Source organism: Arthrospira sp. PCC 9901 (assembly GCF_059013425.1).
In genome coordinates this window covers 3019514-3077184 of sequence record NZ_CP102296.1, presented here as the reverse complement: position 1 = coordinate 3077184, position 57671 = coordinate 3019514, and the positions used below count along the sequence as shown (strand labels likewise).

General features: G+C 44.5%; 46 protein-coding genes (2 of these 46 running past the window's edge). 23 read left to right on the top strand and 23 right to left on the bottom strand.

Annotated elements, in window-relative coordinates:
* The 3 genes from NLZ44_RS13435 to NLZ44_RS13425 all read left to right on the top strand — a co-directional run.
* On the top strand, positions 1–2329 hold the 3' portion of the coding sequence (locus NLZ44_RS13435) for a magnesium chelatase subunit H (protein WP_493750106.1). It extends 1655 nt beyond the left edge of the window; the window shows 2329 of its 3984 coding nt (coding positions 1656–3984); its start codon lies beyond the left edge, outside the window; its stop codon occupies positions 2327–2329.
* 271 nt (positions 2330–2600) lie between these two features.
* Positions 2601–2897 (top strand): HU family DNA-binding protein, encoded by a 297-nt coding sequence (locus NLZ44_RS13430; RefSeq protein WP_046320978.1) that lies wholly within the window; start codon positions 2601–2603, stop codon positions 2895–2897.
* Between the two features lie 204 nt (positions 2898–3101).
* Complete coding sequence (locus NLZ44_RS13425) at positions 3102–3785, top strand: class I SAM-dependent methyltransferase (protein ID WP_493750105.1); 684 nt, start codon at positions 3102–3104, stop codon at positions 3783–3785.
* Here the strand turns inward: NLZ44_RS13425 and NLZ44_RS13420 are convergent.
* The 3 genes from NLZ44_RS13420 to NLZ44_RS13410 all read right to left on the bottom strand — a co-directional run bounded on the left by NLZ44_RS13420 (position 3777) and on the right by NLZ44_RS13410 (position 8164).
* Positions 3777–5261: a CHASE3 domain-containing protein gene (locus NLZ44_RS13420; protein ID WP_493750104.1), complete on the bottom strand. Its 1485-nt coding sequence runs from the start codon at positions 5259–5261 to the stop codon at positions 3777–3779. The genes NLZ44_RS13425 and NLZ44_RS13420 overlap by 9 nt on opposite strands.
* A 186-nt stretch (positions 5262–5447) precedes the next feature.
* The gene (locus tag NLZ44_RS13415) at positions 5448–5639 is read right to left on the bottom strand and encodes a hypothetical protein (protein ID WP_493750103.1); all 192 of its coding nucleotides are present in this window, start codon (positions 5637–5639) and stop codon (positions 5448–5450) included.
* A gap of 230 nt (positions 5640–5869) precedes the next feature.
* Positions 5870–8164, bottom strand: coding sequence for a ribonuclease R family protein (locus tag NLZ44_RS13410; protein WP_493750102.1), 2295 nt, complete (start codon positions 8162–8164; stop codon positions 5870–5872).
* A gap of 290 nt (positions 8165–8454) precedes the next feature.
* Between NLZ44_RS13410 and NLZ44_RS13405 the strand changes: the two genes are divergently transcribed.
* The gene (locus NLZ44_RS13405; protein ID WP_315639615.1) at positions 8455–9201 is read left to right on the top strand and encodes a slr1353 family protein; all 747 of its coding nucleotides are present in this window, start codon (positions 8455–8457) and stop codon (positions 9199–9201) included.
* Between the two features lie 314 nt (positions 9202–9515).
* Here NLZ44_RS13405 and clpP read toward each other — a convergent pair whose 3' ends face one another.
* From clpP to rplU, 11 genes are all read right to left on the bottom strand, one after another.
* Positions 9516–10118, bottom strand: a complete 603-nt coding sequence (gene clpP / locus NLZ44_RS13400; RefSeq protein ID WP_006620915.1) for an ATP-dependent Clp endopeptidase proteolytic subunit ClpP — start codon at positions 10116–10118, stop codon at positions 9516–9518.
* A gap of 58 nt (positions 10119–10176) precedes the next feature.
* A complete protein-coding gene (locus tag NLZ44_RS13395; RefSeq protein WP_493750101.1) occupies positions 10177–11313 on the bottom strand; it encodes an acyltransferase family protein in 1137 nt (378 codons plus the stop codon).
* A 23-nt stretch (positions 11314–11336) separates the two neighbouring features.
* Positions 11337–14333, bottom strand: coding sequence for an FAD-binding and (Fe-S)-binding domain-containing protein (locus NLZ44_RS13390; protein WP_493750100.1), 2997 nt, complete (start codon positions 14331–14333; stop codon positions 11337–11339).
* A gap of 15 nt (positions 14334–14348) precedes the next feature.
* Positions 14349–15710: a hypothetical protein gene (locus NLZ44_RS13385; RefSeq protein ID WP_048894966.1), complete on the bottom strand. Its 1362-nt coding sequence runs from the start codon at positions 15708–15710 to the stop codon at positions 14349–14351.
* A gap of 78 nt (positions 15711–15788) precedes the next feature.
* Positions 15789–17192, bottom strand: coding sequence for a hypothetical protein (locus NLZ44_RS13380; protein WP_493750099.1), 1404 nt, complete (start codon positions 17190–17192; stop codon positions 15789–15791).
* 88 nt (positions 17193–17280) lie between these two features.
* A complete protein-coding gene (locus NLZ44_RS13375) occupies positions 17281–17445 on the bottom strand; it encodes a DUF5989 family protein (protein WP_006617091.1) in 165 nt (54 codons plus the stop codon).
* Entirely contained in the window at positions 17445–17858 is a 414-nt protein-coding gene (locus tag NLZ44_RS13370) for an SxtJ family membrane protein (protein ID WP_111892354.1), read from the bottom strand. The genes NLZ44_RS13375 and NLZ44_RS13370 overlap by 1 nt, the downstream gene beginning before the upstream one ends.
* Before the next feature lie 90 nt (positions 17859–17948).
* Complete coding sequence (locus NLZ44_RS13365) at positions 17949–19886, bottom strand: carbamoyltransferase family protein (protein WP_493750098.1); 1938 nt, start codon at positions 19884–19886, stop codon at positions 17949–17951.
* Positions 19887–20067: 181 nt separating this feature from the next.
* Positions 20068–20214 (bottom strand): hypothetical protein, encoded by a 147-nt coding sequence (locus tag NLZ44_RS13360; protein ID WP_493750097.1) that lies wholly within the window; start codon positions 20212–20214, stop codon positions 20068–20070.
* A gap of 28 nt (positions 20215–20242) precedes the next feature.
* Positions 20243–20509 carry a 50S ribosomal protein L27 gene (rpmA, locus tag NLZ44_RS13355; protein WP_006615800.1) on the bottom strand — a complete coding sequence of 89 codons (267 nt, stop codon included), beginning with the start codon at positions 20507–20509 and terminating at the stop codon, positions 20243–20245.
* Positions 20510–20577: 68 nt separating this feature from the next.
* Complete coding sequence (rplU, locus tag NLZ44_RS13350) at positions 20578–20964, bottom strand: 50S ribosomal protein L21 (RefSeq protein ID WP_493750096.1); 387 nt, start codon at positions 20962–20964, stop codon at positions 20578–20580.
* A gap of 291 nt (positions 20965–21255) precedes the next feature.
* Between rplU and NLZ44_RS13345 the strand changes: the two genes are divergently transcribed.
* From NLZ44_RS13345 to NLZ44_RS13300, 10 genes are all read left to right on the top strand, one after another.
* A complete protein-coding gene (locus tag NLZ44_RS13345; protein ID WP_493750095.1) occupies positions 21256–22446 on the top strand; it encodes a F420-0:Gamma-glutamyl ligase in 1191 nt (396 codons plus the stop codon).
* A 46-nt stretch (positions 22447–22492) separates the two neighbouring features.
* Positions 22493–23710, top strand: coding sequence for a GNAT family N-acetyltransferase (locus tag NLZ44_RS13340; RefSeq protein WP_493750094.1), 1218 nt, complete (start codon positions 22493–22495; stop codon positions 23708–23710).
* Between the two features lie 8 nt (positions 23711–23718).
* Positions 23719–24165, top strand: coding sequence for a Holliday junction resolvase RuvX (gene ruvX, locus NLZ44_RS13335; protein WP_006623646.1), 447 nt, complete (start codon positions 23719–23721; stop codon positions 24163–24165).
* Positions 24166–24286: 121 nt separating this feature from the next.
* Positions 24287–24862: a DUF3727 domain-containing protein gene (locus NLZ44_RS13330; RefSeq protein WP_493750093.1), complete on the top strand. Its 576-nt coding sequence runs from the start codon at positions 24287–24289 to the stop codon at positions 24860–24862.
* A gap of 54 nt (positions 24863–24916) precedes the next feature.
* Entirely contained in the window at positions 24917–25987 is a 1071-nt protein-coding gene (gene mltG, locus NLZ44_RS13325) for an endolytic transglycosylase MltG (RefSeq protein ID WP_493750092.1), read from the top strand.
* Between the two features lie 60 nt (positions 25988–26047).
* Complete coding sequence (locus NLZ44_RS13320; RefSeq protein WP_493750091.1) at positions 26048–26563, top strand: YqeG family HAD IIIA-type phosphatase; 516 nt, start codon at positions 26048–26050, stop codon at positions 26561–26563.
* 38 nt (positions 26564–26601) lie between these two features.
* Complete coding sequence (proB, locus tag NLZ44_RS13315) at positions 26602–27711, top strand: glutamate 5-kinase (RefSeq protein ID WP_493750090.1); 1110 nt, start codon at positions 26602–26604, stop codon at positions 27709–27711.
* Between the two features lie 240 nt (positions 27712–27951).
* Positions 27952–28893 carry a spermine/spermidine synthase domain-containing protein gene (locus NLZ44_RS13310; RefSeq protein WP_493750089.1) on the top strand — a complete coding sequence of 314 codons (942 nt, stop codon included), beginning with the start codon at positions 27952–27954 and terminating at the stop codon, positions 28891–28893.
* 99 nt (positions 28894–28992) lie between these two features.
* Positions 28993–32538, top strand: a complete 3546-nt coding sequence (gene metH / locus NLZ44_RS13305; protein ID WP_493750088.1) for a methionine synthase — start codon at positions 28993–28995, stop codon at positions 32536–32538.
* Between the two features lie 42 nt (positions 32539–32580).
* Positions 32581–33084: a hypothetical protein gene (locus NLZ44_RS13300; RefSeq protein ID WP_493750087.1), complete on the top strand. Its 504-nt coding sequence runs from the start codon at positions 32581–32583 to the stop codon at positions 33082–33084.
* 252 nt (positions 33085–33336) lie between these two features.
* Here NLZ44_RS13300 and NLZ44_RS13295 read toward each other — a convergent pair whose 3' ends face one another.
* Positions 33337–33684, bottom strand: coding sequence for a phage holin family protein (locus NLZ44_RS13295; RefSeq protein ID WP_046319150.1), 348 nt, complete (start codon positions 33682–33684; stop codon positions 33337–33339).
* A gap of 77 nt (positions 33685–33761) precedes the next feature.
* On the opposite strand from NLZ44_RS13295, the gene NLZ44_RS13290 reads away from it, so the two are divergent.
* Positions 33762–34295, top strand: a complete 534-nt coding sequence (locus NLZ44_RS13290; protein ID WP_008054052.1) for a pentapeptide repeat-containing protein — start codon at positions 33762–33764, stop codon at positions 34293–34295.
* Positions 34296–34298: 3 nt separating this feature from the next.
* Here the strand turns inward: NLZ44_RS13290 and NLZ44_RS13285 are convergent, their stop codons facing one another.
* The gene (locus NLZ44_RS13285) at positions 34299–35129 is read right to left on the bottom strand and encodes a sulfurtransferase (protein WP_493750086.1); all 831 of its coding nucleotides are present in this window, start codon (positions 35127–35129) and stop codon (positions 34299–34301) included.
* 385 nt (positions 35130–35514) lie between these two features.
* Between NLZ44_RS13285 and NLZ44_RS13280 the strand changes: the two genes are divergently transcribed.
* The 3 genes from NLZ44_RS13280 (at position 35515) to NLZ44_RS13270 (ending at position 40415) form a co-directional block, all read left to right on the top strand.
* Positions 35515–38250, top strand: a complete 2736-nt coding sequence (locus NLZ44_RS13280) for a cation-transporting P-type ATPase (RefSeq protein ID WP_493750085.1) — start codon at positions 35515–35517, stop codon at positions 38248–38250.
* Between the two features lie 104 nt (positions 38251–38354).
* Entirely contained in the window at positions 38355–39776 is a 1422-nt protein-coding gene (locus NLZ44_RS13275; protein WP_493750084.1) for an HD domain-containing phosphohydrolase, read from the top strand.
* Positions 39777–39782: 6 nt separating this feature from the next.
* Positions 39783–40415, top strand: coding sequence for a pentapeptide repeat-containing protein (locus NLZ44_RS13270; protein WP_493750083.1), 633 nt, complete (start codon positions 39783–39785; stop codon positions 40413–40415).
* A 31-nt stretch (positions 40416–40446) separates the two neighbouring features.
* Here the strand turns inward: NLZ44_RS13270 and NLZ44_RS13265 are convergent, their stop codons facing one another.
* The 3 genes from NLZ44_RS13265 to gor all read right to left on the bottom strand — a co-directional run bounded on the left by NLZ44_RS13265 (position 40447) and on the right by gor (position 44707).
* The gene (locus NLZ44_RS13265; protein WP_493750082.1) at positions 40447–41781 is read right to left on the bottom strand and encodes a GH39 family glycosyl hydrolase; all 1335 of its coding nucleotides are present in this window, start codon (positions 41779–41781) and stop codon (positions 40447–40449) included.
* Positions 41782–41856: 75 nt separating this feature from the next.
* Positions 41857–43218 carry a CHAT domain-containing protein gene (locus NLZ44_RS13260; RefSeq protein ID WP_493750081.1) on the bottom strand — a complete coding sequence of 454 codons (1362 nt, stop codon included), beginning with the start codon at positions 43216–43218 and terminating at the stop codon, positions 41857–41859.
* 145 nt (positions 43219–43363) lie between these two features.
* A complete protein-coding gene (gene gor, locus NLZ44_RS13255; RefSeq protein WP_493750080.1) occupies positions 43364–44707 on the bottom strand; it encodes a glutathione-disulfide reductase in 1344 nt (447 codons plus the stop codon).
* 305 nt (positions 44708–45012) lie between these two features.
* On the opposite strand from gor, the gene NLZ44_RS13250 reads away from it, so the two are divergent.
* Entirely contained in the window at positions 45013–45330 is a 318-nt protein-coding gene (locus NLZ44_RS13250; protein ID WP_493750079.1) for a hypothetical protein, read from the top strand.
* Between the two features lie 141 nt (positions 45331–45471).
* A complete protein-coding gene (locus NLZ44_RS13245) occupies positions 45472–47382 on the top strand; it encodes a prolyl oligopeptidase family serine peptidase (protein WP_493750078.1) in 1911 nt (636 codons plus the stop codon).
* A 186-nt stretch (positions 47383–47568) separates the two neighbouring features.
* Here NLZ44_RS13245 and NLZ44_RS13240 read toward each other — a convergent pair whose 3' ends face one another.
* Positions 47569–48987 (bottom strand): helix-turn-helix domain-containing protein, encoded by a 1419-nt coding sequence (locus tag NLZ44_RS13240; protein WP_493750077.1) that lies wholly within the window; start codon positions 48985–48987, stop codon positions 47569–47571.
* Between the two features lie 896 nt (positions 48988–49883).
* On the opposite strand from NLZ44_RS13240, the gene adhE reads away from it, so the two are divergent.
* Together adhE and NLZ44_RS13230 are read left to right on the top strand one after the other, a co-directional pair.
* A complete protein-coding gene (gene adhE / locus NLZ44_RS13235; protein WP_493750076.1) occupies positions 49884–52655 on the top strand; it encodes a bifunctional acetaldehyde-CoA/alcohol dehydrogenase in 2772 nt (923 codons plus the stop codon).
* A 249-nt stretch (positions 52656–52904) separates the two neighbouring features.
* Complete coding sequence (locus NLZ44_RS13230; RefSeq protein WP_493750075.1) at positions 52905–53927, top strand: NAD(P)-dependent alcohol dehydrogenase; 1023 nt, start codon at positions 52905–52907, stop codon at positions 53925–53927.
* 75 nt (positions 53928–54002) lie between these two features.
* Here the strand turns inward: NLZ44_RS13230 and NLZ44_RS13225 are convergent, their stop codons facing one another.
* Complete coding sequence (locus NLZ44_RS13225) at positions 54003–55544, bottom strand: protein kinase domain-containing protein (protein ID WP_493750074.1); 1542 nt, start codon at positions 55542–55544, stop codon at positions 54003–54005.
* A gap of 74 nt (positions 55545–55618) precedes the next feature.
* Here NLZ44_RS13225 and NLZ44_RS13220 point away from each other — a divergent pair, with 74 nt between their 5' ends.
* The gene (locus NLZ44_RS13220; RefSeq protein ID WP_493750073.1) at positions 55619–56572 is read left to right on the top strand and encodes a class I SAM-dependent methyltransferase; all 954 of its coding nucleotides are present in this window, start codon (positions 55619–55621) and stop codon (positions 56570–56572) included.
* Positions 56573–56623: 51 nt separating this feature from the next.
* Here the strand turns inward: NLZ44_RS13220 and NLZ44_RS13215 are convergent, their stop codons facing one another.
* Positions 56624–57034 (bottom strand): CAAD domain-containing protein, encoded by a 411-nt coding sequence (locus NLZ44_RS13215; protein ID WP_493750072.1) that lies wholly within the window; start codon positions 57032–57034, stop codon positions 56624–56626.
* Between the two features lie 290 nt (positions 57035–57324).
* Positions 57325–57671: the end of an energy-coupling factor ABC transporter ATP-binding protein gene (locus NLZ44_RS13210; RefSeq protein WP_493752995.1), read on the bottom strand. It continues 397 nt past the right edge of the window; only the last 347 of its 744 coding nucleotides appear in the window; the start codon falls outside the window, past its right edge; its stop codon occupies positions 57325–57327.

The window sequence follows — 57671 nt, the reverse complement described above, 5'->3', positions numbered from 1 at the left end:
CGGGGAGAATCTGTTAGTTTACGGAAAATCCTTCGGAAACCTGTTTATCGGGGTACAACCGACCTTCGGCTATGAAGGCGACCCCATGCGTTTGCTGTTCTCCCGGTCGGCGAGTCCTCACCACGGCTTCGCGGCTTACTATACCTACCTAGAACAGGTTTGGGGCGCAGATGCTGTGCTGCACTTTGGGACCCATGGTTCCCTAGAATTTATGCCGGGAAAACAGATGGGAATGTCTGGGGAATGTTACCCGGATAACCTGATTGGGACTATTCCTAATCTGTACTATTACGCGGCTAATAACCCCAGTGAGGCGACTATTGCTAAACGCCGTAGCTATGCGGAAACTATCTCTTATCTGACTCCGGCGGCGGAAAATGCGGGACTCTATAAGGGTCTCCAAGAACTTAACGAATTGATTGGGTCTTACCAAACTCTGAAAGATAGTGGTCGCGGGGTGCAAATTGTTAGCACCATTATCGAAAAATCCCGTATGGTGAACTTGGATCAGGATATCGCCCTGCCGGAACAAGACCCAGCAGAACTTACCCAGGAAGAACGCGATAATGTGGTGGGACGGGTTTATCAGAAACTCATGGAAATTGAGTCTCGCCTGCTTCCCTGTGGGTTGCACGTTATTGGTAAGCCTCCGAGTGCGGAAGAGGCGATCGCTACTTTGGTTAATATTGCCAGCTTAGACCGGGAAGAAGAAGGGATACTCAGTCTGCCTCGGATTATCGCTAATAGCATTAATCGGGATATTGAGGAACTCTACCGCAACAGTAACCAAGGCATTCTCGCGGACGTTGACCAATTGCAGCACATCACAAATGCTACCCGTGCGGCGATCGCTGCTTTAGTTCAAGAACAAACCGACGCAGAAGGCCGAGTCTCCAAAATCTCCCAACTCAACTTCTTTAACATGGGGAAAAAAGAACCCTGGTTGCAAGCATTACACGACTTGGCCTATACCCAGATTGACCCGGAACCCATGAAACCCCTGTTTGAGTATTTGGAATTTTGCTTAAAACAGGTTTGCGCCGATAACGAATTGGGAGCCTTGCTCCGTGCTTTGGAAGGAGAATATATCCTTCCCGGACCTGGCGGCGACCCCATTCGCAACCCGGACGTTCTCCCCACTGGGAAGAATATGCACGCCCTGGACCCTCAGTCTATCCCGACTGTAGCGGCAGTTAAATCGGCTCAAATCGTCGTAGACCGACTCCTAGAACGGCAAAAAATGGAAAATGGCGGTCAATACCCAGAAACTATCGCCGTTGTCCTGTGGGGAACTGATAATATCAAAACCTACGGCGAATCCTTGGCCCAGGTTATGTGGATGGTTGGAGCCAAACCGGTTCCCGATGCTTTGGGTCGGGTCAACAAGTTGGAGTTAATCCCCCTGGAAGAATTGGGCCGCCCTCGCATTGATGTGGTGATTAACTGTTCGGGAGTGTTCCGCGACCTGTTCATCAACCAAATGAATCTGCTCGACAAAGCGGTTAAAATGGCAGCGGAAGCCGATGAACCCCTGGAAATGAACTTTGTTCGCAAACACGCCCTACAACAAGCGGCAGAGCTAGGTATCAACATCCGACAGGCTGCTACCCGTGTTTTCTCCAATGCTTCTGGTTCTTATGCAGCTAACGTTAACTTAGCTGTGGAAAATAGCACCTGGGAAAGTGAGGCAGAATTGCAGGAAATGTATCTAAACCGCAAGTCTTTTGCTTTTAATTCCGATAATCCGGGGATGATGGATGATAACCGTCAGATTTTTGAGGCTTCCCTGAAAACTGCTGATGCTACATTCCAAAACTTGGATTCTTCGGAAATTAGCTTAACTGACGTTTCCCACTATTTCGACTCTGACCCGACCAAAACTATCGCCAGCTTGCGGAAAGACGGGAAAAAACCGGCTTCCTATATCGCGGATACCACGACGGCTAACGCTCAAGTTCGGACTCTCTCGGAAACTGTGCGCCTAGACGCACGGACGAAGATGCTCAACCCTAAATGGTACGAGGGGATGCTTTCTCATGGTTATGAGGGGGTGCGAGAGTTGTCTAAGCGTCTGGTTAATACCATGGGATGGAGTGCTACTGCTGGGGCTGTGGATAATTGGGTTTATGAGGAAACTAACGAAACCTTTATCAAGGACGAGGCTATGCAGCAACGTCTGATGAATCTTAACCCCCATTCTTTCCGTAAAATGGTCACAACTCTGCTGGAGGTGAATGGTCGCGGGTATTGGGAAACTAGCGAAGAAAATCTCGATCGCCTGCGGGAGTTATACCAGGAGGTTGAAGACCGCATTGAGGGGATTGAGTAATTCCCCGGTTTATGGTGTATCCCTGGCGGTGGAAATGCCGATATCTGGGGAACACCTACGGGTTAAAGGCGATCGCCCATTTACTAGGCAGCAGTAGTATTGGGTCTTTGGGGCTCAGGATACGCTGACAAACCATTCGAGCGCGTGCTATATAGGGTGAAACTTAGCGCGAATTTTAAGATATACACTTGTCAATCCGTGATTAGTCTGTGTTAAAACAGCCATCATAACGACAAGAACACCCACTGAAAATGATTCTGGAGGTATTTCGATGAATAAAGAGCAGTTGGTTCAGGAAACATCTATCAAGGCGGGTGTTACCAAAAAACAAGCGGATGCCATTATTTCGGCTATCTGTGAGTGCATTATGGATGCTGTGGCTGAGGGGGAAAAGGTCACTCTAGTGGGCTTTGGTTCCTTTGAGGCTCGCCACCGTAAGGCTCGTGAGGGCCGTAACCCCAGCACCGGACAACCTATGACTATTCCTGCTACCACTGTTCCAGCCTTTTCCGCTGGGAAAGCGTTTAAGGAACGGGTGGCTAACGAAGGTAACGAAAACGTCGCCTAGACTTGCTTGCTGACAGGGGTGATCGGTAATTTTCAGCCTCACCCCTGTTTTTTTGTGGCATTTTCTTAACCACTACCGCCACCCCCCTATCAGTACAACACCATCACCTAACCGGGAGAGGCGATCGCATTTTTTACCACTAGCATATATGGCGATTCTCTATGGGTTGCCATGATTTAGCAGTTTTGGGAACTGGGCAAAATTATGGGATTTACCGTTAATCAAGTGATTCCTTGGGGACGCAGTTTTGATGAGTATTTGCAAATGTTTGCTCTCAGTGAGGATGATTTGCACTGCTCTTATTTGGACTGTGCTGGGGGTCCGGCGAGTTTTAATGCAGTGATGACCCGCCGAGGTTATTCTGTGGTTTCCTGTGACCCTCTTTATCGGTTTTCCACTGCCCAAATTAGCGATCGCATTCAATTCGTTTTGCCTATAGTAATCCAACAGGTAGAAGCTAACCGGGAAGACTACATCTGGCATCAAATAAAATCCCCAGAACACCTCGCACAGGTCCGTAAAGAGGCGATGAATGAGTTTTTGGCTGATTTTGACCAAGGACGACAAACCGGGCGTTATATCGACGCAGAACTGCCGCATTTGCCTTTTGCTGACCGTCAGTTTGACCGAGCTTTATCGGCTCATTTTCTATTTTCCTATAGCGATCGTCTTTCCGAAAAGTTCCACCGAGATGCTATCCTGGAATTATGCCGGGTAGCCAGTATTGTTCTTCTATTTCCCCTAGTTAGTATTGGGGGAGAGACTCCCGAATTTTTCCCAAAATTAATTGAGCAATTAACAGCTTTAAAATATTCCGTAGAAATTCAATCAGTCCCCTACCATTTCCAAAAAGGGGGTAATCTGATGATGAAAATAATTTCACCGTAAACAATCACCTTTTAAACGCCGCAAATACACTTCCACAACCGAATCATTAGAGTTTTGATGATAACAGTCCTTAAAAGCCTCAAAAGCCTCCTGGAAATGTTGCTGATGATAGAGTGTAACCCCTTCCGAAAATACTGATAAATTAGATAGTTTTGCTGATAATTCCGGGACTAAATCATGATTAAAAACCTCGTAAACTTTGACAATTTCTGACCTACCTTTAACCTGAACTTGATCAACCAAACGAATCGCATAGTTCTGGGGATGTTTGAGCTGCAAAAATGTAGACTCTGATATTAATAAAGGAACCCGATAAACTTTAGTTAGTTGCTCAATTCGGGAAGCCAAATTAACAGCATCACTAATCACAGTACCTTCTATATGTTCATGGTATCCTACTGTTCCTAATATCAATCTTCCCGTATTAATTCCTATGCCAATTTTTAGGGGAATATAACCATACTCATTTCGCTGTTTATTATATTCATTTAAACTTTCTAACATAGAAATAGCAGCTTGTACAGCATCATCTGGACTCCGACTAAAAAGCGCCATAATAGCATCACCAATATATTTATCAATAAATCCATAATGTTCATTAATTAATGGTGCCATACGCGATAAATACGCATTAATTAAATTAAAGTTATCTTGGGGAGAAATACGTTCACTTATGGATGTAAAATCACGAATATCTGAAAACATTATAGACATTTCTTGTTCGGTATAGTCCCCCAAATCAACATCGATTATACTATCTTTATTTAAAATTTTAATGAACTTTTGTGGCACAAACCTAAAAGCAGCTTGGTTTAAAGCAATCAACTCTTGTTGAGCGATTTGTTTATGAGAAATTTCTCGATATATTACTAAATAAAGAGCTGATAGTAATCCCAAATCAAAAACTATCCCTAAACCAAACACCAAGAAAGTATTTTGAATTAATTCATCCGTCGCGTCTGACCGAATCGCCAACAATCTTTCTTCCTCATATTTCATGGTGTCTAAAACCTGTCTAATCTCATTCATTAAATTTTTGCCTTGATTGGTTTTAACTAATTCAATTGCTCCTTGAACATCTCCAGATTTAGCCATTTTAATTGTGAGTTCTAGTTCCTCTAATTTTTCGCTAATTAATGTGGATAAAATATCAAGATTTTGTTGCTGAATCTGATTATCTTTGGTCAAAGATATGAGAAAGGATAAATCTTGATCAATCTCTTGAACTGCTTGATTATAAGGCTCTAAATATTCTGGTTCTAGTGTCAGCAAAAAACCCCTTTGACCGGTTTCTGCATCTGATAAATCTGTGGCAATTTCCTCCAAAAATCTTAATACTTCCTTAGTATGTATTTCCCATTCCTTCAGGTTAGCCAATTTCTTAGAAGTTTGATAGCCACTGTAAGTAACCATCAGTAGTAAAATAGAAGAAATTACAAAGCCCAACAAGACCTTTTTTTGCAGAGATAATTTCATAAAAAATGCCCACTTCATACCCCAAATATCAACACCCTGCTCCTTCTTTAGTGATTAGCCTAGGAGTAGTCTATTAATATTGAAGACGACCATAGACTATAGACGATTACCGCTTATTATAACACGACTATAACTGATAGCCGCCAGCCCATAATGGATAATGGATAATTCTTCCCTCTCTCACTATTACTCCCTCTCAAATATTACTCCCTCCCTCTCTGGAGATGGCTGGGGAGAGAGGGATAGGGCGATAATGTAGGGGGGTTCGAGATCATCAGTCAAAAAACCGGGTTTTTTAGCCAAATCTTGGTGAGAAATCAGAAAGCCCGATAAAAACCGGGTTTTTCCCACTGGGGAGAGTCTGGTGGTGCGTAGCACCGATAATTATCGGGTTATTATCGGAATTTTGGGGTTGTACTCCCCCTAGGAAAATACTCAAAAAACCCGGTTTTTTAGCCAAATCTTGGTGAGAAACCAGAAAGCTCAATAAAAACCGGGTTTTTCCCACTGGGGAGAGTCTGGTGGTGCGTAGGGCCGATAATTATCGGGTTATTATCGGAATTTTGGGGTTGTACTCCCCCTAGGGAAATGGGGAAGCTAGGAGATAGCTAAAAGCTATCATCATGGTCATCAATAGCTTCACTACCGCCACCAACAGCAACCAAATCAATTTGTTGACGGTAGTAGTCTACACTCTTAACCTGAACTTCCACATTATCGCCAAGACGGTACTGATTGCGGTTTTTGCGACCGACTAAGGTTTGTTGACGAGAACGGTATTCGTACCAGTCATCTTTAAGAGAAGAGACATGAACTAACCCTTCTACCCTGAGAGTTGAACCACCAGGAGACTCTAGTTCAATCTCGACAAAAAAGCCATAGGACTGAACGCCAGTAATTAAACCGACAAAAGTTTGACCGGTGCGTTCTTTCATAAACCCAGTTTTTTTGAGTCCCTCTAGGTCTTCCTCAGCATCAGCGGCGACGCTTTCCCTTTCGCTGAGATGAACGACGAGTTGAGCAAACTGGGTTTCGAGATCATGTTGTAACTCTGGAGGTAAGACATTCCAGGAAATTTTGCCCTCTGATGAGGAATGATGGAGGTTAACTGGTTCTTTGGAACGAGTGGAACGGCGATCGCGTCCCTCTTCAAATACCGCTTTGAGAACCCGACAAATTTGCAGGTCACAATAGCGAGAAATGGGTGAGGTACAGTGAGTATAGGCGGGTAATGCCAAGCCAAAATGCAGTTTAGGAACGGTACTATAAACAGTAGGTTTGAGACTATCTTCAAGTAGATAAGTTAATACCCGTTCGGCACGAGTATTTTTCAGAGCTTGGGTAAATACTTGAAAATCTTGGGGTTGAATTTCGGATTCATCATCAAGCTCTAGTTCAAGGCCATGATGAATAGACAACTTGATCAATTCAGCGACATCAGCGGGGTCTGGGGCGGCTTGAACGCGATAGATAGCAGGAACCCCAAGGGATTGCAGGTGGCAAGCAACTACCTGATTAGCTAAAATCATCAACTCAGATACCATAGCCTGAGAGACTAATTTAGTGCCAGAAATCATGGGTCCGAGTTCCCCTTCGTCATTAAAATGACAATGGGTATCAGGAAGATTGAGTTCAAAACCACCCCGCAACTCCCGCATTTGTCGAATGGCGCGACTGACTTCTAGGAGGTCTTCTATAATCCGATTATCTTCGGAAGATTCGCCATCAAGAATACTTTGGGCTTCCTGATAAGTTATTTGTCGGTCAACGCGGACGATACTGGGCTGAATTTCATATTCTAGGATTTTTCCGGTAGGACCTAGTTCAATCATGATGGACAAAGCCAGGCGATCTTCTCCTGGTATCAGAGAAATGCGATCGCAACTGAGGGGAGCGGGAACAATAGGAATATATTTATCGGCTAAGTAAATGCCGATACCCCGCCGCCTGGCTTCGCGATCTAAGGAGGTGTCTGGTTGAATATAATGGGAGCTATCTGCGATATGAACCGCTAATTTCCAGTTCCCCGATTCGGTTTCTTTCAAGCTGAGGGCGTGATCAATTGTATATTGACAGGGTTCGTCTTCTGGCTTGAAGACTGAAAATTCAGGATTTCCCAAATCGGGGCTAAAGGAAAGAGTCGGCTCGTCGCGCAGATCAAGTCGATTTTCCAAGTCGCTATTTTTGAGAGTAGCACTAGCTGCTAGGAGGATTTCGGTTTCCTGTAGTACACTTTTGGGAAAGGACCGGGGTAAATCATGTTTACAACAAACAATATCCAGGTCTTCTGCTTCCTCAGCATCAGAACCCAGAACTTGTACCACCCTACCCACAGGGCGATGAATACCCAGAGGATAGCGCACTACTTCGACATGAACCAGGTGATCGACAGCATCAACGAGTTCCTCTGGGGGGTTGACCAGATTCATTTCAAATAGCAATCGGTCATCTAGGGGGACGGCGCGATATCCTTTTTTGGTTTCTTTGACGCGAGCGAGTACGGAGGGGTTAGCTCGCTCTAGGATTAGATAAACTTCTCCTTCGGGGGAACGACGACGGGAGCCTTCTTTAATAATTCTCACCAGGACGCGATCGCCATTCCAGGCGGTACTCAGGTGACTTTCCCGGATGTAGACATCCTCGGCACTTTCCGCGTCTTGAATCGCAAAGCAGAAGCCTTTGCTGGAACATCGCAATTTGGCTTCTACAATACTCTCCTGTTCTATGCGACGATAGCGGCCCTTATCTTTTTCCAAAAGGCCAATCCGCTCTAAAGCATCAATGGCGATCTGAAATTTTCGCAGACTCTCTTCATCAGAGGTCAGTTTTTTTTCGAGAGCCTTGGGGGCTACAGATTTATCCTCTGTAAAGTTGGCTAACAGTGTAGCGATTGAAAATTCCATGTAGCGATTTTCCTTCGTGATGTCGATGGGGATAGGTAGTTCTAACGCCACTTCTGCCTTTGTTAGTTTCAGCCACTTTTCCAGGACTCACTTTTTCCCACCATGCCAACCAATCACCCCTGAGAGACAGTGATACAATTTTAGTTGAGAGCGATCGGCAACCTTACAGAAAATGCTAAGGGTGGGATGTACAACGATGCCCCACAGGTGGAAAAGTGTTTTCTGGGGCAGAGGAGCTGCGTCGGAGACCACATTCTAACCAATTATATCCTATAAGTTTACTGAAGATTATGTTCACTCAATTTAGAAGCCGCTATCCCACAGGGGGACTTATCTCTGAGTTAATTGCTATTGAGAACAATCAATATATTGTTCGGGTATCGGTACAGGTGGCCGGGGTAACTCTGGCATCGGGACTAGGTATGGCTGAAACTGTGGAGTTGGCTGAGGATAGGGCCAGAGAGCGATCGCTACAGTGTTTGGGGTTACACAAAATCGGGGATAATTTACCCAAGGCTGATTTACCTCATAGGTCAGACAGTTTACCGAGTCCCGTTGTTTCTAATCTATCAAATCAGTCGGCTGTGGACTCACCCACCACTGGCCGCGAAACTCTGGGGCTTGACTCCATGGCTATGCCTTCTGATGAGTGGCTATCTGCTACCTACATTCAGCCTAAAACCGGGTCTCCATCTTTACCTGATGCCACAACTACCCAGAACCCAGCCCAAACCAAAGCCCGAGGCGCTTCTCTGCCCCATTTGCCCTCCGATGAACTAGAAACCCCCGAAAATACGATTATTCATCCGCCAGAACCGCGATCGGTGACACTTTCCCAAGAGACTGGTCATAATACTGTTTACCATGGTGATGATATGTCTGACGATATTGCCAAAACAGATATTGAGTTGCGAAGATTAGGTTGGACAGCGGAACAGGGTTCTGCATATCTACTCAAGACCTACGGAAAGCGATCGCGCCACCATTTAACTCCTGAAGAACTGCTGGACTTTTTACACTATTTAGAATCTATTTAGCATTTTTGATAGTTCCCAACAACCCCCAACCCCAAAGGGGGGTTTATTAGTCTTCTTGTTAGCATAGGTAATTGACAGCGCCACCCCAAAGGGCGGGTTGATGACTCTTCTGCTGACCAGAGGTAATTGACAGCAGAACCCCAGAGGGCGGGTTGATGACTCTTTTGCTGACCAGAGGTAATTGACAGCATAACCCGCCCCTACAATTATCAATTATCAATTATCAATTATCAATTATTCATTATTAATTGCCTAACCCGCCCCTACATTAGATCCCAGAGGGAGAGGGGCTTGGGACTGTGCGATCGCCTATGTTAACTCTCAACCGGATTAGATGCAGAAGGACGGCGACTAATGACTTGATCGATGAGGCCGTAATTAACCGCATCTTCGGCGGACATAAAGAAATCCCTTTCTGTGTCTTCTTCGATACGGGACAGGGGTTGTTCTGTGTGTTTAGCGAGATTTTCGTTAAGTTGCCGTTTCAGATACAGAATTTCTCTGGCCTGAATTTCAATATCGGTAGCTTGTCCTTGTGCGCCTCCGAGGGGTTGGTGAATCATAATCCGGGAGTGGGGGAGGCTGTAACGCTTTCCTTTAGCCCCGGCGCTGAGGAGAAATGCCCCCATACTGGCTGCTAGTCCCAGACAGACGGTGCAGACATCAGGACGAATATGGTTCATGGTGTCAAAGATGCCCAATCCCGCATTAACCCCGCCTCCTGGGGAGTTGATGTATAGATAAATGTCTTTTTCGGGGTCTTCTGCGTCTAAAAATAGCAGTTGGGCCACAATTAAGTTAGCAACATCTGAGTTAACTTGGGTTCCTAGAAACACGATGCGATCGCGCAGGAGTCGGGAGTAAATATCAAAGGCGCGTTCACCACGGCCTGATTGTTCGATGACGGTTGGAATCATAACGTGCTGCTAAGACTGTTAATAGATACTGTCGATCTATTGTAGCGATTTTCTGTACCTAGACTTTCAGAAACCACCGACGATTATACATAATATAGGCGATCGCCCACCAAAATATGACTGTGGCTACAGCATACATCAGCGATCCATTGAGTGGCCCCGCCCAGGATACAAATATATTTTCATAGATCCAGGTTTTCAGATTGGGGCTAACCGGTCCGCTACCTACCGGGATGCGTATTAAGATCCTGGCGAGTAAGCCGGAAGCCACAAATAGAAATATGGCGTTAACTCCCATAATTTCCAAAGGCTTCCCCCACCGTCGCCAGTTTTTTACTTCTATGACCCCATAACAGAAGGCTAATAATAGCAGTCCCCAGCCAGCGGTCACTAATACAAATGAACTGGTCCACAGTGCCTTATTAATGGGAAACCATACCCCCCACAAATAGCCGACCACGAGGCTACTGAGGGCAAACATTACTAGGTTAATGACGGTGAAACTGTTTCGGGGTTGGGATTTTAGCCATTCTCCGGTAAGATAGCCGAGGATTACGGTAACTGTAGCGGGTGCGGTGCTAAATAATCCTTCTGGGTCGTAGGGACCGCCTCGCCACAAGTGATGGGAACCTAAAATTGTCTGGTCTATTAATGCGCCTAAGTTGCCTTCTGGTGACAGGTTTCCTGGGCCATAACCGGGGACGGGAATTATGGTCATGGCTACCCAGTAACCTATGAGGGTGAGAATGGAAATTAGCCACAATTGCCGTCGCGACAGGTTTAAAATGGCGATCGCAGTTAGTCCATAGGCGATCGCTATTCGTTGTAATACTCCCATGATTCGGATATTGGCTAGGTCATAGTGGGGAAAACCATTTAGGAATAAGCCTAACAGAAATAGTAGTAGACATCGCCGCCCTATTCGACTATAAACTGATGGGGGTACTCCCTCGCCGCCTAAACGATGTTCTCGGGCAAATTTGGACAGAGAAAAGGCGATCGCTACTCCCATAATTAATAGGAAACTGGGGAAAACTACATCGGTGGGGGTGCAGCCATCCCATTCGGCGTGTTGCAATACCGGATACATATAACCCCAGCTTCCGGGGTTATTCACCAGTATCATGGCGGCGATCGCTATACCTCTAAATACATCAAGGGATATTAAGCGCATTTTAGTATTTTTCCAGGTCATCAATTTCCACAATACCTCTGAGTTTACAGTAATTTTAGTAATGCTTGGATGGGATGATTGGGGGTAAAATGACTAAATCTGTGAATTTGCGATCGACAAGAATAACCTGTTACTAAGATTTGATTGGGATTATCTATGGTTGAGATAATTCGCCCCCAACTACTATTATAAATGTCCTGGGATTGCTGATAGTGTTCGGCTTCATGACCATATATTCCCGCCATTCCGCAACAGCTTGTATTGACGATATTTAATTCTAATCCCATAGTAGTAAATAGCTGCTGCCATTGTTTTTGAGAGGTTAAAACCGCAGTTTTTTCCTGGCAATGTCCGAACAGAAAATAAGGCTGACTGGCGCTGAGTTTCGGTAAGCGATCGCTATTTTGGCTCAGAAACTCTTGCAGTAAGTCAATCGTTGGTAATGCTTGACTAAAATTTAGTGTTTTCGGGTATTCATCCCGATAGGTTAAAACTATACTAGGTTCAATACCAATTAGGGGAATTTCTAGGGATTTTAATTGTTGCAACCATTCGCAGTTTTGGGAAGCGATCGCTTTAAACTCTCGTAAAAATCCTTTTACATGAGTGGGTTTACCACTGGGAAAAAAATCGGGTATATATACATTATATCCTAATTTGTGCAGAAAATCATAGATTGCTAATACCAGGGAAGATTCATAAAAACTGGTAAAAGCATCCTGTAGCAAAATCACACTACATTCCTTTTCAGACCCACTTAAATTTTGCAGCCTATCCAGATTAAATTTGGGGTGGTGGCGCGTCCGTAAACCTTCCTTGAGGGTGGGATGACTCACTACCGGAGGATCGACTATATTTAACAGAGTTTTAGTCGCCGCTTTTGATAGAGGATTTTGGCTTAATATATTAGCCATTGTCGGATGCAAAGATTGCCACTTTGACAGCGTTTCAATATGGGCGATTAGATAATCTCTAAATGGTCGCAAATATCGAGTATGATAAAGATACAAAAACTTAGATTTCATGTCCGGGATATTCACATGAATCGGACATTGACTAGCGCAGGCTTTACAGGATAAACAGCCATTCATAGCCCCATAAACTTCCTGGGAATAATCATAATCTCCCCGCCATTGTTTGAGGGTATTCCAGAGGCGCATGATTAAAGTTGTCGGGGTTTCCGTAATTTCATCACCATGATTTTCTAGGAGTCTTAGCCACTCCCGCAATAAACTCGATCGCCCTTTTGGGGAATGAATGCGATCGCGAGTTACCCGATAGGAAGGACACATCACATCATCAGGATCGAAGTTAAAACAAGCGCCATTACCATTACAATTAAACGCCCCTTCATATTCACTAATTTTACTAGGATTAACTTGGCGGTCAAATTCTCCCCGCATAGGTGAATCTAATTTAACTACTGTATCTAAACTATCTATCGGCGTGACAATTTTACCCGGATTTAGTCTATTTTGGGGGTCAAAGATAGTTTTCACTTCTCGGAAAACTTGATATAATTCATCTCCCAAAAACTCCCGTGTATATTCACTCCTAAAACCTTTACCATGTTCTCCCCAAAATACTCCCCCATATTTACGCACTAAAGCCACAACGCGATCGGATAATTTGCGGACTAATTCTGCATCTGCGGGAATCTTCAAATCCAAAGCTGGACGCAAATGCAAACAACCAACATCTACATGACCATACATCCCATAAATCAGATTATATTCTGCTAATAAACCCCGCAATTCTCCAATATACTTAGCTAGATGCACTGGGGGAACCACAGTATCCTCTATAAAAGGTATCGGTTTACGATTTCCCCGTTGATTTCCCAGGAGTCCCGCCCCTTTACTACGCAGTTTCCAGAGATTGATAATTTCCTGATTATCTCTCGCCAAATAATAACCACTTATACCCTGATTACCCCCTTGAATTTTCGCAATAATTGAGTCTATTTTGGGTTGAATATCAGCCTCGCTTTCTCCCACAAATTCCACTAGATTGATAGTCCCAGAAGACGGGATAAAATCCTTAACTGCATCATAGATTTCATCCTGTTTAGCCAAATTAAGAATCGTCTCATCAATAGTTTCGATCGCCCCTGGTTCCGAGGCTAATAAATCCATAGCCCCTTCTAAAGCATAATTAAAACTTTCATAATGAATAACCAGTAATTTTTTAGCCTGGGGAATTGGCGTAAGTTTAAGTTTGGCTTCCGTGATAATTCCTAAAGTACCTTCCGCACCTGCTAATAAGTAATTAAGGTTAAAAGTTTGTTTGTCCTCAGAATAGACTTTAGCCAAGTTATAGCCAGTCATAAATCGGGTAAGTTGAGGAAATACCTGATTGATTTTATCTTGGTTATCCGTGAGAAGGTCATCCAGACAATTATCAATATTTCCTACTCTCCCCCCTTGCTTTTTAAGGCGGTTTAATGCTATAGTATCTATAGGGAAGGATAGGCTTTCAGTCCCATCTGGTAACACCCAGGTTAACTCTAAAATGTGTTGACTGGTTCGCCCATAAATTCGCGACCCCTTACCACAAGCATCAGTGTTAATCATTCCCCCAATAGTCGCCCGATTACTAGGCGCTACTGAAGGCGCAAAAAAGACACCATGAGGCTGTAAACATGAGTTAAGTTGGTCTAAAACTACTCCCGGCTGAACGCGGACCCATCCCTCCTCTAAATTGATTTCTAAGATGTTATTCATAAACTTAGAACAATCGATAATAATTCCCCTAGATAAGGATTGACCATTAGTTCCGGTTCCCCCTCCCCGTGGAGAAAAGGTGATATTTTGATAGGGAGTTTGACTAGCCAGTTTAAACAGAATCACTAAATCATGATGGTTTCTGGGGTAAACTACTCCCTGGGGAAGTATCTGATAAATACTATTATCAGTGGCGGTTACTAAACGAGTAGCAAAATCTCCCTTAACCTCTCCAGAAAAATCAGTTTTTTCTAACTGATTCAAGAATCCCCAATAATCGGAATTGATAGTATTTTCTGGCTGTAAATTAGGAATCATCAATCCTCCTTTATGCTAGTCAGTGAGAGGTTCATTAGCCAAGTTAAGATTTGGTGGATTTAGGCGTTGATTAAGTATATTTTTAATACTTTCCGCCACATAACTCGAAAGGATATGTTCACCAGCCGGGGTATAGTGACAACAGTTATCAATGTACATCATTTCTGGCGCAGCATCAAAAATATTCACCCCATTAAAAATAGTCACCCCCGCCGCCTCCAAGTCAGCAATTCGATTTAATAGCAGAGGATAACCTGCGACAATAGGCTGGCGGTAAGGGGTATTATCAGTAAATGCGATCGCTTTTTCTTCGCTGCTAAAAACCCTATTAGTGACATGATATTGGTTAGGTTGCAGAATATGGAAATAGGGAATATTTTTCGCAGATAAAATATGATTAATCACCGTAGAAGTTCTCACCCATGTATCAGTAATTTTAGCCAAGGCTTTCTCTTCCGGTAAAACTGACTCTTGAGTATAAAATAAAAATACGCTGCCTTCTCCCCCGTCATGATCAGGAATTTGTTGATATCTTTGAAATCGTTCAACCTCCTGGTAATAATCTTTAATTAATCCCTGGATAGCCAGATTATTGATAGTATAACAAGAAGCCATCCGACAATTTTTTAAGTTAGAAGCAACCTGATTAATTCGGGGTTTAGCTTGCTTAATTTTAAGTATACTTTCTAAGGCTTGGGTAGATAAACTATTATTGGCTAAATTAGTTAAAGGTTGTATGTGGGATGCACTTGGCATTGTTAATTCCAGTTTTTTTTCATTATTAACACTAGATAAAGCCAGTTCATTAAACCCATCAATATTAATCACCATATCAAACACCTGACCCACAGACAGCAGATAATTCAAAATCAAAAGCTGTTGTGGCTGTTTATAGCCTCCCGTAGCAAAGGATAAAATAATTAGTTCTTTATTTTCTAAACCGGGCACTTCTCGAATTTTGGTCTCTAAAATTCCATTTTGAATCTCATAGATAGAATAGTTAGAAGCTACTGACCCCCCAAATACTCCCACGATAAATTGATTTTCGTTAGTTTTGACAAAGGGATAATTATATGGAGAAATAAAGCCATAGTTATTATATTTGAACCCCGGACGAAAATCAGGACCTGGTTTAGGTGCATAGCCGAAATAGGGATGTAGTCTTTCTACGATAGAAATTTCCATCCTCATACCTTCTAGGTTCAAACCCATTTCTTCAATGCTGCTTGGTCGTTGACGAGTATAAAATAACTGGTTATGGCGGACTAAATAAAAACCCAGGGAACCCAATTCTACAAAAAACCCTAACAACAATAGGTTAATTAAGATAATTTTGCCAACTTCTTTAATTTGCTTGCGATTAAATTTGTGTTTCATTATCATAGATTAATAGGAGGTGATAATCATCGAAACTGTCAAACATTAGCAACTCATATATAAGTTATAGCCGAATACTTAGGGGGTTATTGACTGGAGACGGTTAACAATGGAATTGCCAATATATTCAGTAAAGATTTCTTGACCTCTGGGTGTATAGTGACAACAACTGTCTCTATATACCGTTTCTGGTTTGGTGTCAAAAACTGTCACAGCATTGATAACATTAACACCAAAATTTGGTAAATCTTCCCCTCTGGAAAGTAACCGAGGATAGCCTTGTCTAACTCCTTCGATATATGGGTTATCATCAAAAATGGCAATTTCTTCGGCGGTGAAAGTTCTTTGGGTGGGATGATACTGATTAGGCTGTATTGCATGAAAATAAGGGATATTTTTATTTGCTAAAGTTTGATGAATCATCTGGGAAGAGTTAAACCAGATATCTACCATTTTATCAAAGGCTATGTCATCTGGTAAAACCTGGGGATTTTGGGGTATGGAGATTAAACTATTGGCTAAATCATCTTCATTTTGGCGTAACTCAATCTGCATGGTATCTAAGGCTGCGACCTGGCTTTGATATCTTCTAGTTAGTTGATTAACTTGATAGGAATTCCAAGCATAACAGGAGGCGAGTTTACAGTTTTCTAAACGCTGAATTTGACGGACTAATTTGTCACGGGTTTCGTTCATTTCCGCCAAAGCTAAAACCACGGGAATATTAGTATTAGCCAAGGCGGTTAGGGGTTGAATGTGTTGGAAACTCGGCATGGAAACTGGGACGGATGCTTGATTATTTAATGGTGGTAATGCGACTTCATTAAAACCATCAATATTAACCACTAGGTCTAATTCCTGACCAATGGATAAAAAGTAGTTGAGAATTAATAACTGTTGAGGTTGTTTATAACCCCCATGAGCAAAGTTTAAGATAATAAATTCTTTATTTGCTAGTTCGGGAACTGTTCTGAGTTGTTGAATTAAAGTATTTGATAATTCCTTGTGAGTGACTTCATAGTTGGCAAAATCAACGGCTACAGAACCGCCAAAGATACCAATAATAAACTGATTATCATTCAGTCTGATAAAGGGGTAATCGTGGAGAGAAAAAAATCCGTAGTTATTCACCCGCAAGCCAAAGGGATTATCCGCAAATAAGCCGGGTTTTAATACATAGCCAAAAAAGGGGTGAAAACGCTCGACTATAGCATTTTTATCATCATTGTTTCCGGTAGGTTGTTCCCTCACCCCTATCTGTTCTAGAAGTTGATTTGTGGCGGTTTTATCACGATTATGAGTATAAATAAACCGCTGTTCTGTGACTAGGTAAAACAGGAGAGGTACGACTTCTAAGATGAGTAAAATTAGGGCTAAATTAATGCCCACAATTCCGAGCAACTCTCGATTAACCACCCCCCGTTTAGCGGATTTTTCCTCAATGGGGGTTGATGGTCGTTTAAATAATGGCAGATTTTTCATATAATCCAGGTCAGGAAAATCAAGAAATTAGGGGGTTAGAAAATTATTCTTTCCCCCAATTGCCAACAATTTCGACGCTAATACAGTATCAAAATAAAGTATAAATGAAAGGTGCGATCGCTGACCCTTGACTAAGGACAATCAGAGCCCCCAATAACACCATAGTAATAATCAACGGTAGCAGCCAATATTTTTTGCGCTCCCGCAGAAAACCCCACAAATCTTTCAGAAAATCTAATGTTGCTTCAAACACTAGAAAGGACGCTCCATACTTACTCTTGAACGGACTTGACTGGGAACCCGGTAGGTTGATACGTTAGGATCTAGATCTCGTCTCATGGCATCAGAGCCAAATAAACGCTTAATCGCCCCCATGGGTGCAATCATAACGTAAAACACAGCCCCCAAAATAATTCGGGTATTAATCCCAGCCAAAACCAAACCTATCCGCATCCAAGTATAATAAACCGGATTGAGAGTTGACGGAGACAGGAAAGACCAAACCCAGAGAATAGTGGCTACGACCCAGGGCCAAGCTGGGGGCGGCCAGTGGCGGAAAATTAATGGTAGCAGTAAGCCGAACAAGCCAGCACAAATTGCACCTGTTGTCAAGCCAAATTCCCGCAAGCCTTTTCGATCAAGTTTGGGGATATCGTGATCAGTCATAGTGGATTTTTGCAACCAATTATATAACAGAGAACCGGGAAAAACAGCTATCCTGGGGGGAGAGAAGCCACCAGAAGTGGCTCCTAGGGATTAATCTAACTCAAACTCATTTTTCCAGGAATCATCTTTTGACCAGGGAGTTTGTGCAGTTTTGGCGAGTAGATAATTTTCCAAAACGAGATAATCCATCTCGGTCCGCATAAAGCAGCGGTAGGCATCTTCGGGGGTGCAAACAATAGGTTCACCCCGCACATTAAAAGAGGTATTAACGAGTAGACCGCAGCCTGTAAGTTTGTCAAAATGACTAATTAGACTGTGATAGCGGGGGTTAGTTTCTGGGTGTACAGTTTGAATGCGTGCGGAATAATCGACATGGGTAATAGCGGGAATTTCGGACCGGGGAATATTGAGCTTTTCAATCCCAAAAAGTTGTTCTTGTTCGGGGGTCATAGGAATCCGGCGAGACTCCTTAACGGGAGCCACCATCAACATATAAGGACTGTGGGTATTGTGTTCAAAATAATCAGCGACACGCTCTGCTAACACGGAAGGCGCAAAGGGTCGGAAAGACTCCCTATATTTAATTTTCAGATTCATGACGGACTGCATTTTAGTGTTACGAGGGTCGCCAATAATTGACCTACCTCCCAAAGCACGCGGCCCAAATTCCATCCGACCTTGGAACCAGCCGACGACATTACCATCAGCTAAAATTTCGGCTAACCTAGGCATCAATTCAACATCTGCCAAATACATATATTTAGCATCAATGGAATTGAGATAATCCTGAATATCGGAATTGCTAAAAGATGGACCCAAATAGGAGCCTTTCATCATATCAGCGGGGGCGGTGCCAGGAATAACCCGAGGGGTTATAGTGGCGACTGCTGTTTCGGTGGCTCCGGCGGCTTCGAGTTCGATTTCGTTCTCTATAGCGGCTGGCTGCCTCACCTGGCGGGGTTGTTCACAATATTGATACCAAACAGCCAAGGCTGCCCCTAATGCACCTCCTGCGTCTCCTGCTGCGGGTTGTATCCAAATATCCTTAAAGGGACCTTCTCGCAACAGGCGACCATTAGCTACACAGTTGAGGGCGACTCCGCCAGCTAAACACAGATAATCAACATTGAGTTCTTTTTGTACGGTCCGACCTAGGCGCAGCACTACTTCTTCTGTGACGACCTGAATGGAAGCGGCGATATCCATTTCCCGTTGAGTGAGTTGACCTTCGGCTTTCCGAGGGGGTCCGTCAAACAACTGGTCAAACTTCTTGTTGGTCATGGTTAACCCGGTGGCATAGTTGAAATACTTCATATTCAACCGGAATGTGCCATCATCCTTGAGGTCGATTAAATGGGTTAGAATCCGATCAACATAGCGAGGTTGACCATAGGGCGCTAACCCCATGAGTTTATATTCGCCAGAGTTGACTTTAAAGCCGGTGTAGTAGGTGAAGGCTGAGTACAGTAAACCGAGAGAGTGGGGAAAGTCGATTTCCCACAGGGGGGTCAGGTTATTACCGTCGCCTAACCATACGGAAGTGGTGGCCCATTCCCCTACACCGTCTAAACACATGACGGCTGCTTTCTGGAAGGGACTGGGAAAAAAGGCTGAGGCGGCGTGGGATTGGTGATGTTCGGTAAACATGAGGGGGGGGAGTTTGGCTTTTTTGACCCCCATGATGGCTGAAAGTTCTTTTTTTAATACGGTTTTCAGATAAAGTTTTTCTTTTAACCAAATTGGCATGGCGGCCAGAAAAGACCGAAACCCACGGGGAGCATAGCTGATGTAGGTTTCTAGCAGGCGCTCGAATTTGACTAGGGGTTTATCATAGAAAATGATGCGATCGACATCGAATAGGGTGATATTTGCTTCCTGAAGACAGTAGCGAATGGCGTTTTGGGGAAATCTGGCATCGTGTTTTTTGCGCGAAAACCTCTCCTCTTGGGCGGCGGCGATAATTTCTCCATCCCGCACGAGAGCGGCTGCACTGTCATGATAGTAAGCCGAGATTCCAAGTATGTTCATTCATATCTCCTCACAGAATGGAATTAAGGTTTTTGGGGTTAGTTGTGGGTCAACGGTCAAAATATCCACAGATTATAGCGAATTCCTGGTCAAGGTTAACGCGAATGGGAAAATTTAATTGCATAAGGGCTGGTAGTCATTAGGGTAAGGGGGTTAGCCGAAACTGGCGATCGCCAATAGACTACCACTGATTCGGTTCAACCGGAACTTGTTCCTGTAGTTGTACCCGAATTTCACGGAAATTGGTGATTTCATCACTACATATTTCCCCGAAAACTGAAAAAACCGGACACTTATGGAGTCCGGTTATGGAAAAAATATCTGACAAGGCTGGTGGGAAACCCGCCCTACTATGGCTAGGATGCTACTTCTACGGGATAAACGCTGACTTTCTTGCCGCTTTTCCCCCGGCGCTCAAATTGCACAACTCCATCTACTTTGGCAAATAGAGTATCATCTTTGCCAATGCCTACATTGTTCCCAGGGTGGAACTTACAGCCACGCTGACGCACGAGGATATTACCTGCACTGACTACTTGACCGCCATAGCGTTTGACTCCCAAACGCTGGGCGTTAGAGTCGCGACCGTTACGGGTGCTTCCTGTTCCTTTCTTATGAGCCATGATCTTCTCCTAATTAACCTGATATCTTAAAAATTATAGTTGGCTTTAGTTGAGGACCAACTCCCAATTTATTCTGCTGTCGCAGCCTGGGGTTCTGAGGTTGGGGTTTCTGACTGTTCGCGACTGGCCAAAACTTCCCCGTTGAGAGTAATTGAATCAATCATCAATCGGGTTACTTCTTGGCGGTGGCCCCGTTTTTTGCGGGTTTTCTTCTTGGGTCGCATTTTATACACGATAACTTTGCGATCGCGGAAGTGCCGCACAATTGTCCCCTCAACGGTTGCCCCAGCTACTAGAGGCTGACCGATATGGACGTTACCATCATGCTGAACCAGCAGCACTTTCTCGATGGTTAGTTTTTCATCTTGATCTACTGGTAGCGATTCAACATCGTAGAACCTACCCGGTTCTACCCGCACTTGTTTACCGCCCGTTTCAATAATTGCGTAAGTCATGGAATTGTTAGTAAAGTTGCCGTACAGGTAGCCAACAGTAGACGATCGCCTATTTGTTTATGGTTGCCATTTCCACAAGGCGCGATCGCTCACCACTAGCATTTAGCAATATCTGAACCTGATCCGAGCCAGATTTAGACAGACAATCTCTTATTATTTCATATTCCATCACTGTTTGTCAAGCACCATTAACCCTATAGTTACCAGAAACATTATTGATTATGTGGAACTGGTAAGGATAACCTAGAATAATGTCGATCTCATGTTTGATAGCTTTATTGGGGGGCTGGTGTGATTATTGTAAATCTGATTTTATCGTTAGCGATCGCCATGGTAGTAGCGATCGGCATCATTTTAATTGCCTTAGAATGGCAGCATCGTAACCGTCCGGGTAATGACCTAGAACTAAGAGCCGTCAATTGGGAAAAGACACCCACAGAACCCCAAAGACTCCTCCTCAAAGGAGAATTTGAACTCTGCAACCGGACCAAGACCCTAGAAATAATGGTGCCGGAGGTGACAGCCAAAGTCAAACTCCTATCTGATGGGAGTTTAGCCAATACCAGGGTAAACACCCGCATCATTGCCGCCCATGAAGACACCACCCCCAGAGCCGATGATTACTGGTTAGCCTATATCGTCAAAGCGCGCAAAATCACCCGATTCCAAGTAATTATCGACATTCAAAGCCCAAACCTCAAGGAACTCCAGTCAGCTTGGGTACAAATTCGCTACGTCACCTATGGACCCCAAGGCAGAATACCCAAAGTCCGCCATTTGGTGATTCCCATGCAATACCCAGATCCGCAAATCCCCCCCACTCCTCGCCCCGTAGAAGGCGGCGGTCAAGTATTCCCGATCCGCACCCATCTCCTGGCGCAACTAGATGATCCCGTGGAAGTAGTACAGCGTTATGTAATGCCACACGCCAAACCGGGAGATATTGTTACAATGGGAGAAACTCCCCTAGCCTTAATTCAAGGTAGGTTCCGCCACCCAACGGAAGTCAAACCCGGATGGGTAGCGGTGCGAATTTGTTACTTTTTTATGCCCACCTCCAGCCTAGCCACCGCCTGCGGACTGCAAACCCTGGTCGATATAGTCGGTCCGGTGCGGGTTTTCGGAGCCTTTGTCGGAGGCGCTATTGGCAAAGTATTAGGTCATCCAGGCGGGTTTTACGAATTAGCAGGGGAACAAGCACGCCTTATTGATGATGTCACCGGAACCTTACCACCTTACGATCAATTTATTGTTCTTGGTCCAAAAGACCCTCAAGGAGTAGTTAACCGTATTCGCCAAGCGACGGGACTAGAAGCGGCCATTGTAGACGTTAACGACTTGAAAGCGGTTAAAATATTAGCAGCTACTTCTGGTTTATCTACGGCTTTAGTGGAGCGATCGCTTAGAAGCAATCCCGCCGGAAATGCTGATGAGCGCACCCCATTAGTTCTGATCCGTCCCGAATCGGATCAAAGCCTTTAACTCTACCTAAAATGATCTACCAAGACCCCAAAACCCCAGGATTTACATGAATTTATTTCCTTCTCCCAATCAAACTCAGGCGACAATTCGCGCCTTTCAATACCGCGATTTAGAGGCTTTTGAGCGTTTGTCTCAGCTTACCCAGCCGGTAGATGAGCCATGGCGCGAAGACCGCACCATTGACCCGGAAACCAAACAACTGCGACTCTGGTATGGCTTACTCCGATTTCTGAGTTGGTTTCCTAACCCCTGTCAGCATCTATTTAATACCTATGTGGCGGAACAGGGGGGACAGGTTCAAGGAGTGATCAGAGTTTCCCCGTTTAACCGTACCCGTAGCACCTGGCAGGTTAAACGAGTGTCCGTAGACCCCAGAACTTCGTCTAGTAGTATTGGTTCCCAACTGTTGCGATACTGCTTTGAAACTATCTGGGAAGCTAGAACTTGGGTTTTGGAGGTCAATGTTAACGATAAAGATGATTTGGCTCTATATCGACAAAATGGGTTCCAACCTCTGGCTAAAATCACTTACTGGTCTGTAGAACCTGAATTGCTGGCTGATTTAGCCCAATCTGTGGCGGATGTCCCTAATCTACTTCCGGTCAGCAATGCTGATGCTCAATTGTTGTATCAATTAGATACGGTTTCTATGCCTCCCCAAGTCCGACAGGTGTTCGATCGCCATATTCTCGATTTTCAAACTAATGTGATCAGAGCGATCGTCGATGGAGTGCGACAATGGCTTGATGGCATCGAACAGGTGAGCGGTTATGTGTTTGAACCCCAACGGAAGGCGGCGATCGGTTATTTTCAAATCCAATTGTGTCGAGATGGTCGCCAACCCCATCAAGCTGAATTAACCGTTCATCCTGCCTATACTTGGTTATACCCAGAACTTTTATGTCAAATGGCTCAATTGGTCCAAGATTTTCCGCCTCAGTCCCTGCGACTGGCTTCGGTGGATTATCAACCGGAACGCGAAGCCTATTTACAAAAAGTCGGAGCCGAGCCGGTGGAACACACTGTACTAATGTCGCGATCGGTTTGGCACAAATTGCGTGAGTCAAAAACGATCGCCGAACCTCTCCAATGGTCGGAAGTTCTCCAAAGTTTGCAACCATCGAGAAAGCCAGTTCCTGGGGGAATGTCATGGCTGGGACCCATGGAGCATCATCAGACCCATGATGATCAAACCAGCACTGCTGATTCCTCCAAAATTCCACCCCAAACTATCGCCGATAGTGGTGCGCCAGACCCCAATTAAACCTGCCGATGAATGACATCATCCCCAAAGGCTATATATCAGCCCTAGGCTTAGATATCGGTCGCCGTCGCATTGGAGTGGCTGGCTGTGATGGTACCGGATTAATCGCCACCGGGTTAACTACTATTGTCCGCACCCACTTTGAGGCGGATTTGGCCCAGTTTCAAGCCATCATCCAACAGCGCCAGGTGCAAATTTTGGTCGTCGGTTTACCCTATTTGAGCAATGGAGAGTTAGGAACCCAAGCCCGTCAGATCCAAAAATATACCCGACGACTGCAAAAATCCCTGGCTCTACCCGTGGAATATGTGGATGAGCGCTTAACATCTGTGGAGGCTGAACAGATGTTAAAAGGGCAAAAAATCCCCTTGTCTGAGAATAAGGCGCTAATCGATCGCAAAGCTGCCGCCTTGATTCTGCAACAGTGGCTCGATCAACGCCGAAACAAATCCTAGGGGTTAAGATATCACTGTTATGGTATTCTTTCTGGTGCAAGTGGATCTGTATCAATTGTACCCATCGGTACAATTAGCATTGCCTTATTCTTTTTGAGCAACCATACTACTTTCAAAAATCATGCCATCCCAATTTTCCGACGAGAATATCCCCGAACCAGAGGCCACTACCCTAACTGATGAACAAGGGCGATCGATTGAATGCACAATTGAGTCATCTTTTAGCCTAGACGGGGAAGAATATATTTTGCTGCTTCCCCTCGATACCCCCGTGGAAATCCTCACTTGGTCTGATGATGAGGATGAAGAGGTGGCGGTTCCGGTAGAGTCAGAAGCGGTCATAGATAGCATTTTTGATACGGCTAAAGTAGTTCTGGAAGAACAAAACCTTACCCTCAAACGTACAGCAGTCACCTTGACTGTGGCTGGGGAACTACCAGAGGACATTTTTGATAATGGTGTGGAAGAGAATGGCTCTGTGGGCGGGGGGGAAGAAGATTATGAGGAACTGTTAATGCTCACCACTTTTTATCATGAAGAACAAGAATATGGCATTTATACTCCCCTCGATCCATTTTTTATTATGGCTCGTATGAATGAGAAAGGTGAACCCCAATTGCTATCTTCTGAAGAGTTAGATAAAATTGAACCACTACTACCGATGATTGAGGAAAAACTCTTTGGAGATTTTAGCTAAAAGCCGAACTGCTAATTGAGCAAAAGTAGTTATCAGGAATTGATAGAATAGGTTATGGGACGGATTTCTAAAGGTATTTTTTACACCGTTGTACCATTAGTTTGGGTGTTTTTTGGGTGGCAAGGATGGAGTTGGTGGAGTTGGGCTAGTTCCCCCCCTGTAGATGAAGATGCGATCGGGGAAAATGCCAGCTCGGAAACTGCTATCCTGATTTCAATTCCCCCAGGAACATCTAGCCAGCAAATTGGTCTCGATTTGGAAAGCGCTGGCTTGATTAGATCATCGACAGCTTGGCGGTTATGGTCTAGGTGGTTGGTTTTCCGAGACCCAGATGGAGAATTTAAAGCGGGAAATTACCAGCTATCTCCTACGGAGTCCCTCAGTGCAATTGCCGATCGCATTTGGACTGGGGAAGTGATGCAAACCAGCTTTACCATTCCAGAGGGGTGGTCGATTCGGGAAATGGCCGAATATTTCCAAGCACAAGGGTTCTTTTCGGCGGAGGAGTTTATCGCACAAGCTCAACAAATACCATTAGATCAATATCCATGGTTGCCACAAGGATTACCTATACTGGAAGGATTTTTATATCCTGATACCTATGTGCTGGCTAGTGATTTGATTACCCCTAAAGCCGTGATTAACCAGATGCTAACTCAATTTGAAAGGGTGGCGCTACCAATTTATCAACAAAGCCGAGACAGACACAATCTCGATCTCAATGAATGGGTAGCACTGGCTAGTATTGTGGAAAAAGAGGCGGTGGTGGCTGATGAACGGAATTTGATTTCTGGGGTGTTTCATAATCGCCTCAGAATGGGAATGCCATTGGCTGCAGATCCTACAGTAGAATATGGTCTGGGGATTCGCCAAACTGTTGACCAACCTCTAACTTTTAGACAGGTGGAAACTCCGGGACCTTACAATACTTATCTGAATGTGGGACTCCCACCAACAGCGATCGCCTCCCCAGGTGTGGCTAGTTTAAAGGCTACCCTAAATCCAGCCGAAACAGATTACCTCTATTTTATGGCTCGGTATGATGGTACTCATATCTTTAGCCGCACCGGAGAGGAACATCAGGCGGCGATCGCAGAAGTTGAACGACAACTCGCTAATCAATGAAAATGTCATGAGTTACTCTGTTTTAATGTAGGATGGTAGAGTTCAACTCTACGATCAGCTATGTCCTGGGGCAAACTTTTAGAACCGGATCTGGTTCTGGGCGACTCGATTATGCAGCTTACACCTGATATCCTTCATCAGTATGATCTCAAAGGACTGGTGTTAGATGTCGATGAGACTTTAGTACCTATCACCACCCAGGAAGTCTCTGATGAGTTGCGAGAGTGGGTAGAAAATGTTAGACCCCTATTTTCCCTCTGGTTAGTTAGCAACAATATCAGCCATACTCGCATTAGTGGTATTGCTAACGCCCTGGGTTTACCATACATTAACGCCGCCGCTAAACCCTCCCGTCGGAAACTTCGTCAAGCGGTCGATGCTATGGATATCCCCACCGGTCAAATTGCAATGGTCGGCGATCGCCTATTTACCGATGTTCTGGCGGGAAACCGTTTGGGAATGTTTACAATTCTAGTGGAACCCATGGTGGACCCCATGCAAACTGGTATATCTTTCTCAACTAGATCTATCGAAGTTTGGATATCTAAACTCTTTGGCGCTGTTTTGAAAAGTTAACCACTCCCAAACCTCCCCCCCCTCTCCCCTCAACAATTATGACCTGTACTATTGTTGTCAAAATTGGTACTTCCAGTTTAACCCAGTCGGAAACTGGACACTTGGCGCTGTCAACCTTGGCGACTCTGGTAGAGACTTTAACCGATCTACGCAGAAACGGAAATCGCGTGGTTTTGGTGTCCTCTGGTGCGGTGGGAGTAGGACGCGATCGCCTAGGATTAACCGAAAGACCTAGGGTGATCGCCCTTAAACAAGCCGTCGCCGCCGTCGGACAGGGGCGCTTGATTAGGGTTTATGATGATTTATTTACTACCCTCAAACAACCCATCGCCCAAGTCTTGCTAACTCGCGGAGATTTAGTGCAACGCAGCGGCTATGTCAACGCTTATAATACCTTTCAACAACTGCTCAAATTAGGTGTCATTCCTATTGTCAATGAAAATGATACCGTCGCTGTCGATGAATTACGGTTTGGGGATAATGATACTTTATCGGCTTTAGTGGCTAGTTTAGTAGAAGCAGATTGGCTATTTATGTTAACTGATGTCGAAAGCCTTTATTCCGCCGACCCTCGCAGTAACCCTCATGCTAAACCCATTCATTTAGTTACTAATATTCAACAGTTACAAGAATTTCAAGTCGAGGTAGGTTCCTCCCGCAGCAGTTGGGGGACTGGGGGGATGATTACCAAAATTGAGGCGGCGCGTATTGCTACCAGTTCCGGGGTGCGTACTGTCATTACTGATGGTAAACATCCTACTAATCTTAAAAAAATTCTCAGCGGAGATGCGATCGGTACTCAATTTGAACCTCAATCTCGCCCCGTAAATTCCCGTCGCCACTGGATCGCTAATGTCTTGGTTCCTATGGGTAAACTTTACCTTGACCCCGGCGCAATTAAAGCTATTAAAGAGGGGGGAAAGTCTCTCCTAGCCGCAGGAATTATCAGGGTGGAGGGAGAATTTAACCCTAATGATTCTGTGCAATTATGTGATAATCACAGCCAAGAATTTGCCAGGGGTTTAGTTAACTATAGTAGTTCCCAAATGCAGAAAATTAAAGGTTGTCACTCGGAACAAATCCCCGAAATTCTCGGTTATTCTGGGGCGGAAACTGTCATACATCGAGATAATTTAGTCATCCTGTAGCCGGTTTTTTTAGCTGTCAATACCACCAGAGATGATGACGTTTATCTATGGTCATATCCGCTGGGGTTCACCGTCACCTAGGGACTGGGGGGATACATAGCGCCATCTGAGCAATCACTATTCATAACAAAAAATACCCAGGCTGATCTATTCCTATGATTGGACCATTTAACCACAGAACCCAAATCAGATGATTTATAATTACTGTGGGATTCGACCCATAAACAAGGAGGATAACTCATGGTGGGTAGTCGGATAGCAGCCGACTTGTGGCTTAATGATTATATAACATCTTGGGATATTTATGCTCACGGTGTCATCAGGGTTCTACTTTCTCAGCAGACTGCCTATCAGAAAATGGAGATTTTAGAAACCGTATCTTATGGTCGGGTTTTGGTTTTAGACGGGAAACTGCAATCATGTATGGTTGATGAATTTTTATATCATGAACCCTTGGTGCAACCCGCCTTGATTTATCACGGCAAACCCCAAAAAGTTCTTATATTAGGAGGTGGAGAAGGTGCGACTGTGCGGGAAGTGTTGCGCTGGCATACCGTGAAAGAAGTAGTGATGGTAGACCTAGATCAAGAAGTGGTAGCAGCCTGTAAAAACTATTTACCCGAAATGAGCGATCGCGCCTTTGATGACCCCCGCACTACAGTTCATATTGACAACGCCATTAACTTCCTAGATAGCTGTTCTCAACAGTGGGATGTGATTATCTCTGACCTGTCCGACCCGGTAGAGTCAGGACCATCTTTTCAACTGTTTACCCAAGAATATTTTAGCAAAATGGCGCGAGTCCTGAAACCCGATGGTTTCCTAGTAGTACAAGCTGGCTCAACCGCGTTAGCTGGATTGAGGTTTCATACAAAAGTCGCCCATACCATCAATCAAGTATTTCCCCATATCCAAAGCTATAGCAGTGATGTTCCCAGTTTTGGAGAACCTTGGGGGTTTGTGTTAGCATCTAAACAGCCGATTTCCTCCCGACCTGACCCGGAATCAGTTAATCAGTTATTAGCTACCCAGACGAAGGGAGGGTTAAGGATGTTAGACGGAAACACTCTGTTAGGATTATTTCAGATCCCTACCTACCTAAGAAATGCGATCGCATCTGAAACCCAAGTGTACACCCTAGCCAACCCCCCTCAAAATCACTCGATAAATAATTGGGGGTGAATCTGGGCGAAAATTGTGTAAAAATAGTGGATAGCTGCGATCGCATCTTAACCATAATATCCAGTCGATCTAAAAGAAAATCTATCTTTAAAATCCCCTATGGAAAGCCTATTTTTACAACGCCTTCACAGTCCCCAACGTCCAGTAATCATCTTTGATGGCGCAATGGGAACTAACCTACAAGTCCAAAACCTCACCGCCGAAGACTTTGGGGGGAAAGAATACGAAGGCTGTAACGAATACCTCGTCCACACCAAACCCGAAGCCGTCGCTACCGTCCACCGCCAATTTTTGCAAGCTGGCGCTGATGTTATTGAAACCGATACCTTTGGGGGGACTTCTATCGTCTTAGCAGAATATGACCTCGCCGACCAAGCCTATCAACTGAATAAAACCGCCGCCACACTTGCTAAAAGCGTCGCTGCTGAATTTTCCAGCCCCGAAAAACCTCGCTTTGTGGCAGGTTCCATGGGACCGGGGACTAAACTCCCCACCCTCGGACATATTGATTTTGATACCCTAGAACGTGCTTTTTGTCAACAAGCAGAAGGTTTATTTGATGGTGGGGTAGACCTGTTTATTGTCGAAACCTGTCAGGATGTCCTGCAAATTAAAGCCGCCCTTAATGGTATCGAAGAAGTATTTAAAATGAAAGGGGAACGGCGACCAATTATGGTATCCGTAACTATGGAGGCTTTTGGAACTATGTTAGTCGGTTCCGAAATTAGCGCCGCCCTAACTATTCTCGAACCCTATCAAATCGATATTTTGGGACTAAACTGCGCCACCGGTCCCGATTTAATGAAGGAACACATCGCCTATTTATCAGAACATTCCCCCTTTGTGGTCTCCTGTATTCCTAACGCTGGTTTACCGGAAAATGTCGGCGGTCAAGCTCATTATAAACTCACCCCCCTAGAGTTAAAAATGGCTTTAATGCACTTTATAGAAGATTTGGGAGTACAGGTGATTGGCGGCTGTTGTGGAACCCGTCCTGACCATATTAAAGCCTTGGCGGAAATTGCCCAAACCTTGACCCCAAAACCTCGCCATCCTCAGATTACACCCTCTGCGGCTTCTATCTACAGTACCATCAGTTATGAACAGGAAAACTCGTTTTTAATTGTAGGTGAAAGACTCAACGCCAGCGGGTCTAAAAAATGCCGGGATTTACTCAATGCCGAGGACTGGGATGGTTTGGTCGCCCTCGCTAAAGCACAGGTGAAAGAAGGGGCGCAAATTCTTGATGTGAACGTGGATTATGTGGGTCGCAACGGAGTCCGAGATATGCACGAGTTGGTATCTCGACTGGTGACTAATGTTAATTTACCTCTGATGTTGGATTCTACGGAATGGGAAAAAATGGAGGCGGGCTTAAAGGTCGCTGGGGGGAAATGTTTACTTAATTCTACTAACTACGAAGACGGGGAACCTCGGTTTTATAAGGTGTTGGAATTGGCGAAAAAATACGGCGCTGGTGTGGTGGTGGGAACCATTGACGAGGAGGGAATGGCGCGGACAGCCGCCAAAAAGTTTGCGATCGCTAAAAGGGCTTATAATGATGCGATCGCCTTTGGTATCGCCGCCACCGAAATCTTTTTTGACCCCCTAGCTTTACCTATTTCTACCGGAATTGAAGAAGACCGCGAAAATGGTAAAGCCACTATTGAAGCCATTAACCAAATGCGCCAAGAACTCCCCGGCTGCCATATTTTATTAGGGATATCTAATATTTCCTTTGGTTTGAACCCGGCGGCGCGACAGGTGTTAAATTCAGTGTTTTTGCACGAAACCATGGCCGTGGGTTTGGATGCCGCTATTGTGACTGCTAATAAAATCCTACCTCTGGCTAAAATTGAACCCGAACATCAAGAAGTTTGTCGCCACTTGATTTATGACCAAAGACAGTTTGATGGGGATGTTTGTACCTACGACCCCTTAACTAAATTAACCACCCTATTTGAAGGTAAAACTACTAAACGCGATCGCAGTGGTGATGCTAATCTACCAATTGAGGAACGCCTCAAACAGCATATCATTGATGGGGAACGCATAGGCTTAGAAGATGCTCTCGCCGAAGCCATCAAAAAGTATCCACCTCTAGATATTATTAACATTTTCCTATTAGACGGGATGAAAGTTGTCGGGGAACTATTTGGGTCTGGTCAAATGCAATTACCCTTTGTTCTCCAGTCCGCCCAAACCATGAAGGCGGCGGTTGCTTACCTAGAGCCGTTTATGGAAAAATCCGAATCTGGAAATAACGCCAAAGGAACCTTTGTAATTGCCACAGTTAAAGGAGATGTTCACGACATCGGCAAAAACCTAGTTGATATCATCCTTTCTAACAACGGTTATAAAGTCGTTAACTTAGGCATTAAACAACCCGTTGATAATATCATTGCCGCCTACCGAGAACATAACGCCGACTGCATCGCCATGAGTGGTTTACTGGTAAAATCCACCGCATTTATGAAAGATAACTTAGAGGTATTTAACCAAGAAGGAATTACCGTTCCCGTGATTTTAGGCGGTGCGGCTTTAACCTCCAAATTTGTCTATGAAGACTGTCAAAACACCTATAAAGGGCGGGTAATTTATGGGAAAGATGCCTTTTCCGACCTCACCTTTATGGATAAATTGATGCCAGCCAAGAAAGCCGGAAAATGGGAAGATTTCAAAGGCTTTTTAGATGAATTTGTCGAAGATGAAACCATCACCGCTAATGGTGATAATCAACAGTCAGCACAACCAGACCAGCCAGAACCTGACACCCCCAAAGTAGTAGATACCCGACGTTCCGAAGCCGTAGCCGTAGATATAGACCGTCCTACCCCGCCATTCTGGGGGGTAAAAGTTCTGGAACCTGCGGATATGCCCTTTGATGAATTATTCTGGTATTTGGATTTACAAGCCCTAACCGCCGGACAATGGCAGTTCCGTAAACCCCAAGGACAGCCCAGGTCAGAATATAACCAGTTTTTAGAAGCTAAAGTTTATCCAATTTTGGCAGAGTGGAAACAGCGAATTATTAGCGAAAACCTACTCCACCCCCGCGCCGTGTATGGTTATTTCCCCTGTCAGTCGGAAGGGAACACGCTGTTAATTTATGACCCCGAAAAAATTAAGGCAGGAGAAATTTCCGAACCAATTACCAGTTTTGAATTTCCCCGCCAGCGGTCTGGTCGTCGCCTCTGTATTGCTGACTTTTTCGCTCCTAAAGATAGCGGTCAAATGGACGTTTTTCCGATGCACGCGGTTACCGTCGGACAAATCGCGACAGATTACGCCCAGAAGCTATTTGCTGCTGATGATTATACCAATTATTTGTATTTTCATGGTATGGCAGTACAAACGGCTGAAGCTATGGCAGAATGGTTACACGCCCGCATTCGCCGCGAGTTAGGTTTTGGTGGGGAGGATGCTGATAATATTCGCGATATCCTCAAGCAGCGTTATCGAGGTTCCCGTTACAGTTTCGGCTATCCGGCTTGTCCGAATATGCAAGACCAATATAAACAGTTAGATCTGTTGAAAGCAGAGGTGATTGGTTTATATATGGATGAAAGTGAACAGCTTTACCCGGAACAGTCTACTACTGCGATTATCACTTACCACCCAGCGGCTAAGTATTTTAGCGCCTAATATATCTCAACTCAACCATCTCTATTACTGAGGTAACTAATCATGAAAGTTTTTGTGCATACCCGCACCATTTTTAAAGCCAGACCTATCCCGGCTAATCAACTACCTAGTCATGAAAAAATCGAAGTTCCGGCGGGCGCTAGTTTTATCGCTTGGAATAATAGTCGTTATTTGGAAGACGGACATTATGAGATGATTATAGATTCCGATTTGGGTTCAGGAGAACAAAATCGTTCTACTTCCTGGTATATTCCCAAGGTTCATGTTGATGTATTTGAATGTATTGCTAAGGTGAAAACTGAGGGGTTAAATTTGAGAAGATCCCCTAACCCTAACGATAGTAACAACATTATCGAAAAGCTACCATTAGGAGCCTTTGTTGAGATATTTGATGCGACTTATGTTAATAAAAATCTGGGGATATGGTGGTGTGGTCGCGCTTTATGTACCGCAGACAAACAAAATTGGTTTAATGATGCACAAATAGGGTGGATGTCCTACAAACATTTAGACATGACGGATCTGAAGATTCACGATATCTATTAATAGTTAAGAATGATGACTTTTTGATGTTCAATCTGAGTCAATAGTTTATACAGCTTGTTCACCAGTCGCTTAATACATTGCCCTCACCCTAAATCCCTCTCCCAAAGAGGGAGAGGGACTTTGAGAGGTGATCAGATTATTTCTGAACAGGCTGTAATGGGGGTTGGGGATGAAAAAGGCGGGGGGTTGATATTGCCAGGAATAACCCACCGCCTTAACCTAGAGTCGGGAAAATCTCAACAATCTACATATCTACTCAGCTTGGTTGGCGATTTGACTCATACCCCAGGAAACTAAGGAGAGGACGATAGAACCCCATAGGGCTGGCCAAAATCCATTAATGGTAAAACCGGGGGTAAATTTTGCGACTAGGTATAGGGAAATGGCGTTAACGACAAAAAGGAACAAACCTAGGGTTAAGAGGGTTAAGGGTAGGGTGAGGATGGTTAAAATTGGTTTAATAATGGCATTTACCAACCCCATAACGATCGCCCCTACAGCAGCAGCTTGCCAACTCTCCAGATCCAAACCCGGCACTAAATAAGCGGTAATGGACAGCGCAATAGCTGCTAACAGCCAAGTCAAGAAAAAATTAATCATCAATACAGTTTAACCTCGTCTTTGGTTTCCCATTGTAGTGAAAAGGCTGCTGTAGTTCGCTATCCTGGAGATAGATTGTGGTTATTCGAGATATTTTTATGGGACTTTTGGCATTGAAGAGGATGATTGGATCATTAGCGATCGCCTTATGGGTAGGACTAATATTAACTATGGGACCGGGGTTAGCCCTAGCTGAGAACCCGTCCCACCTGTTTTTTAACCACAGCTTGCTGCAAAACCGCGATTTTTCGGGTCAAAAACTACCCGCCGCCGAATTTGCCAACTCCAATCTGGAATATGCTAACTTTGACGAAGCCGAATTGCGAGGTTCTGTGTTCAGTCGGGCAATTATGCTGGGGGTGACGATGAGAAAAGCAGACCTCACCTATGCTATGGTGGATCAGGTAGACTTTTCCCAGGCAGACCTAAGCGATTCGATTTTTACGGAAGCCCTGTTTTTGGGGTCTACTTTTGCTGATACCAAAATCACTGGCGCAGACTTTACCGATGCTATTTTTGATCGGGAACAGTTGCGCCAACTCTGTCTGAGGGCAGAAGGTGTCAACTCTAGGACGGGAGTTGATACCCGCTACTCCCTGGGGTGTCGTTAGGCTTCAGCCTTCGGGGTCTAGTTGATAGGAACACCAATCACTCCAACTTCCGGCATACAATTTTCCCTGGGATAAGCCTGCCAATTCCAGGGATAACAAATTGGCGCAGGCTGTGACTCCTGACCCACAGTAAACGATAATTTCCTCAGCTTCCTGATAGTCAGTCCACCGCTGCTGTTGTGTAGACTTCACAAAACCTTGATCATCGGTGACTTGTTGCCAGGGTAAATTCACCGCGCCGGGAATATGTCCGGCTATGGGGTCTATGGGTTCATGTTTGCCTAAATAGCGGTCATGGTCACGAGAATCAACTAAAATCACGCCAGGCTGATCCTTGCGCGCTTTCACCTGTTCATAACTTACCACCCAATCCGATCGCAATTTGGGGGTAAACTTAGCAGGTGGTGAACCTGGCAACTCTTCAGATACGGGATAACCCGCCGCCTGCCAACTGTTAAAGCCACCATCGAGTAAACTAATGCGATCGTGACCCATATATCTTAACAGCCACCACAGCCGCCCAGCAAAGGCAAATCGGGCATGGTCATAGGCTACTACATGAGTTTCCCCAAATTCAATCCCCATTGTACCCAATTTATCAGCTAGTTCATCGATATTGGGCAAGGGATGACGGCCCCCATGTTTAGTCACTGGTGAAGACAGATCACGGTTGAGATCCAGATGAAAAGCGCCTAAAATGTGACTCTGTTGATACTGTTGTTGTCCCCACGCTGGATCAGCCAAGGCAAAACGACAGTCCACAATTTTCACCTGGGGATTATTTAGATTTTCGCGTAACCATTCGGGGGAAACAATCGGTTCAGTATTCACCATTAAAATTCCATCTCCCTGCTATCGGATTAGCGATATTTGCACGGGGTATTATATCATATATTGGCAGTTTTTTGACAAAATCCCCCCCGATTTTCTCCTCAATCATCACCGATTCCTATAGTCTCGCCCAATCAGTATAATTGACATTGAACTACATCCCCCAGGTAAAAACTTGGAAAATAGACGATTGTTAGATATGATACATATTGTTATCACTAAGTCTGTTGAGAGCGGATGTCAGCACTTATCCTAGTTGGTAGGATGACTAACCCTCTCTGTGCGGACATCTTAATCTTTCGATAACCTTAACCATGGCTACTGTCTCGCCTATAACTATATTTTCGTGGGCTATGGTTCACCCTTTGAACATTACCAAATTGAGATTATGAATGACGATAAATCTTTACTCCCAAAACTCTGGCATTGTTTAGCGATCGCTGACACGGCTGCTGAAGTTGGGGCTAACCTAGAACAAGGTTTAAACTCGGAAGAAGTTGCGAAAAGACAGGAAAAATTTGGCTTAAATCGCCTGGAAAGTAAGGGCGGTAAACATCCGATTATCCGATTTTTAGAACAATTCAATCAACCTCTACTTTATATCCTCATTATTGCTGGGGGGATTAAGTTTGTATTAGAAGGATGGCAAAGTGCTAATGGTTGGGTGATTTGGGCGGTAGTGCTGATTAATGCTATAGTTAGCTTTATCCAAGAAACTAAAGCGGAAAATGCGATCGCCGCCCTGTCATCGTCCATAGAAACGGAAGCGACGGTATATAGAAATGGTGAAAAAAACAAGGTTCCTTCATCGGAAATAGTCCCTGGGGATATTGTCTTTATAGCTTCTGGCGATAAAGTTCCGGCAGATTTGCGCCTGGTAGAAACCAAGAATTTACAAGTTAATGAATCCGCCCTAACGGGAGAATCGACGGCGGTGGAGAAACACCCAGATACGGTAGAGGCAAATGCCTCTCTGGGAGACCGGAAAAGCATGGGTTATGCTGGCAGTTTTGTGACAGCAGGACAAGGGCGAGGCATAGTTATCGCTACTGGGAAAAATACGGAAACGGGGCGGATTTCCCAGTTAATGGAAAAACAAAATAATCTGATTACTCCCCTAACTCGGAAATTTGATAAATTCAGCCGCCAACTGCTTTATATTATCCTGGCAGTGGCAGCGTTGACGTTGGCGGTAGGGTTAGGATATGGGCAGAGTTTAAACGATGTGTTTGAAGCGACGATCGCCCTAGCAGTTAGTGCAATTCCGGAAGGTTTACCAGCAGTGGTAACAGTCGCCCTAGCTATTGGGGTTTCTCGGATGGCTAACCGCCATGCTATTATTCGGAAACTCCCGGCTGTGGAAACTCTGGGAAGTGCGACGGTTATTTGTTCTGATAAAACGGGAACTTTAACGGAAAATCAAATGACGGTCCAGCAGATTTATGCTGGGGGTGAAAATTACCAGGTTTCGGGTAGTGGTTATACACCAGAGGGGAATATATCCTTAGCAGATGAAGGGATTAACTTAGCAGATAACCCTGTCCTTGAAGAATGTTTGCGAGGGGGGATGTTGTGTAATGACTCCCATTTAATTCAGGAAGAAAACATCTGGAAAATTGTAGGAGACCCGACGGAAGGGGCTTTAATTGTTAGCGCGCGCAAAGTGGGATTTACCCTGGCTGCATTGGAAGCAGAAATGCCTCGCCAAGATGTGATTCCCTTTGAGTCAGAATATCAATATATGGCGACTTTGCATGAATCTAGCGATCGCCAAACATTGGTAATTTATGTTAAGGGTTCGGTGGAAGCTATTGTTTCCCGCTGCGATGAAATGTTAGACTCTGACGGCAGAATCATTCCGGTAGATGCTGCGGAAATTCATCAACAGGCTGAAACTATGGCAGCTTCTGGGTTACGGGTATTAGCGATCGCCAGAAAACCGACCCAGCAAACTACCCTAGACCATGAGGATATTGCACAGGGGTTAGAGTTTCTCGGCTTACAGGGAATGATTGACCCCCCACGCGAAGAAGCAATTAGGGCTGTAGCCGCCTGTAAAAATGCTGGTATTCGGGTCAAAATGATTACGGGAGACCATATCATCACCGCTAGTGCGATCGCCTCCCAAATGCGCCTGAAACGGTCGGGGAGAGTTATTGCTTTCACCGGAGAAGACCTTAGCCAGATGGATCAGCAAGAGTTTATTAACGCGGCTGAAGATGGCGTGGTATTTGCGCGGGTCGCCCCCGAACAAAAATTGCGCCTGGTGGAAGCGTTACAGTCTCGGGGAGATATTGTCGCCATGACGGGGGATGGGGTCAATGATGCGCCGGCGCTTAAACAGGCTGATATTGGTGTGGCTATGGGACAAACGGGAACCGAGGTGGCTAAAGAAGCCTCCGATATGGTTTTGACGGATGATAATTTCGCTTCTATTGAGGCGGCGGTGGAAGAAGGGCGCACGGTTTACCGTAATTTGATTAAGGCGATCGCCTTTATCTTACCTGTCAATGGCGGGGAGTCCATGACTATTGTTATTAGTGTCCTCCTCGACCGATTGTTACCTATTCTCTCCCTACAAGTCTTGTGGTTAAATATGATTAACTCCATCGCTATGACGGTTCCCCTGGCTTTTGAACCTAAGTCTAAACAAGTGATGGAACAACCCCCCCTCTCCCCTAATCGACCTCTGTTAAATAAGCCACTACTCCTGCGAATTCTGTTGATTTCTGTCTTTAACTGGGTGCTGATTTTTGGAATGTTTGAATGGGTGAGGATGACTACCGAAGAAGAAGCGATCGCCCGGACCATGGCAATTCAAGCCCTGGTATTTGGGCGGGTATTCTACCTTATTAGTCTCAGTCAAATTGGCGAAACTCTCTACTCCAAACTACTGGGGAAAGATACAGAAATCGTCCAAGCGCCAGTAATTTGGATTGGTATTGCTGTTACCATGGTTCTACAGGTTATCTTTAGTCAGGTAGGCTTCATGAATACTTTGTTCAGCACTGCGCCCCTAGACCTGCAACAATGGTTAACCTGTTTCCTGGTAGGTTTACCTATGATTATCGTGGCGGCGATCGCTAACCGCATTGACCCACCCAACCAACTTGCCCAAAATTAACCCTAGATACTAGACATGGGGCAGTAAATAGCTCATAATTAATCATTATTAATTAATTTCCCGCTTACCTTGCTCTGTCCCCTGTTAAGAATCCTATAAATAATATGAATCCTGAATCGACACTAAACTTACTTAAAGCCTCTTTACCTGATGGTAAACTCCCCTCTAGTTTTGGCGTTTACTTTAAAAATACCCTGGTCGCACTCTGTCACGCTTTAGAAGACCATCTTCTACAAACAGGTGAAGCTACCGGAGAAAAACCCCTGGTTTTAGTGACTTTTCAACAAGGAAAATGGTATCTCCAGGAAGCCGATCGCTATTTGCAAATCGCCCAACTTTCCCGCCATGTTGTCATTAGCGCTGTACCTGATAGCGGTTTTGCGGAACATCCCACAGGTCAATTAGATAATGTTTCCTTGATTAATCTGGAACCATCTGATAGCCTAGTAGAGGAGTGGAACCTGTTAATTATAGCACCTGGATATAGGGCGATGGTTCTTTGTCATGAATTATCAGAATCTGAATATTTGGCTAATGCGAAACCTACCATTGACACCGAACGCAAATTTTATGGACTCTGGACTTTTGATAAAGCCCTAGTAGACCAAACTACCGAAATATTAATTAATCGCTTCCGTAACTATAACCCGGAATTAGGCGATCGCCTCTGGGAATCTTATCAAAATATTACTGCTACCCCTAACCCCACATTTCCCGACCTCAGCACCGTAGTTTCTCGGATTGTTACATATTTACAATCATCACAACAAGAATTAATCTCCGTTAATCGCCAAAATAGACAACTCTGGCAATTGGAAGGACAAGCCAAACGAGTTAGCCGGAATTTAAGCGCCAACAAACTGCAAGCCTTATTACGCATGGCGCAACAAGTAGATGAACGCGACCCCTTTAACCCTTGTGCTTCCCTACAAGTCGCGGCATTATGCGAAACCATAGGTCAAATTTTAGACCTACCAACCGTTAAGCTGCGACGGCTGAAATTAGCAGGTTTATTGCATCGTATTGGTCTGGTATCTGCACCCCCAGAAGTGTTTTTAAAAACTCCCTCCGAAATGGATGAAGCCACCCAAAAATTTTGGCGCGATCGCGCATCTATTAGTGGTAGACTATTGGAATCTATGCCAGAATTAACAGTAGTGCAAAAAGTGGTTAACCACCACTTAGAAAATTGGGATGGTAGCGGAGTTCCTGATGGTCAAAAAGGAAAACAAATCAACATCAAAGCCAGAATCTTAGGGCTAGTTAGCTATTTTCAAGAACTAACTCAGCCCAGAGGAAACCGCCCAGCTTTGACCTTAAAAGATGCCCTAAATGAATGTGAAAAATACAGCGGCACTAGATTTGATCCGGCTGTGGTGAACTCCTTAGCCACAGTAATTAGGTTAACGGAAGTGGGTTTAATGAAGTTACCAACTCAGCCGACCCAACTCCCGAATATCTGGCTAGAAGAAATCACTAATCCCGCCTATTCTGAACATCCAGAATCACCCAAAATTACACATTAATAACCTATGATTAATCATCAATCTGCATCCCTAAATATCCAAGACATTAGAAATGGTAGAATCAAAGACCTAGTTAATGCTGATTTATCCGGTCTTGACCTGTCCGGGGCTGATCTGGCTGACGCGGACCTTTCCCAAGCCAAGCTAATGGGGGCGAATTTGTCCGGGGCGAATTTGGCTAGGGCGATCGTTAGGGCTAACCTCCGAGGGGCTAATCTTACGGGGGCTAACCTCATACAGGCAGATTTTCGCAATGCTGACCTGCGGGGTGCTATCTTATTAGATACAGACCCACGAGAGGCTACCTTTGCAGGGGCTTTTCTCACGGGGGCGGTATTTGGTAATCTGGATTTAAGTGGTGTTAGTCTCCAATCGGCTGATTTGCGCGGGGTGAGTCTGTCTCGGGCGATTTTGCAGGGCTGCGACCTGAGAAATGCTAACCTTTCGGGAGTGGACTTTTCCCAAGCTGATTTGGAAGAGGCTAACCTGAGTGGCGCAGTCTTGCGAGGGGCGAATTTGCGAGGGGCTAACCTACTTTGTGCCATTGTCGAAAATACACAATGGGGCGGCGCTTGTCTTGATGAGGCTTGTTTAGATGGTACTCCCTTGGAGTCAATTCGCCAAGGCGATCGCCTTTAACCTCACCAAGATATCACTCAAGGTGCGCTACCTAGCCGATAGTCAAAATATAAGCCTCATGGATGCGAATATTGGGAACAGTCAATCGGACTATTTGATTAGTGACCGTAATTTGCTGCCGTTTGACGATCGCTAAATCCTTAACCACCGCTTCCCCACTGTCTGGAATTCGGGAGATAGTCAAATTTAAAGGCTGTCCAGGCTGTCCCAAACCAAGCTGCTGAAGATTTCTGAGAGTCAGCGTAACAGTAGCTTGACGGGCGGAAGGACCTTGCTCAAAATAACCAAATAAGACTTGGGCTTGATTTTGACCATTAGACTGACTCGCCAAACCAATCACTCTGGGGTTATTTCCCTGAGTCCTCACCCTAGTGCTAAAGCCATCAGAATAGGCTTTATAAACCCACCAAACCGCCCTAGGTGCAAAAGGTCCCGGCTGCACCAAACCATCAAGACTTTTGTTAAAACAGTTATTTGGACCCCCCCCTTTCGGCTCCCAACAGGCTTTGGCGGCGGCAGAAGCGCCCCCCTGTTCTGTATAATACAAATAGGCTAAATTTTCGGCCGGTCGATATTGGGCAGTCGGTCCAATGATTTCGTTAACATCCAATCGCTGAATTCTCAGACTGCGATAAGCTGGGTTCTGTCGAAAACTCTGGTTAGCATCTCGGATATGGGGTGCGATCGCATTAATAGTTTGATCATTCAGTTCATGCCAAGATAATGAGTTAACCTCAAGATTATTGTCTCGGCAATAGTTTAAAAAAGCCCTCAAAAAACCCTTATCATACTTAGTAATACTCGGCCCACCAATAATCACATCAGAGCCTAACTCTTCCCGTAAAACCCGATAAGCCCTTTTGTAGGTTTCAAAAAACTGTTGTCTGGTTCCATGCCAAAACGGATCGCGCAAATCGGGTTCATTCCAGATATCCCAGAGCATCTTTTTTCCCTTATGTTCTCTAGCCAAATTCCGAACATGGTTTTCCCAGCGAGTATAGTCATCATAGGGCCACCCCCGTGGTCTTCCATATCCCCAAGTATCACTGAGTAACAACTGAAATGTTGCCCCAAATCCAGTTAAGCGCCGATAAAGGTTTAGGCGAGATGTCCGCCACAGTCTGGGTTGCAGCGGTTCAATTAGATGGTCTGGCGGTTCCTCTTGTTCAACTCCATACAGAAAACCACTCATAGATTGAACGCCTGGTTGAGTGGCTGCAAAATCAATGGTCAAATCCCCTTGAGTTTGAGCGATCGCCGGAATTATGCTCACCCCAACAAATAGCAATCCTCCTGCTATTGCCAATAACACGGAAAGCCATTTAATTCGCCCAATTCGGCGCAAAGTAGTTAATTGTTTAATCATTGATTAATATTGATGGATTGATGCAATTATTAATTATTAATTATTAATTATTAATTATCGCCTGTTGTGAACTGCTTACCAGGGACTGCTAATCATAGTAAAACCAGCCCAATAAAATGGGTGACGGAGACCAGAACCGCCTAAATCGTTTAAGCCTTCCGGTAAGGGAACCACACCCTCGGATAATAATAAGCGATCGCCATCGAAGGAAACATCACCACGCAACAGATTAATTTGAGCCTGTCGGAGTGCTTCTGCTTTCGTGGGGTTTTTGGCTAGTTGCAGATAAAACTCCGACATTAGGGCTAAAGTCCCCAAATCGCTAATGTTCCAAAGACTAGCCACAGCCGATTTTACTCCCGCCTGTAGTGCTAAACCCGCAAATCCTAACTCCGCTTCTTCATTCCCCAAAGCAGTCTGACAAGCACTGAGAACTAATAATTCAGGTGGTGAATTCCAGGGAATTTGGGATAACTCGGTGAGCGTAAGTTGACGATCCCAAAACTGAATATAGGAGTTATCTGGATTTCCCGGATTGAACTCTGCATGGGTAGCCCAATGGATAATATCAAAATCTTGATTAGCTAGTTTGGCGAGTAGATTTTCCGTGGTAAAATCCTGATTCAGGAAAAATTGCCCCTGGTTACCCGATTGGGGAATTAACAGGTTGGGAATTTTATAAGTGATAGCCGATAATTCCACAGGTACAGCCGGGAGAGGTTCCAGTTCTTGGAATTCTGAGGCTCCCATGGCTAAAATCCGATCAGCTTGAATAGGCTTATAGTCTCTGTCAATCAGATTAAAGGCGGGAATATGAGACAAACTATATTTTTCGACTAAAAACTGTTCGCCGTCGTATAAAGCACCGAAAGGGATCCCTCGGAGTCCTTCTCCTGCACAAAAAAGCAGGGTATCAATATCATCCGCTTCTAATTCTGCCTCTAATGGCTTGATAATCCATTCATATAACCGTTGGGCGGCTGCTAGTTGTAAGGGAGGACGCAGACGGGTAATATTTTGGCGGAACTGGCGAGCGGTTTGATTCAGTAATTCTTGGGGAACTTCATAGAGATCCTCAACTATGGGTTCTCCTCCGGGATTAATTAGGACTAGGTGTAAATGGTCAATGCGGGGACTCACCCATAAAACTGCGGGTTTGGTTCCTGTTTTTTCGGCAAGCAAGGACAGGGTTTCTGCCATCATTTCTGGGGGGTCGCTGGTGGCGGGTAAGTCTCGACTAAAATGATCCTCAAATATTTCTTGAAAACGCTGATCCATGCCTAAAATGGATTGACTCAGGGATGTGGCATTGGTATTAATGGGGGTGAAGATGATGGAAACCCCAATCACTGACAAGGCGATCGCTATCGCGAGGGAAAGCCAAGGAGTTAGAGGCTTCCAGAGTTTAATCTGGCGGGTTATATAATTCCGTTTCATATTTGGATGCCAAGATATAGGTACAGCGGAAAAGGAGGGTGATCAATGTGTGGGGGCGGGTTCCGCAATTAGTTAAGGTTCCCGACGACAATTTTAATCAACCCGCCCCTACCTACCCTCCTAGCTATCAATCAGGAATCAGCAATTAACGCATGGTGACGAATTCTTCACCGCTGCTGGGATGAATACCCATTGTGTTGTCGAAATCTTTTTTGGTAGCTCCCATATTAACAGCGATCGCAACTCCTTGGATCAGTTCGGCTGAGTCTTTACCCACCATGTGAGCCCCCAAAACGCGATCGGTATTAGTTTCCACGATTAACTTCATTAATACCTTTTCATCAGCCCCCGTCAGACTGTGGAACATGGGTCGGAACACAGCCCGATAGCATTTAATCCCATCACCGAATTTTTCTTGGGCTTGGGCTTCTGTCATGCCTACTGTCGCCGCCTCCGGTTGGGAGAATACCGCTGTAGCGATGTTATCATGGCTGATGGAGCGCGGTAAATGACCAAATTCCGTATCTGCAAAAGCCCGACCTTCGGCGATCGCTACTGGGGTCAGGTTCACGCGGTCTGTGCAGTCTCCCACCGCAAAAATATTAGATTGAGTCGTGCGGCTGTCTTGAGTTACAGCGATCGCCCCTTTAATCGTTTCTACCCCCGCATTTTCCAGGTTTAATCCATCCAGTTTAGGCTGGCGACCTGTCGCACACAACAGAGCATCTACAATCAACGGTTCTGTATCATCACCTGTTAGGGTGAGTTTCAGACCTTCCTCCACTTTTTCGATTTTTTCAATGGTGGTATTAGTGCGGAAATTCACCCCATGCTTGGTCATACCCTCTTGAATATGGCTCCGCAGGTCTTGATCAAATCCCCGCAGGATCAGGTCACGCCGGATAATTTCTGTGACTTGGGAACCTAAACCATTGAGGATACCCGCAAATTCTACCGCAATATAGCCACCACCCCAAACCGCGAACCGTTTTGGTTGTTCCGGCAGCAAAAACATATCATCAGAAATGATACTATGTTCAATGCCGGGAATCTCTGGGCGCACCGCTTTCGCTCCCACTGCCACCAGAATTTTATCGGCGGTAATTTTGCGATCGCCTACTTCTAGTGTATGGGCATCAATAAATTTAGCGTATCCATCAATAAGTTCCACTCCGGCTTTTTCCAAAAAGCTGATATGGAGTTGGCTTAACCGTTTAACTTCCGTATCAACCGCTTGGGTGAGTTTTTGCCAATCAAAGCTACTCTCTACCTCACTCCAGCCATAGCCTACCGCGTCCTTGTATAGGTGGGAAAACTGGGAAGCATAGACCATCAGTTTTTTGGGGACACAACCCCTGATCACACAGGTTCCCCCAACTAGGGAATTTTCAGCGATCGCTACTTTCGCCCCATAGGAAGCCGCCCGTTTCGATGAAGCCAACCCCCCTGAACCTGCACCAATCACAAACAAATCATAATCGTATGCCATACAATAATAGCCTCTTGTCTAAAACATCAATTTTCTAAGATGACTTGGATCGCCCAATGACTTCCAATATATTTTACCCCAATCAGTACCTGGCTCAAAATTTGTGGAACTTATTGCCCGCCTGACCAGTCCTCATGATTAAAAAGCTATCACCATCTAATTGATAATTTATAACTATTGACGTATAATGGCGGTCATCATATTTTGAGAAAATTTTGCTGATCGCAGTTGAATTAGTCGTATGATTGGGAAGTAATAATTGGTTAGCAAGTTACAATATTATGAGAATTTGTCACCCCAAAACTGTGTCTAAATTTCTGGTGGTTTTCCCACTAATTGGCGGCACCATAACTGCCATGTTTCCGGCGCAAGCCCTGACACCACAACAGCGCCAGGAATTTCAGACCAGTTATCTGCAAGGATGCCGAGCCGGAATGGCTGCTGAGAAGATTTCCCCCCAAAGAGGAGAAGCCTTTTGTAATTGTACCTTAGATCGTTTAAGTAAACTACCAGATGACAAATTATTGGCGCTAGGTAATCTGACAACTCAACAGGAAATTATGGCAAATCGAGATTTTCAAGCAGCTTTTATGCAGTGTTCTCCCACCTTGGTCAAAGATTGAAGTGGGTTGTTGATTGTCAGGACGACCAGGGTAGAAGTTGCCCTATCTCTGGCAGCCCAGTGGATAATAGAGGTATTTTACTGATATTTTAGGTAGAATTTCCCTGTATAGGAATCCACTGGAGTTATAGAGATAGAAACTATGAGTTTAAGCGTCGCGCCCTATGGCTCCTGGCAATCGGCCATCACTACCGACTTAATTATTAAAGGGGCAGTCGGGTTGGCAAGTCCTGCCTGGGATGGAGATGATATATACTGGATTGAGGGACGACCCTCCGAAGGGGGACGCAATGTGATTGTGCGCCTAACCCCCAAAGGCGATCGCATTGATTGCACTCCGGCCGCTTTTAATGCTCGTACCCGTGTACATGAGTATGGGGGAGGATCTTATACCGTCAGTGAGGGGACGGTATATTTTTCTAATTTTGCTGATGGACGCATTTACCGTCAGGCGATCGCCTCAGTTGCTCAACCCACCGAAATTGTACCCGAACCTATCACCCCAGAAGGAAATTTCCGCTATGCTGATTTGCTCATAGATACCCGCCGGGGACGTTTGATTTGTGTGCGGGAAGACCACAGCCAGCCAGGAGAACCGGTTAATACCCTCATTAGCCTTAACCTTAACAACCCTGAAGATATCCATATATTAGCCACTGGGGCGGATTTTTACGCCTCCCCTAACCTCAGTCAAGACGGCTCGCGTCTCTGTTGGATTTGCTGGTATCATCCTAATATGCCTTGGGATGGTACAGAATTATGGGTGGCTGAAGTTACCGAAAATGGGACTTTAGACCAACAACAACGGGTGGCAGGGGGAGTCCAAGAGTCAATTTTTCAGCCTCAATGGTCTCCTGATGGAAGTCTTTATTTTGTAAGCGATCGCGCTAACTGGTGGAACCTCTACCGGGTTCGTGATCAGAAAATTGAGCCATTATTTCCCCTCCCGGCGGAATTTGGACTACCTCAATGGGTCTTTGGGATGTCTACATTCGGTTTCATCTCCCAACGGCGGCTTTGTTGTGCCTATACTCAAAATGGTATTTGGTCCTTAGCTACTTTAGACCCAGAAACTCAACAATTACGTTCCTTTGATGTTTCCTATACCTATATTTCCTCCGTCAAAGTTCACAACAATAGTATTTTGATGTTGGCATCTTCCGCTACTGAACCGACCGCCTTGGTGCAATTGGATCTCAATGCTGGAGAAATGAATGTCGTGCGATCTTCCACCGAAATAGACCTAGACCCTGGTTATTTATCGGTCCCAGAACCTATTGAGTTTCCTACCGAAAATGGCCAAAGCGCCTACGGCTTCTTTTATCCACCCCAAAATAAAGACTATGTGGCTCCTGAGACCGAAAAACCACCTCTCCTAGTCAAAAGCCACGGCGGACCCACGGCGGCGACTTCTAGCAGTCTCAATTTGAAAATTCAGTATTGGACCAGTCGCGGTTTTGCCGTATTGGATGTTAACTATGGTGGTAGTACCGGCTATGGTCGGGAATATCGCCAACGTCTTCAGGGTAACTGGGGAATTGTTGATGTCGCTGACTGTGTTAATGGTGCTAAGTTTCTGGCGGCGCAAGGGTTGGTTGATGGCGATCGCATGGCGATCGCTGGCGGTAGTGCTGGGGGTTATACTACTCTGTGCGCCTTGACTTTTCATGATGTGTTTAAAGCTGGCGCTAGTTACTATGGCGTTAGTGATTTGGAGGCTTTAGCTACCGATACCCATAAATTTGAGTCTCGCTATCTTGATGGCTTGATTGCACCTTACCCAGAAGGTCGGGATTTGTATATAGCCAGGTCGCCTATTCATCATAGCGATCGCCTCAACTGTCCCATTATATTTTTCCAAGGACTCCAGGATAAAGTCGTCCCCCCTAACCAAGCTGAGAAAATGGTGCAAGTCCTCCAAGCTAAAGGCTTAACCGTCGAATATGTCACCTTTGCTGATGAACAACATGGCTTCCGTAAAGCTGATAATATTAAGAAAGCCTTAGAGGATGAGTTTCAATTCTATATCCGTGTATTTGGGATTGGTAACTAATAGCTACTCCCAGGGGAATGATTACCGGGGAAATTAATTGATGCTTGATTCTTGATTATTGAGAGTTGGGAATTATCAACTATTTTCCCCATAAAAACTGGGACATTAACCAAAATATAATCTTCCTTAATTCCTAACCAGAATTAGGGGAGGTTAAACCGATATCTATCGCCATCTATTTCCCAATTAGCTACATTGTCTGGTATACTCTCGAATTACCGGAATCAGCGTAAATAATGTTTGCTGTTCCCGTTGGATATTATCCACTAAAAACCGCTTTTGTAAAGATTGAACCGCCAACAATAAATCCGAACTATTATGGTTAGTATTCTCTAGCAAATCCGCCATAGACACACCGGAATCTGATGCCGATAACCGCCCCATTACCTGTTTTTCCAAATCCGATAATTGCTGCCAAAAATAATCTAATATATGCTTGATTTCTGGCAATACCAAGATAGAGTTATTGGCTAGATATTGCTTCACACTACCACCAAAAAACTCTTTTATTGTCCGGGATACAATTTTCAAAAAGCCGGGATTACCACCATATATATCTATCAATTCTTGCCAATTATCAGCGTCTAACAAACTGGCAGAAGTCAAAATATTATGGGCTGAATCTGACCCCAAGCCTGCTAATGTCAAGCATTTAACCCGATGATTATTATTAGTTAACTCGATTAATTCTTGAGGCAAAATTGAACTATTCATAATCAAACAACTGTTATGGGATAGTTCGCCAATCGTTTTAAAGAATAATCGATAACTTTCGTAACCCGGTTTATAGCCTCCCACCAGGTTATGAGGATTTAAAATCGCCTGCACATCGTCTAAAATGAGCAAGCAGCGATGTTGTCGGAAAGATTCCATGACTAATGATAATTGTTCTGCTAATTGGTGGGATGGGTTTTTAGCTTCTGCGACTGTGGAAGCGTAACTGATGGTCAGGGGTCGGATATCCGGGTTGGGGGGAGGCAAAAATTGGGTTAAATAAGTTAAGATTGAAGATAGGGAAGGTAGGGTGCGTAAACTCCGCCAAATCACACAATCAAAATGGTCTTGAATTTGTGGTAAAAGATGCAGGGCGACTGCGGTTTTACCTATACCACTAAGGCCCAAAATCGAGACTAAATGACTGCGATCTTGTAGTATCCAATTTTTGAGAGTAGCCACTTCTTCTTGGCGATCGCAAAAATAATCCCCATTAGGTATATCAGTGCGATCGATACGCCTGAAGGACTCAGTGTTATATGGTTTAGCCATAGTTTCACCCTGGGGAGGTGGGGAATTTGTTTGAGTGACTGTATCAATGGTAACAAATTCTTCGCTATTGGACAAAGCCGGAAGTTGTAGCCTCTGACAAGTCGATCGCAAATTAGATTTATTGATTTCCTCTCCCGACGCTTGGGAAAGGGTTTTCCATAGCAGATAAGCCACCTTTTTGACATGGGGTTCGCTACAGTTGTAGCCCGCGGCAATTTCCGAGTATTTTTGATTTTGGTAAGTCCCCTGCAAAATGGCCGCTTCCAGGTCATCTAGGTGTTTTCCAGTTTGGATCAACACTAGACCGTCAGCCCATTCGATAATTTGTTGAACTTCCATAATACTAATAGGTGTTATTACTTATTCAAATTGTCTCATCTTCGCCAGTAGCGATCGGTGATCAGGGGACAAGGGACTCGTAATGAATAACACCGGATCACAGAGAAAAACAGCCTATATATCTGTGATCTGATAACTCCCAACCTGTGACCGAAAACAACTATCTGAGTTGAGGGAGAGACCAGGGACAGGTAACAGACGGCATAGAATCCTTGAGGCTGTCCTATATATAGCAGTTCCCGGACTGATGAGGTACTTTTCAAAGCCCCTCTCCCTTTCTGGGAGAGGGGTTTGGGGTGAGGGCTGTATTTCATAGAGATGAGAAGCGCTATATATGTTATATATTCGGAAAATGTCTAGTAATGGTCTCTTATCTCTGGGAATTTTATACCACTTTTGACAACTTTTGACAACTTAATACTACTTTAGACCACCTTATCCCACTAGCAATCACTCCATCCTACTCAATCAAACTTTATCCGACTTGGGAAACTTTTGCCTACCATTTCGCGACCAGCAAGCTGAGATTTTCCGAAAAAAGTAGATACACAATCCTACTTTTTGCTGCTGACATAAAGAATTTAGTTTGTTATAAATGAAAGTGGGCAGAGTTAAAGGTTAGCTACCAATAACTAATTCGTCCAGATTACATACTGGAATCCTTTCTTTGATCAGAGTTCGTCTATGTGTAGGTATGTGTTCACCACCCATGTTAATAAGTTGACCATACCTACCTTTTTGAACTAAAGGGCATCTATCACCTGAATTGGCTATAATTGCTGGCAATGATTAAATATCATCGTCGGGGCTTAGTATGGCAAAAATGACCATATTTGATAGCATCTCCTTGGCAAAATATAGCCTAGCAAATCGTAGCAGAAAAAGAAGCGTAAACCATGAAAATTAGCCAAGAAACTCACCTGAATGATTTAATCCAACAAGTCAAAGACGCTCAAGCCCAATACGCGACTTACAGCCAAGAACAGGTAGACAAAATTTTCCAAGTCGCTGCTTTAGCCGCCAACGCCTCCCGGATTAATCTGGCTCAAATGGCTGTAGAAGAAACCGGAATGGGAGTAGTAGAAGACAAGGTAATCAAAAATCACTTTGCTTCTGAATACATTTACAACAAATACAAAGGCGAAAAGACCTGTGATGTTATCGAGTCTGATCCCCATTATGGCTGGCAAAAAATCGCCGAACCCCTAGGAATTTTAGCGGGAATTATCCCCACCACTAATCCGACATCTACCGCTATTTTTAAAGCCTTATTAGCCCTGAAAACCCGCAATGGTATTATCTTTTCTCCTCACCCCAGAGCCACAGAATGCACCATTAAAGCTGCCAAAATTATCCTAGATGCGGCGGTAGCTGCTGGCGCACCAGAGGGAATTATTGGATGGATAGATAACCCAACTCTCCAATGGTCTCAACAGTTGATGCAGCATCCTGATATCAGCCTAATTTTAGCAACAGGCGGACCGGGAATGGTGCAGGCTGCTTATTCATCTGGACATCCTAGCATGGGGGTGGGTTCCGGGAATACTCCCGCCATTATTGATGGGACTGCTGACCTGAAAATGGCTGTTTCTTCTATCTTAATTAGCAAAACTTTTGACAATGGTATGATTTGCGCTTCTGAACAAGCAGTGATTGTTCAAGATGAGGTTTATACCAGCGTTAAACAGGAGTTAATCGCCAGGGGTGCATATTTTCTGAAACAGCAGGAAAAAGAAGCCATCCGACAACTGATTCTTCAAGATGAGCGATTAAATCCGGAAATTGTGGGTCAGTCGGTGCAAAAACTAGCAGAAATGGCAGGTATTCAAGTAGAAGAAAATACCAAAGTTCTGATAGGAGAGGTTACAGAAGTTGGGGTTAATGAACCTTTGTCTTATGAAAAGCTGTCGCCAATTTTGGCAATGTATCGGGCTAGTAGTTTCCCCGCAGCAGTTGAGACCGCCCAAAAGTTAATTATTTTTGGTGGTAAAGGACATACATCTGTTTTGTATACTCACCCTGGGAATAGCGAACATATTAAATATTTTGAAAATCGTTTGCACACTGGGCGGGTATTAATTAATAGTCCTTCATCTCAGGGGGCTATTGGCGACGTTTACAATTTCCGACTGTCTCCTTCTTTGACTTTAGGATGCGGTAGTTGGGGGGGTAATTCGATTAGCGAAAATGTGGAACCACACCATTTATTAAACATTAAAAATGTCGCGGAACGTCGGGAAAATATGTTGTGGTTCCGAGTGCCGCCCAAGATTTACTTTAAGGGGGGATGTTTACCAGTAGCCCTGGGAGAGTTACGGGGTAAAAAACGGGCTTTTATTGTGACGGACAAACCTCTGTTTGATCTGGGATTAGTTACACAAGTTACGGAGGTGTTAGACCGGATAAAAGTACCTCATTATGTGTTCTATGATGTGGAACCAGATCCGAAACTTTCTAATATTAATAAAGGGGTGGAACTTATGAATAGTTATCAGCCCGATATGATCATCGCTTTTGGTGGCGGTTCCCCCATGGATGCGGCTAAAATTATGTGGCTGATGTACGAACATCCACAAATTGAGTTTGACGGTTTAGCCACGCGATTTATGGATATTCGGAAGCGGGTTTATGCTTTACCAGAACTAGGAAATAAAGCTATTATGGTGGCAATTCCTACTACTTCTGGGACGGGTTCTGAGGTGACACCTTTTGCTGTGGTTACCGACGATCGCACGGGGATTAAATATCCTCTCGCTGATTATGCCCTGACCCCAAATATGGCGATCGTTGACCCGGAATTAACCTTAAATATGCCGAAAAAACTAACGGCTTATGGTGGTATTGATGCGGTGACTCACGCCTTAGAAGCCTATGTCTCAATTTGTGCGTCACAGTTTACTAATGGACTGGCATTAGAAGCATTAGGGTTACTGTTTAAATACTTGCCTTCTGCTTATAAAAATGGCGCAAAAGACCCGAAGGCGCGTGAACAGGTGCATTATGCTGCCACTATTGCTGGTCTGGCTTTTGCTAATGCTTTTTTAGGTATTTGTCATTCCCTAGCACATAAATTAGGCTCGACTTTCCATTTGCCTCACGGCTTGGCAAATGCTTTAATGATTTCCCATGTAATTCGGTATAATTCTACGGATGTACCTTTTAAACAGGCGATTTTTCCGCAGTATGAATACCCCCAATCTAAACAGCGTTATGCAGAAATAGCTGACTACCTCAAGTTAGGCGGAAATACCCTTGATGAGAAGGTAGAAAAATTGATAGAAGCTGTGGAATATCTCAAGCAACAAATTGAGATTCCACCGACCATTAAACAATCACTAGACATCGAAGAAAAGGAATTTATGAGTAACTTACCTAATTTGGCTAACCAGGCTTTTGATGACCAATGTACTGCTGCTAATCCCCGTTATCCGTTAATTGCTGATTTGCAGAATTTGTACGCTACTGCTTATCATGAACCGGCTGTTAAAAAAGCACCGACTCACCCAGAATGTCAGCCGGAAAATACGGCGCAAACTCAACAAAAACAATATCTGGAAATGATTGACAAGTATTGTCAAGGTGGTGAGTCGGCTATGGCTGTTGGCGACCTGGATAAGGATACATTAATCGGGTTAAATGATGCTTGGTGGAAAACTGGGGTTATGTAATCCCATGTAATCGAGGATATTTCCATCAAATTTACTTGACTTTCGGCTTTTGGCGATCGCTATAACATAGCGATCGCCATTTGGTTGACCTGTTTTGAGTAATCATCACTTGACCAAATTCTCCCCAACTATCTGGCTATTGCTGAAAATGCCGCCCGCCCAAAATTTAAAAAAATGTTAATTTTGACTGGGGTTATTAAAGGGGATTGTACAATACAAGGCAATGCTAATAATCAGGAAAATATTAATATGACTACAGCCACTAAAGTTAAGGCTTATGCGGCTTTAAATTCCGGTGAAAAATTGCAACCTTGGGAATATGAACCAGAACCTCTACAGGTTGATGAAGTAGAAATTCGAGTCACTCACAACGGCTTGTGTCATACGGATCTTCACATGAGGGATAATGATTGGAATGTCAGTCAATATCCCCTGGTTCCCGGTCATGAAGTGGTTGGAGAAGTTACAGAAGTTGGGGAAAAAGTGACTTCTCTACATAAAGGCGATCGCATAGGGGTTGGCTGGATTAGAAATTCCTGTAGGTCTTGCGACCATTGCTTACAAGGAGAAGAAAATATCTGTCGCGAGGGCTACACAGGTCTGATTGTAGGTCATCATGGGGGATTTGCTGACCGCCTACGGGTTCCCGCAGATTTTACCTATAAAATACCCGATGCTTTAGACTCCGCCAGCGCCGCCCCCCTATTATGTGCCGGAATTACCGTTTATACCCCCTTGCGGACCTATATAAAACACCCGGGGATGAAAGTTGGGGTGATGGGAATTGGCGGACTCGGACACTTAGCGATTAAGTTTGCTAGGGCTATGGGGGCTGAAGTTACGGCGTTTTCTACTTCCCTAAATAAACAAGAACAAGCTAAGGAATTTGGCGCTCATAACTTCCAACAATGGGGGACGGCTGAAGAAATGAAGGCGATCGCCGGAAGTTTTGATCTAGTGCTTTCTACTATCTCTTCAGAAACTGATTGGGATGCGGCTTTTAGCTTGTTAGCTAATAACGGGGTTTTGTGTTTTGTGGGTATCCCAGTTTCGACTTTAAATATACCCCTAATTCCTTTGATTTTTGGTCAAAAAGCTGTGGTGGGTAGCGTTGTCGGCGGTCGGCGGTTTATGGCGGAAATGCTGGAGTTTGCAGCCGTGAATCAGATTAAACCGATGATTGAAACTATGCCATTAAGTCAAATCAATGAAGCTATGGATAAGGTAGCCGCTAATCAAGCCCGCTATCGGATTGTTTTACTAGCTGATTAGCCAATAGTTGCAATCACGGCTAGATTTACCAGGTTATAGCGCCAAGATACTTGCTGAGAATTTTGGCGCTAATTTCTACTGAACATTTGTCGGGTAACTGGCGGCGGATAATTTACCTATTGCATCAATTATTCCCAGGGAAAAAGCATAACCGGGGGGACAGGGTAATTCATCTGTGGAAAGGGGTAGTGATTCCCCTACCGTTGATAATAATGGCGGTTCTGTCGTCGTTTGGATGCTTTCACAATAGTTAACTCTCGTGATATAATCAGAGGGGGTTTTCCGAAAACTAGGCAGACTAAAAGTTCCCAAATCTGTCGGGTCTTTGGGTTGCCAATTTTGTTGGCGTTGGTTATCCGCATCTGAGATTTTACCCCCCCATAAAACCGCTACATAACCATAACTATCACTTTGGCGAGGAATCGCGGCTATTTGTACTCCATGATTATTAATAACTTGTACCTCAAAATAATGGCTAGGTATGGCAATTAATTGTGAGAGTTGGTCGATAAATTTTCCCGTGTCTAAATAGGCTTCGTTTTGCAGATTAATATAAGTAGATAATGATTGAATTGCCTCTAAATTACTGGGGCGAATAATCGGTTCATTTCGTGAGGTGGGGGGTTCAATCTTTGATGATTGTTGGGTGGTTTTTAACACAGAAAACAGGGCTATAGATGCAGCGATCGCACTCCCAAACCACAAATACCTACCATAGACATTTTTCGCTTTTCGAGGCTGATTGAGGTCTTTTAATGCCGCTGAAGCTGATGTATAACGGTTACTTAGACCTGGCGAAATTAGACCATATAAAACTTCCGCCAATTGAGAACTAACCGCATTTTCCCCCAGCCAATCTCGCCATACCCAATGATTATCACCATCCACCAAATTAAACGGTGATGTATTCGTTAATAAATAAATACAGGTCACACCTAAACTATACAGGTCACTCGCAAAAACCGCTTTTCCTCGTAATTGTTCTGGGGCGACAAATTCCGCAGTTCCGATGCTAGTTCCCGTTTTAGCCAGGTTAGTTCCCGTGTGGAGTTTACTCGCCCCAAAGTCTACTAAAAAGAGAAGTTTATCGCTTTGTCTACGGATAATATTAGCGGGTTTAACATCCCTATGAATTAGGTTTCTGGCGTGTAGATATTGTAAAATCGGTAAAATTTGATTGAGGATATCTCGGATTTGGCTTTCCCCAAATACCCCCCTTTCCGCTAATTCTTGTTCTAAGGTTTCTCCCGGAATGAACTCTTGGATAATATACTGTTGTTCATCTATGGAAAAATATGCCAAAAATTTGGGGATTTGGGGATGGTTAAGCACCTGTAAACTTTGGGCTTCTCGACGGAAGAGGCGAGAGGATACTTTAGCATCATTAGTCAGAAGGGTGAAAAATTGTTTAATCGCACAGGGAGGGTGATTAGTTTCGCTTTCATCTATACCTAAATAGGTTCTTCCAAACCCCCCAGACCCAATTTCTCTCAATCCTCGATAGCGATCGCCTAACTTTAATGACTGACCGCAGCGTTCACAGGATACAATATCCTTGGGGTTTTCGTGGCGACAGGCGGGATTAAAACAAAGACTCATAGTTTTTCCCTGAGACATAGTTATCCCTTAACTCTAACACAGATGCTGAGACTATGAGATAATCAACTGTTGATGATTATAATGTCCGTCTGATGAATACAAGTGATAAAATCAAACCCGACTGGGCTGGTGGTGATTTCCTCTCCCAATTTGTGAATCTTCTCATCCAAACTAAGCCAATTTTCAGCGTCATGAAATATCAGGCTAGACGGGTGTTAATTAAAACCGCCGAAAAGAAAGGCATTCCCTGGCGAGAAACTTATCAGCAACTCCAAGGGTCTGGCGTAACAGCCTTACTCCCAGAAATCACTGATACCACAGTAGTTTACCCCGACTATTATCAAGTTCCCTTTCATGCTTATGATGAAGGAAATCTTTGCTGGAAAGCTGCTTTTGAGGCGGAGTCTGCTACCTATTCAATGGCTTTGCGAGTATGGCCAAAAGAGGATTTATCATGGCTAACAGCCCAGGAAAGGTTGCGGCACAGTTTTCATCAGGTTTTAGAAAACTATAGCCCTAACCCAGTTCGTGATATTTTAGATATAGGTTGTTCCGTGGGAATTTCTACCCAGGCTTTACATAGTTATTATCAACACAGACAAGAAACCTCAATCCGAACAGTAGGCTTAGATTTATCTCCCTATATGTTATCGGTGGCAAAAATGCGGGATACTCAAGGAAAAATTAGTGAGTGGAAACACGCTAACGCTGAGAATACGGGTTTTCCTGATGATTCTTTTGATGTGGTAACTTTGCAATTTGTGATTCATGAATTACCGCGAACAGCCACGCGGAAGATATTTAAAGAAGCCTTACGAATTTTGCGATCGCATGGTGTGTTAGCCATAGTTGATAATAACCCCAAATCCGCCGTCATTCAAAATCTGCCACCCGTGCTATTTACCTTAATGAAAAGTACAGAACCCTGGACCGATGATTACTATACCTTTGATGTAGAAACCGCCTTATCTGAATGTGGATTTGACTATAAAACCACTGTCGAAACTGACCCCCGTCATCGAACTATTATTGCCATCAAACCTTGAGTTAAAAAATAGGGCGCTATTGCGCCCAAGTGAAAATCGGCGTTTTTCTAGTTAGGATTTATTGCCAAAAATCTGTTGGCGTAACGAGTTAACTTCCTGTACTAATTCCTGGCGGGTGGATGCTTTGAGCAAGTAACGGTAGACAAACCAAGCCGCATATCCCATGCCAATTAACTCAAAAGTGGGAGCTACCAAGGGAATATCATTGAGGGCATCAACTACCGCAAATAACACCTTAATTGTGACCACTGCCACCACAATTAACAGGATAGTAACAATAGGTTTTTGATACTCTCCAAAAAACTTGGAAACATAACCTGGTAGTTCCGACAAAAAGACAACTACTTTCTCTTTGATTTCTTCAAATTGTTCTTTATTCGGTCCCTGGTCTTGTGTGGGTGTCATAGTTCCTCCTTCGGGGGAAGTGGTGGTGGGGTTGGCACTTTTGGTAGGTTCTACCATGTTAAATCTCCTTCGACTTAATACAAGATTATCGCTATTGACACTCCCAGCCCTAACAGGACGGGGATTCTTGGGTCTTCGGGGAGCGGGCGCTTAACCCCTCACCAAGCATCTTCACCGCGTGTCCCACGGCTGCAAGTCCACGCCTTGAAGTTGAGTTTTTCGGCGAATATCACCCCTACCCTATCACAGAGACGGTCCGCTAGTTTCCAGAAGAAATACCGCCTGGTATTGCAGATGTATTCGTGCAATTGAGTCACTTTTAGATCAGCCTTGCGCCGGGCTAGGTTTCAGGCCCAATTATCCGGTAAACCGCATTTTTCCAGGGTGTCCCTATCCTGCAATAGTTCTTTAGTGGGTCGATCTACTTGAATTTTGCCATCTCCCAAAATTAGCGATCGCTCTGTTACTCGGCTTACCCATTGTAGATCGTGGGAAGCAATCAATAGGACTTCGATAGGTAAATTAACTAAAATTTCCGCTAAGTTACGCCGCCACCAGGGGTCCAGCCCATTGGTCGGCTCATCTAAAATCAAAATGCTAGGATTTAGGGCTAGAATGGCCGCTAAGGTGGCTAAACGTTTCTGACCCCCTGATAGTTCATGCACAGACCGATGAGCCAATTTAGCTAAACCAA

What these genes read in the sequence shown, in the direction of transcription:
- NLZ44_RS13430 (WP_046320978.1), top strand. Translation starts at nt 2,601, where the DNA reads ATGAATAAAGAGCAGTTGGTTCAGGAAACATCTATCAAGGCGGGTGTT.
- NLZ44_RS13425 (WP_493750105.1), top strand. Translation starts at nt 3,102, where the DNA reads ATGGGATTTACCGTTAATCAAGTGATTCCTTGGGGACGCAGTTTTGAT.
- NLZ44_RS13420 (WP_493750104.1), bottom strand. Translation starts at nt 5,261, where the DNA reads ATGAAATTATCTCTGCAAAAAAAGGTCTTGTTGGGCTTTGTAATTTCT.
- NLZ44_RS13410 (WP_493750102.1), bottom strand. Translation starts at nt 8,164, where the DNA reads ATGGAATTTTCAATCGCTACACTGTTAGCCAACTTTACAGAGGATAAA.
- NLZ44_RS13405 (WP_315639615.1), top strand. Translation starts at nt 8,455, where the DNA reads ATGTTCACTCAATTTAGAAGCCGCTATCCCACAGGGGGACTTATCTCT.
- clpP (WP_006620915.1), bottom strand. Translation starts at nt 10,118, where the DNA reads ATGATTCCAACCGTCATCGAACAATCAGGCCGTGGTGAACGCGCCTTT.
- NLZ44_RS13395 (WP_493750101.1), bottom strand. Translation starts at nt 11,313, where the DNA reads ATGACCTGGAAAAATACTAAAATGCGCTTAATATCCCTTGATGTATTT.
- NLZ44_RS13390 (WP_493750100.1), bottom strand. Translation starts at nt 14,333, where the DNA reads ATGATTCCTAATTTACAGCCAGAAAATACTATCAATTCCGATTATTGG.
- NLZ44_RS13385 (WP_048894966.1), bottom strand. Translation starts at nt 15,710, where the DNA reads ATGAAACACAAATTTAATCGCAAGCAAATTAAAGAAGTTGGCAAAATT.
- NLZ44_RS13380 (WP_493750099.1), bottom strand. Translation starts at nt 17,192, where the DNA reads ATGAAAAATCTGCCATTATTTAAACGACCATCAACCCCCATTGAGGAA.
- NLZ44_RS13370 (WP_111892354.1), bottom strand. Translation starts at nt 17,858, where the DNA reads ATGACTGATCACGATATCCCCAAACTTGATCGAAAAGGCTTGCGGGAA.
- NLZ44_RS13365 (WP_493750098.1), bottom strand. Translation starts at nt 19,886, where the DNA reads ATGAACATACTTGGAATCTCGGCTTACTATCATGACAGTGCAGCCGCT.
- rpmA (WP_006615800.1), bottom strand. Translation starts at nt 20,509, where the DNA reads ATGGCTCATAAGAAAGGAACAGGAAGCACCCGTAACGGTCGCGACTCT.
- rplU (WP_493750096.1), bottom strand. Translation starts at nt 20,964, where the DNA reads ATGACTTACGCAATTATTGAAACGGGCGGTAAACAAGTGCGGGTAGAA.
- NLZ44_RS13340 (WP_493750094.1), top strand. Translation starts at nt 22,493, where the DNA reads ATGAATTTATTTCCTTCTCCCAATCAAACTCAGGCGACAATTCGCGCC.
- ruvX (WP_006623646.1), top strand. Translation starts at nt 23,719, where the DNA reads ATGAATGACATCATCCCCAAAGGCTATATATCAGCCCTAGGCTTAGAT.
- NLZ44_RS13330 (WP_493750093.1), top strand. Translation starts at nt 24,287, where the DNA reads ATGCCATCCCAATTTTCCGACGAGAATATCCCCGAACCAGAGGCCACT.
- mltG (WP_493750092.1), top strand. Translation starts at nt 24,917, where the DNA reads ATGGGACGGATTTCTAAAGGTATTTTTTACACCGTTGTACCATTAGTT.
- NLZ44_RS13320 (WP_493750091.1), top strand. Translation starts at nt 26,048, where the DNA reads ATGTCCTGGGGCAAACTTTTAGAACCGGATCTGGTTCTGGGCGACTCG.
- proB (WP_493750090.1), top strand. Translation starts at nt 26,602, where the DNA reads ATGACCTGTACTATTGTTGTCAAAATTGGTACTTCCAGTTTAACCCAG.
- NLZ44_RS13310 (WP_493750089.1), top strand. Translation starts at nt 27,952, where the DNA reads ATGGTGGGTAGTCGGATAGCAGCCGACTTGTGGCTTAATGATTATATA.
- metH (WP_493750088.1), top strand. Translation starts at nt 28,993, where the DNA reads ATGGAAAGCCTATTTTTACAACGCCTTCACAGTCCCCAACGTCCAGTA.
- NLZ44_RS13300 (WP_493750087.1), top strand. Translation starts at nt 32,581, where the DNA reads ATGAAAGTTTTTGTGCATACCCGCACCATTTTTAAAGCCAGACCTATC.
- NLZ44_RS13295 (WP_046319150.1), bottom strand. Translation starts at nt 33,684, where the DNA reads ATGATTAATTTTTTCTTGACTTGGCTGTTAGCAGCTATTGCGCTGTCC.
- NLZ44_RS13285 (WP_493750086.1), bottom strand. Translation starts at nt 35,129, where the DNA reads ATGGTGAATACTGAACCGATTGTTTCCCCCGAATGGTTACGCGAAAAT.
- NLZ44_RS13280 (WP_493750085.1), top strand. Translation starts at nt 35,515, where the DNA reads ATGAATGACGATAAATCTTTACTCCCAAAACTCTGGCATTGTTTAGCG.
- NLZ44_RS13275 (WP_493750084.1), top strand. Translation starts at nt 38,355, where the DNA reads ATGAATCCTGAATCGACACTAAACTTACTTAAAGCCTCTTTACCTGAT.
- NLZ44_RS13270 (WP_493750083.1), top strand. Translation starts at nt 39,783, where the DNA reads ATGATTAATCATCAATCTGCATCCCTAAATATCCAAGACATTAGAAAT.
- NLZ44_RS13265 (WP_493750082.1), bottom strand. Translation starts at nt 41,781, where the DNA reads ATGATTAAACAATTAACTACTTTGCGCCGAATTGGGCGAATTAAATGG.
- NLZ44_RS13260 (WP_493750081.1), bottom strand. Translation starts at nt 43,218, where the DNA reads ATGAAACGGAATTATATAACCCGCCAGATTAAACTCTGGAAGCCTCTA.
- gor (WP_493750080.1), bottom strand. Translation starts at nt 44,707, where the DNA reads ATGGCATACGATTATGATTTGTTTGTGATTGGTGCAGGTTCAGGGGGG.
- NLZ44_RS13245 (WP_493750078.1), top strand. Translation starts at nt 45,472, where the DNA reads ATGAGTTTAAGCGTCGCGCCCTATGGCTCCTGGCAATCGGCCATCACT.
- NLZ44_RS13240 (WP_493750077.1), bottom strand. Translation starts at nt 48,987, where the DNA reads ATGGAAGTTCAACAAATTATCGAATGGGCTGACGGTCTAGTGTTGATC.
- adhE (WP_493750076.1), top strand. Translation starts at nt 49,884, where the DNA reads ATGAAAATTAGCCAAGAAACTCACCTGAATGATTTAATCCAACAAGTC.
- NLZ44_RS13230 (WP_493750075.1), top strand. Translation starts at nt 52,905, where the DNA reads ATGACTACAGCCACTAAAGTTAAGGCTTATGCGGCTTTAAATTCCGGT.
- NLZ44_RS13225 (WP_493750074.1), bottom strand. Translation starts at nt 55,544, where the DNA reads ATGTCTCAGGGAAAAACTATGAGTCTTTGTTTTAATCCCGCCTGTCGC.
- NLZ44_RS13220 (WP_493750073.1), top strand. Translation starts at nt 55,619, where the DNA reads ATGAATACAAGTGATAAAATCAAACCCGACTGGGCTGGTGGTGATTTC.
- NLZ44_RS13215 (WP_493750072.1), bottom strand. Translation starts at nt 57,034, where the DNA reads ATGGTAGAACCTACCAAAAGTGCCAACCCCACCACCACTTCCCCCGAA.